The organism is Nostoc sp. DedSLP03 (assembly GCF_034530815.1).
GTDB lineage: Bacteria > Cyanobacteriota > Cyanobacteriia > Cyanobacteriales > Nostocaceae > Nostoc.
The window spans coordinates 1-57671 of record NZ_JAVRCK010000032.1 but is presented as its reverse complement, the minus strand read 5'-3'; the positions used below and the strand labels follow the sequence as shown (position 1 = coordinate 57671).

The window sequence follows — 57671 nt, the reverse complement described above, 5'->3', positions numbered from 1 at the left end:
TCTCAATGGTGACGCAAATATTTGTTTAAACGTCACTCAATTTTGGATTTTGGATTTATGATAGCGGAGCGTTAGCGAGTCCGCGAGCGTCTTTTGGATTAACCTTTCCTTATAAAGAACAGGCTTAAATATTGAATTTTTTTGTTTTATTCTCCGTTTACCTTGAGCGAAGTCGAAAGGTGAACCCAGAAGCTTGAAACCAAATATTTTAGATTTCAGATTTTCATTTAATCTAAAATCTAAAATCGCCTTAATCAAGGAATTTTTGAGTTTGAAAATCACCTCAAAAATTCCTTAAATTTAATTTTGAATTGCGTGATATCCCGTAATTCAAAATTGGTAAACTAGTAGGCTAGAGAGTGGGTTTAGCCGATGCTTCTCAGCGAAGAAATCTGGTTGTCGAATCTTCCCAGGCGGCTAGCTGTTTGTCCGGGACGTAGGCTAAAGCGGCTTCCTGAGTTGTTGAAACCAGTGTAGAATACCCAGGTTTTCCGAGTGTTGTTGCGGATCGAGGAAATGACATTATTCAATCCCACAGAGCGTAGATTGCGTGTAGCCTGCACATCTCTTCGTGCCCCTCGGAAATTAGAACCTGTGTAAACCAGAATGCCACCTTGAACCGCAGCAGCAGATTCCTCGTTGATATCTTGAACGGTGTCGATCGCGTACAGATTGTTCGTAGTCATGATGTTTTTCCTTTTAATTGAAAGTAATTGAAGCACGTGTCGCAAACAACTAAAACCGTTATGGAAATAATTGAAATGGACACATTACAACTCTGAAGTAAACAGTGGCTCACAAAATCTTTGCGACATCACCACTTGATTTACTAACTAAAGTGTACTGAGTCCTAACAGTCAATTTCTTTCATATTCTTATGATGATTGGACATCTCCAAAAATGATGTAAGGGCGAACAGATGTTCGCCCCTACCAAGGATTTCGGATAACGCAGAATTATTTTCTAGAGATGTCTATTATCAAATTCTTATAGTGTTAACGAACTTGCTTCGGAGTCATTCCAGTCAACCGCTTAAACTGCCATGTTAAATGGCTTTGACTGGAGAAGCCGACTTGTAAAGCAATGTCTGCAATTGCTAAGTCCGTTTTCGACAGCATCAATTTCGCCCGTTCGACTCGCTGTTGAATCACATACTGGTGGGGTGGGATTTTTGTAGCCTGTTTGAACAAACTGGCAAAGTAGGTTGGACTAATGTTGATGACCTCTGCAATCTCAGCCAGTAACAAATCTCGATCGAGGTGAGTATTGATATAGTCGAGTACTTGTTGCAATTGGGTGCGTGTTAAGCCTCTGTTCTTAAATTCAATTGTTATCATGATTCAAAAGATGGCAATTTTGTTCAACAAAACAGGCAAAAGCTAGCCATCGAAATTAGATAGCTTACTAGCACTAATAAATAAGTCAGATATAAATTGGGAATAGGGATCGAAGAGCTTAGTGACTTGCAGCAACAATGGCTGCCATCAACTCTGTCGTTTTCCAGCGCCCGGTATACCGAATTCCATTGATAAACAGGGCTGGGGCAGTCGTTACTTTACTGTGTATTCCGCCTTCGATATCTTCATTGATGCGATCGACATGCATTTGTTTAGACAGATGTTGCAAAAATTGGGAAATATCCAGTCCGAGACGATCGGCATACTCGACAAGATAGCCGTTTCCCAACGCTGGTTGATGGTCGAACAAAGTATCGTGCATTTGCCAAAACTGACCTTGGGCGGCGGCAGCTTGTGCTGCTTGAGCCGCACGTTGAGCCTGAGCATGAATCTGGATCTGTGGAAAATGACGGAAGATGAAACATAAATAGTCCTCTCCAAAAGAAACATGAAGCTCTCGCCGGATGGCTTTAATCAGCCTGTAAACGTCCGCGCTTTTAGAACATTGATAGTCCCCATACATCACCAGCACCACGGCAGCACTCAGCACACCTTGAATACGATCTTGGGTTGAAGCTGGCACAAATAGGGAACTGTGGCTATAGTCGTCGCTCATCTTTCTACATCTGTACAAGCAAACTGGAACCTTGCAATTAAGTTGCTCAGTCAATTTACTCCATCACGATTTATATAAATTCAATATATGCAATTGACTTGAAGTTGTCGTCTACAATCAGTTAAATTTTTTACAGTATAAATTGATAGAGCAACCATTCCATCGTAGAGTGGAAGCTTGGCTCTAACTCAAGTTAGAATCCGAATTCCATCGCAAGTACACCCTATAAACTGACAATGCCGCGTTTAATGGCAACAATCACGGCTTGGGTGCGATCGCTTACATCTAACTTATTCAAAATCCGATTCACATGAGATTTAACAGTGCCTTCACCGATACTCAAAGCAGCCGCAATATCAGCATTACTCATCCCCTGCGCCATTGAACGGAGTACCGCCAGTTCTCTTTCACTCAGTTCTGGATTGCTGAGGCGCTGTACCAATTTTGCTCCCACATCAGGCGGAATATACTGCTGACCCCGATGAATGGTGCGAATGGCATTCAGAAGCTCGTCAGGTTCAGTTTCTTTCAACAGGTATCCTTTTGCTCCTGCCTGCAATCCCCGATAAATATCTTCGTCACTATCATACGTTGTCAGTACAATAATCCGAGCAGCTTTAGCGGTAGCACGAATTGCAGCGATGGCGGCAACTCCTTCAACTTTAGGCATTCGCAGATCCATTAGCGTTACATCCGGTTGGTGTTCCCGAAATAAGGCGATCGCCTGTTCCCCATTTTCGGCTTGAGCAATCACCGTCATATCTGGGTCACGGCTAATAATCGTGGCTAATCCTTGCCGAAAAATCGCATGATCGTCCGCAATCAGAACCCGAATTGTAATGGCTTGGCTCATCGTGTGACTCACTCCCGACTGACGGTGACAATAATCTCTGTTCCTCGCCCAGGTTGACTCCCAATTGTCAGTTGTGCGCCGATGCGCTCTGCCCGTTCGCTCATGCCTAACAAGCCAAAACCATTAGAGGATGGAACACTTCCAACTCCAAAGCCCTGCCCATTGTCTTTCACGCGCAAGCAAAACCGATCGCGATCGTATACTAACTCCACTCGAATTTCTTCAGCATTGGCGTGTCTAATAGCATTGGTTAATGCTTCTTGCCCAATCCGCAGTAGGTTATTCTCTACTTCAATGGGTAGAGAATACACTGCACCCTCGATCTCATAATATAAAGTGGTATCAGTTGCGGCAGCTCTGGTTTGAGTTACCAGACGATGTAAAGCGCTCTGTAAACTGCCCTCCTCCAAAAGCTGAGGACGGAGCGCTATCACCGATCGCCGCGCTTCAGTCAGTCCAGTTCGTGCCAATTCTTTGATCAGGTCTAGATGTGCCCCAGTTGCTTCTAAATCATCCGTTAGCACCTGGTTTGCAGCTCCTACCTGAGCCAGAATGCCTGTAAACGCTTGGGCTAGTGTATCGTGAATTTCGCGTGCCATGCGGTTGCGTTCTTCCAAAATTGAGGCGGTTTCTGCTTGCTTAAGAGCCGTAATATCTCGCGAGAGCCAAATTACCTGCTCGTCGCGGAACGGCGCAATGCGAGTTGAAAACCAGGTTTCTCGTCCATTCAGAAACATACTGTACTCGACTGTAAGAATTTGTTGGGTTCTCAGCACCTGCTGAATATACTCAACAAATTCATCGGCTTGTTGCTTTCCGATTTCATGCACGGTTTTACCAATCATCTCCTCAATGGGTTGATATAGCAGATGCGGCTCCACTGCAATCGCTTCGAGGATTCGCCCTTGGGCAGTCAGTACAAATAATAGATCGGGAATTGCTTGAATTAAAGTCCGTAGCTCTGTCTCTGAGGCTTGTAGGGCTTCTTCTACTTGCTTGCGATCGCTAATATCCGCAATCACTCCTTCCATGCATTGATCGGCAACATTCGGACGAGCAGAGTAAAGTGCCCAAAACAATGTTCCATCCCGTTTTCGCAACTGCACTTCAAAGTTTTGCAGTTTACCATCGCGGTTAAGTAATTCCAGCGCTTGCTGGCGATCGCTGGGATTTACATAACAGTCTACACCATGTAGAAGCCCAATCACCTCTTCCGGTGAATCGAAGCCAAATAGATTCGCAAAGCGTTGATTAGCATCAAGAAATAATCCATCCGAGAGGCGGGCGCGGAAGATACCGACCTGTGAGTTTTCAAAAATGTTGCGAAACTTAGTTTCACTGCGCTGTAGGGCTGCCTCGGCTTGTTTGAGCTGGGTGATGTCATTGCCAACAGATAAAATTTCCACTACCTGTCCCTGTTCATCCAAGATTGCTTGATTTGACCAGGCAATCCAAACTCGTTTACCGTCTCGACACAGGTTTTCATTCTCGGTTTGCAGGTAAGATTCAGGCAAGTGAGATTCAACATTTTCAAACAGATTGTGGACAAATTGTTTGAGATCGCGTCCAGAGGTTTCGGTTTCTGGAACGATCGTTTCGAGTAAAGTCCGCCCTAAAATCTGATGTTTTTCATAGCCAAAGAATTCCAGCCCACAATCGTTCATGTATCGAATTCGTCCTTGCGTATCACAGCAAAGGATGATCGAATTTGCAGTTTGTACTAGATTGCGATAATTCGCTTCACTTTGTCTTAATGCGGCTTCGGTTTGGATGCGCTCATTGATCTCCTGTTGTAAGGCTTGAGTTCGCTCTTTTACTTTCCTTTCCAGTGTTTGGGCATAGTCTTCTAACCGTTCATACAGTCGAGCATTTTCCAGCGAAATTGCTGCTTGAGCAATCAACAGTTTGAGGACTTGCAAGCGATCGCTGGTAAACACTCCGGTACTGAGATTGTTCTCCAGATAAAGAATGCCGATAAGCTGACTTTGCTTGAGAATTGGCATACACAGGAGCGATCGCGTCTGCTGGCTTTGAATATACGGATCAGTCAAGAAAGACGGTTCACTAACTGCATCATCAAACACCAGAGTTTCTTGAGTGCGTTCTACCGAGTGAATAACGGAGACAGGAACCGTTGCACAGCCAGCAACAGTAGTCTTTTCCAGCTTGCCCTGTCTACTCCCACTGTATTGAGCCACCATAGTGAGCCGATCGTCTTCTAAGAGAATTAGAGCGCCTGTTTCGGCTCCTGCATTTTCTATCACTACCTGCATCAACGTTGCAGTTAATCGATCGAGATGGATTATTTCTGAGAGGGCTTGAGCCGCTTTCATCACCGCAGCCAGATCGATCGTCGCTGTCGGACGACTGATCGTTTCATCTGTCACGATTGGATTCGATTGCCGAACCAGATTAGAGTTGAGTAGTTGCGGGTAGCGTTTTTCCAAGTCTTTAACTTTAGCGGTTGCGCCCCAGCGATCATAGCAGTAGTGGGCTTCTTTCATGTAGGTTTGGGCAATTTTTTCTCGACCTCGCGCTAGATAATGTTTAGCCGCTAATTCATAAGCCAATGCTTCTTCTTGGATAAACTCATTTTCAGAAGCACCTGCGATCGCTCGTTCATAAAGCTCTTCAGCCTCAAGAAATCGCCCTAAGACTCGCGCTTTCTCTGCCTCGACCAGATGAAATTTATGGAGATAATTCATTGGAGCGTGATCTGCCCATTTTTGCGTCTTTTCTTGGTTAGTCTTAACGCAACTGAGCCAGGCTGCTTTTTCAAGACTTGAAGCCTCAACCATTAAGCTCAAAAGTGTTAGAGAATGATATAAGCGGAATAAAACTATAACCGATGATATTGCTTCTACCTCTTCTAAATACTGCCTTGCTACCACAGCGGTTTGTGCAGCTTGATCATACTCTCCAAATAGGTAGCACAATGTAATCTTGTTAAAATAGAAGAAGCGAATTCCATTTTTGTCTTTAATTTCAATAGCGTGCAATAGTGCTTGCTCTTCATCATATACACTACCCGTTAAACGGCTGGGATTCTCAGACCTACCTAATAGATTAAGGATTGCCTGCCACAACCCTGCAATCCAATTAGAGGGATTTTTTCGTCTGATTTGTCTGATTGCTTTGTTATAGGTTGCCGTTTTTTGTTCCAGTTGGGAGAGTTCCTCACCAACAAAAAACGAGCGATAACATGCGTTATATGCAGCATAACCAGCGAATTCAAAGTCTCCGGTTTCTACTCCATTTTGATAAGCATCAACTAGAAATGGTATTGTTTCCCTAATATGTACCTTCCAATGCATAACATGGGCACTCGATACCATTAATGCTTTAGCATTCCCTGTTTTGGTATTGAATCGTTCTGCCAGACTGAGAGCCAATTTGCCAAATTTGTAACCAAGTTCAATGTCTTGAACAACTCCACATAGAACAAGCCCGTAGTCAGCATAACTCATTGGCGACAAGGCAGCATTGCCGTAGCTGATTGATAAATTTACCATTCTGCACGTAATTAGTATCATCAATGCTGGTGACACAAGAAATGCAGTACCCGCGATATTTGCCAGGATTGACATTGCTGCTAGCGGTTCTGGTGCAATCATCTCTGGTAGATGAATTAAGTCTTCAATTTCTCGTCCAGCTAATAGTGCAGCCGTTGACTCCAATTCTCTTTGAATATCTACCTGATCTGGATTTTCTATTAAATCTACTCCTAGGAGCTTTAACACTTCCAGTCCAATTTTAAGTGCTTCTTTTGAGTTGCCCTGTGACAAGTATCCTTGAATTTTACTATCGTAAATCTGCACTTTATCGATCGCTGTCTTTGCGCGATCGAGTACCACTTCAACGAATTGTTCCATTTCACTAAAGCGACCCTGAAGATATGCCGCTCCTGCTGCTTCTGAATACAGCGCTAAGGTGAGGTCATACTCACTCTGCCAACTCTCTGAATTGAGGAGTTGAAGCCCTGTCGTGAAATACTGAAGTGCTGCTTCATAAGCTGTTGCTATCTTCGCTTTCTGACCTGCCGTTAAATTCAATCTGGCAATTTCGGTTCGTTCTGGTTGAGCAGTGACAAGCTCAATTCCCTGGTTGAGATGATCCACAGTTTCAAACAGTCGCTCTGACAGTTGCTCTGGCGACATTTTTCCTAGTAGATTGCGCCCGATCTGCAAACGAACCACTTGTTTTTGCGACTCGTCAATTAAGGCGTAAGCCGCTTGCTGGACGCGATCGTGCAAAAACTTATAGTTTTGAACTAACAAGTTTTCGTCTAATTCAGATATAGGTTGAATTAATCCAGCTTGGATTGCTGCTAGTAAATCTTGGAAAATCGCTCTTAGCGATCGCTCATAAACGATTGCTAAAGTTTCCAAATCAAATTCAGCTCCAACACAAGCGGCTAGACGGAGAATTTGGCGTGTTTCTTTTGGTAATTGCTTTAACTGGAGCAGCAGCAACTCCACCACATTCTCAGTGATATCTTGCGCTTCAATCTGGGCTATGTCCCACTGCCAGCTTAACTGTTTTGCATCAAAAATCAACAGATTTTCGCTATACAGCATTCGCAAAAATTCACCGACAAAAAAAGGATTGCCCTCGGTTTTACGTAACACTAATTGGGCTAAAGAACGAACAGTGTCAATATTGTGGTGTAGCGTCTCGGCAATCAATTGACTCAATGCTTCTAAAGTTAAGGGTTTCAGGATTATTTCCTGAAGCACTACCCCTTGTTTTCGCAATTTTTCCAGTGTTAATACCAGTGGATGCGTTGGATACACTTCGTTATCTCGATAGGCTCCAATTAAAAATAGGAATTGAGTCTGCTCGTCGAGTAATATTAGCTCGATTAACTTCAGCGTCGCTGAGTCGATCCACTGCAAATCATCTAAGAAGATTACCAGGGGATGTTCTTTTGAACAAAACACCCGCACAAACTTTTGAAAGACTAGATTGAAGCGATTCTGTGCTTGGATTGCGCCAACTTCGGGTACAGGCGGCTGCTTGCCAATGATTAACTCAACTTCTGGGATTGCATCAATGATGATTTGTCCGTTGCTTCCCAATGCCGTCAGCAGACGATCGCGCCACTGTTGCAACTGCTCGTCGGGTTCACCCAGTAGTTGCTGCACCAATTTTTGTAGGGCATGGGCGATCGCGCTGTAGGGAATATTACGCCCGAATTGGTCAAACTTACCCCAGATAAAATAGCCGTGCTTTGCTGCGATCGGTTTATAGAGTTCCTGCACCAATGCAGATTTGCCTACTCCCGCGTAACCAGAGACTAGCATCATTTGAGCATTTTCTTCATTTCCTCTTTCGGCTACTGTGTCAAACGCCGCCAATAATGCTGCAATCTCTGCTTCTCGTCCGTACAGTTTTTGGGGAATGTGAAACTGCTGGGAAATATCTTGAAGACCTAATTGGATGCGATCGATTTGACCGCTTTGGGCAAATTGGCGATCGCTCCTTTCTAAATCCGCCTTAATTCCCCAGGCACTCTGATAGCGATCTTCCGCATTTTTCGCCATCAGTTTCATGATTATGTCTGAAACTGCTTTAGGAATCGCTGTATTCAATTCGTGAGGCGGAACAGGCGATTTGGCAATATGGCAATGAACTAGCTCCAGTATGTCTGTTGTCGGGAACGGTAGCTGTCCAGCGAGCAGTTCATAGAACGTTACACCGAGCGAATAAAAATCGGTGCGGTAATCGAGCCAGCGATTCATCCGCCCCGTTTGCTCAGGAGAAATGTAGTCAAGTGTACCTTCTAATACATGAGGACTTTTGAAGGTTGGATTTGTGCGATTAAATCGGGTGGCAATGCCAAAATCAATGATTTTAACCACACCCGTATCTGAATTGAAGACGATATTGCCAGGGTTGATATCTTTGTGGATGATATTAGCGTGATGAATTCTGCCTAGAATCTCTGTAATGTCAATGGCTAATCTGAAGAAATTGGATAAGGGCATGGGGCAGAATCTTTCTTTTCGCTGCCGCATCCATCTCTCGATAGATTCTCCACCAAAATCTTCTAAGAGAATAGCGAGTGTGCGTTGATAATCTTGCTGGCTATACGCCTTGACAACTCCTGGGAGATTCAGGGAGCGCGTAATTTCATATTCCTGTCTGTAGCAAGTTAATTCTTGGGGAGAGGGGTAATTTTGCTTGAGCAGTTTGACGATGAGCGGGCGATCGTCTTGCTCTCTGATACCTCGATACACCAGAGATACCGCACTCTCATAGATCTTGCTGTGGATGGCGACTCCAGGTAGGGCGATCATATAACTCTCTCCCGATGAGTGTCATCAGCTGCATTATAAAGCACATGTGTCGTTTGCCAAACTCCAAAAGATAAAACAATTGGGCAACTTTGCCTGGTGCTGGCTTTGCTAAACGGCTCGCCCTCTAGGGGCAAAGCAAGGCAAAAACACCCAATATGTAGACTTAGACAGAAGAAGAGAGCGTGTTTGCATTCCTTCTATCTACTCGTTTTATTTACCTAAAGTGTAATGACTTCCAACGCTCAACTTCTTTGGTGATTCTTACAACAATTAATTTATCAGATTCTTATGGTGAAGGGCCATCAGTGAGAGGTTAAGATAATTGCACATTTGTCAAGAAGGTGCAGGAAAAGGTGATAAATCTAGCTTTGAGACTGGCTTTCGCAGATATTTAACCACGCCTAAGTCTTGACGTGAGTTCGACGGTTAGAAAAAGCCAAAAAAGCTTGCCATGTATATATTTGCACAATTGGGTATTGTTCAGGCGATGCCTGCGGCGGGCTGCGCCTACGCTACGATTGATTGAGAATCTGTGAAAAAGTGACAAAAAAATGCCGAGACTAAAAATATCTAAGAAAAATTAAGGTCTCGGCTATGTCTAAAGCGTATTTTACTCCAATATGCTTGGGTTAAAGGTTATTGGTGTAGATAATTAGACTTGTCCGAAAACTCCTCGCGCCAGACTGTTCAAAGCTTTGAGACAAAACTTTGATATCTTCGTAAAAACGGAGTCATAAGGGTTTGATATAGTTAGTGATAGTTTAGAGGCATAAAAATAAACTCCTAATTTAATAAAATTTACGATCGCTGCTAATAGCTAAGTTGGCAGAACTAAGCTACCAATTCTAAGCCTAACTAACCCACAAACTGTTAAAAAATGTTGGCATCTGTCTAAGATAAAATAGGCATAAACATACTTGTTCTTCGATTGGTAACAATTCTTTGCAACCACCACCAGCTGCATTGATTCTAATTTCCTGGCTCTCCTGTTTAGCTTTGATGTCTTGGTGTCGTTTGAAAGCAAAATTTAGCAGTGATTCCAATTGTCCGTAACTAATCCCTAAAATCTGTTTTGTTCTTAATGGATACTTTTGGATATAATCAAAAACCATAACTAAGCTTGAAAAATGGTAGACACTCAATTCTACGTTTTACCATTTTCCTTTTCCTAAGTTAATATTTCGGACAAGTCTTTTATATCTGGGTAAAAGACTTATATCATGTCCGGCTAATCACTTAAGATTGCCGTATCTGTGCAAAAATCCCAAAAGTCTCTTTCCCCCTGCCCCCTAAATGATAAGTCTTCAACCGGACATGATATTAGCTTGTGTATCTCACTTTCCTTGAAATCTGCTGTATCAATAAGCAATGGGTTTTGTAAGCTGAAAACTCTACTATGCAGATAATCGACACCTTTCAACGTTATAGTAAGTGGTGTCGATGAGCTTCAATACATTCACCTAATAGTAAAATATTTTACTTAAAATTCTCAGCATTTCTGCTATGCTCAGGGTCAGCAGTGAACGTAGCCGAAGGGTCAAGCTGTATTGCCTCTTTCTCCGTCTCCAGTTGCTCTCGTTGCTTGCTGTACTCCCGCAGCTGCTTCAAAAGGTTTTCTTGGGATGAATTCGGGATAGACGGACTAGGAGTTGGTTGAAGGTCGGTGTCGGTACTTGCAAAATTAGCTGCTGAGGGATTTATTTCGTCGACTGGTAGCGACTTGTCATTAAACATCGCCTGTTGGGTTGGTGCTGGGGCAGGAATTAAATTCTTTGGTTTGCTCACAGCAGCTTTCACCGAATCTAGAGTAGCGGCAACTTGCACTTGTTGCTGCATCTGTTGTGTAGAAGATACTAAACCACTTAAACCATTTACCAATTGCCGCAGATTTTTACGGAAATTGGGATCGCCTGTCAATTCATCTAAATCAGATGTAATTTTTTGGGTATTTTCAAAGGTTACTCGTGCTGAATCTAAAGTTTGTTGCAGCAACACCGCATTCTTTGGATCGTTTAAGCTTTTAGAAGCATCACGTAAATTAGCTGAGGCTTGGGCTGCATTTGCTGAAAGCGCTTCTAAATTGTTGAGTAATTGTCCTTGAGTCAATCGATTGACTGATGGTGATAAGCTACTGACTGTAACACGCAATTGGTTGCTGGTTTCGGTGATATTGTTCAACGCACCAACTAGCGTTGACCGATTTGTTGTCACCAAATTATCCAAGTTGTTCAGCAATCGATTTGCTTGAGTTGCAGTTGCACCAAATTTATTTACTGTTTGATTTGCAGATGCATTAAGTTGGTTTGTTGCCCGTTGCACTGAATTAGCCGTAGCGGAAAAGGTAGCAAGTTGTAGTTGTAAGCTTTTGGTCAAACCTTGTAAATCCTGACTTAGCTCAGTAAAACTGGATGCTGCACCTGTGGTAGTTTCTAGAACTCTATTGACATTTCGATAAAATTTTGGATCGTTGTATGCACCAGCTAGCTCAGTTGAACTGCGAATTAGTGCATCAACACTGATGCCAACCTGACCTTTTAACCGAGAGCCATTACAGACGATGAGGCTGGTATCACAATTTTTATCTAGGGGTTTAGCGATCGCAACCCCAGGAGGTAAGGTTGTTCTTGGTGTGATGTCAATAATACTTTCGCTAATTAATCCGCTTTGATTAGCTTCCACCACGACATTACGGGGGATAATTAGGTCAGTTTGGGCAATTTCAATCACTACATCAATGGCATTTGCCCCTGGTCGAACCTGAGAAATAGTTCCTACCTTAACGCCACGGTAGCGAACTGCTGCTCCCTTTTGCATTCCGCCAGCGTTGGCAAATTCTACAATCATTTTGTATGAACGGCCAGCAGCAGTGAATCTATTTAACCACAGAAAGAGTAATCCAAATACCCCTAGTCCTAGCAGGAGTAATAACCCCACAGAACCTTCTCTAAATGTTCGCCCAGACGCGAAGCGACTTGTCATAAGACCTCGCATTTTTTTGCCTCCACCAACAACCAATAACCAATTAGGAGTTAGGAGTTAGGAATTAGGAATTAGTAGTTAAATTTAACTCCTTACTCTTCACTTTTAAGTTTCTAGCCGGCGACTTTAATCGGGCCTTGAACACTTCCACTGATAAATTGTCTGATCAAGGGATGTTCTGTGTTGTATATTTCACTAACTGTACCTTGCCACTGCACTTTTCCTTCATAGAGAAATATAAGTCTATCAGATGTACGGCGGATAGTGCTGTCCTGGTGAGTAACAACAGCATAAGTACTACAAACTCCATGTAGACATTGCAAGTGGCGGATTAAATCTTCGATGACTGTCGAGGCAATGGGATCGAGTCCGGCGGTTGGTTCGTCGTATAGTAGAACTTCTGGCCCTTCATTGGGATTATCAGGGTTAGACATAATCGCACGGGCAAAACTTACCCGTTTGCGCATTCCCCCGGAAAGTTCGGCTGGGTAGAGGTCGCCTATTTCTGGCAAACCTACCATCTCTAATTTTTCGTTTACCAAATCTCGGATGCGCGATCGCGGCAGCTTTGAATTTTGATAAAGTAAAAATCCCACATTCTCCTCCACTGTCAGCGAATCAAATAGGGCCGCCTGCTGAAACACCATACCAATGCCAACCTGCTGGCCACCATCCTCAATCAAACCCTCTCGCCGCACTCCTTGCACATAAATTTCTCCTTCATCAGGACTAAGTAACCCCGCTATTACTCGTAAGATAGTTGATTTCCCAGTCCCTGATGGTCCAATAATACCCAGTGCTTCTCCCCGATAAATAGTTAAGTCTACATTATCTAGAACTTTATGGCTACCAAAGGACTTAGAAACACCTTTTAGTTCAATCAATGGTTCAGTCATTATTTATTTAGTCACTTGTACTGAGCGACTCGTGCCGACTTGTGCCGAGCGAAGTCGAGGTAGTGGAGCCGAGGTAAGCCGAAGTATTGGTCATCAATCGTTGGTCATTAGTCAGTAGAAAATAAACAAATGACTACTGAGAACTAACAAAGGACAAATATGCCCAATAGTGATTTCATAGCGATCGGTAGGACATTGTATAGTGTATTATAAGTAAATAATTAGCATTCTGATTAGCAAACTTTATTTTTTTAGCATAATATTTAGTTATTGGCGATGTTTCTCGTCTCAAAATATCCTTAACGCCAAGCTGACTAAGACACCGTAGTAATTAAACATCTCAGTGATGTGAGAATAAAATTTCAGTTTTCTGTAGACATCAGCAAAGTCATTTATATATTATTAATATCCTACTTAACTTTATAACGATTCAGGTTAATACAAAATAGAAAAATCAAATGTAAGTTTTGAAAACTAAAAGGTTCAGACTCGCTATTTTTTCTATAAGTCACAAACCTTGTTTTTCATTAATTATGAACTATAGTTATAAAAAATAGCTTCCTGCTATCCAAAGTTATTGTAATTATACCGTTTCTTTGTAAAACTGCATATATTTACCCCTTACCAAGAGAGGACTACAGGGGAGTTTGATTATATGCATTTTAATGCAGAATTAGTATTAGCATAATGATTAAAAAGCTGGAAAAACTAATAACATTACTAACTAAGAGATTTGGCAAAGTCCAAAATTATTTACTAGAATTGTAATAATTACTGTTAAAAATAAAAAAAGAAATTATGAGTAGCCCATTAGAACAGTTTGCAAGTGATAATTCTTCTGGTATTTGTCCTGAAGCACTGGAATATATGATTAGGGCAAATCAAGGTAGTGTTCCAGCTTATGGAAATGATGAATGGACTCAAAAAGCAACAGATTATTTTCGGGAACTCTTTGAAATTGATTGTGAAGTATTTTTTACCTTTAACGGTACAGCCGCAAATTCTTTATCTTTAGCTGCTCTTTGCCAGTCATATCACAGCGTCATTTGCCATGAGACATCTCATATAGAAACAGATGAATGTGGCGCACCGGAATTTGCATCTAATGGCTCTAAATTGTTACTTGCTCACGGTAAGAATGGCAAATTAACATCAGAGTCTATAGAGTCACTTGTCACCAGACGTACTGACATTCATTATCCCAAACCTAAAGTTATTAGCATTACGCAATCAACTGAATTAGGAACTTTATATTCTATTGAAGAACTTTTAAGTATAAAAGAAGTTGCAAACAAGTATAACTTAAAACTTCACATGGATGGCGCTCGTTTTGCCAATGCAGTTGCTGCTATGAATAAAAGTCCTGCTGAAATTACTTGGAAAACTGGAGTGGATGTATTATGTTTTTGTGGTACCAAGAATGGAATGGCATTAGGTGAAGCCATTCTTTTCTTCAATAAAGCGCTAGCAGAAGATTTTGATTATCGATGCAAGCAAGCAGGCCAGCTAGCTTCAAAAATGCGATTTATTTCGGCTCCTTGGTTGGGTTTACTAGAAACTGGTGCTTGGCTAAAAAATGCTAGACATGCCAATCAATGTGCTGAATACTTAGAAAATCAACTATTAAACATAGAAGGTGTTGACTTGATGTTTCCTAGAGAAGCCAACGCCGTATTTGTAAAATTACCTGAAGAAGTCATTCACAGCTTAAAAGCCAAGAACTGGCAGTTTTATACATTTATTGGTGTGGGAGGAGTACGTTTTATGTGTTCTTGGAACACTACTCAATCAAGAATTGATGATTTGATTAGTGATATTAAAAATGCAAGAATAAATGGGGGAAAGGGAAAGGGTTAAAGGGGAAAGGGATAGAATTAATTTCCCCCTAGCCTTCAATCTTTCCCCAATATATTGCAAAATTTACTTTTGCAATATGTCTTATATGTAATCAAGCAGGCATGATATTACTTCTTGACAAAAATTAAATATGGAAAATCTCAAATAATGAAATAAATACAGTAATTCTAAAATTCAATACTATTTTCAGTTAAGGGTTAGTGGTGTAGATTATTGGTTTTTCAAGACGCGATGAATCGCGTCTCTATATTAGGGTTTTGTTGCCCATTCTGAACTGTATTGTCCTCAAATTGCTCCAAGTTATCATAACTGATGATGTCAGCGCTTACTTGGTATGTAACTTCAACTGCAATTTTGATTGTTGCCACAAGCCTAAATGCTTATTTTTAGCATTAGCTTCTGAATTAAAAATTGGGTTTTGGTCTCATAGCAATTTTGTAAAGATTCTTGGTCAACAACGGCATTACCTGACTCTACCAAAAGGAGATTTACTGACCGATTATCTACAAACACTTCACCCGCTGGACGACCACTTTTTAGTTGTTCTGTACTTCTAATTACGACAGGAGTTTGAAGTGGTAATAACTGTTTTAACTTTTGTATTGCTGCTAAACCATAGCGCTTGTCAGTTGCCTCTGGTGCATTAATACACGCTAACTTGACTATAGTTGTTTGTCCTGCATTATCTTTAACCAAAATTGTGTTCCCGTCTGTAACACCAACTACTGTACCTAGTACCAACATTAGTTGAAGTAATTCCATCATTTTATATGTAATATTTTATGCACAAATAGAATTTTATTTCGGTGCTTAGATTACTAGTGTGATTTCGCTCACAAATTGCAAATAAAAATGATATAAAGATTCTAATAGAAACATCTGCTCTTTCTATACAACAAATTTATGAAATATTACTTAATTAAATTTAAAGTGATACAATAATTAAATAGGTAAAAATAAACTGTATCATTGTAAGCAAAGTTAAATAATTATCGAAAATTATGATTGGTTGATTTCAGTCTTTTACGTTTTCGATGATATCGTTGTACTTTAATTTCAGTTTGATGACCAGATTATCTGAGCAATTCCTAGAAGCTTTCTTCACCTTTATAAAAATCAACTCCACAGATTTACAAATTATCATTGTATTGAAGAGTTTTAACTTCTAAATCCTAACTTTGTTTGTATGCCAGAACAACAGCAGTGGACTATAACAGCAACTGAACAACCACCAGAGTGGTTTATCCAAGCAGTCAAACATTATACACCTGCATCAAGTGGACTGTATGCAGCGCAGTTGTTGTGGCAACGAGGTATTAAAGATCGTCAACAATTAACAGCTTTTATCAACTATAAAGCTTATCAACCAGCAAGTCCCTTTGAGTTTGGGCAAGAAATGCATCTGGCGATCGCACGGTTGCAACAAGCATATAATACTAAAGAAAAAATTGCCATTTGGGGAGACTTCGATGCTGATGGGATTACTGCTACATCGGTACTTTGGGATGGATTAGGGCAGTTTTTCGCTCAAAATACTCAGTTAGTTTACTACATTCCCAATCGCCTGAAAGAATCCCACGGACTTAATAATCAAGGAATTGATAACTTAGCAAAACAAGGTTGCAAATTAATAGTTACTTGCGATACAGGTAGCACAAATGTTGAAGAAATTATCTATGCTAAACAGCTAGGTATAGATGTAATAGTTACAGACCATCACACCTTACCAGCCGAACGCCCACCTGTTGCAGCAATTATCAATCCTCGCTATTTTCCAAAGGAACATCAGTTATTTAATCTTTCTGGGGTGGCAGTAGCTTATAAGTTGGTGGAAGCACTATATCAAAGTCTGCCCAATGTTGCCAAATATCCCTTAGAAGATTTATTAGATTTAGTTGCAGTTGGATTAATTGCTGACTTAGTGCAGTTAAGTGGAGATTGCCGTTACTTGGCACAGATGGGAATTCAACGGCTGCAAGAAGATTTTAAACAGCCAGCAGCAGCACGACGGCGGCCAGGGGTGGGAAGATTATTAGAATTGTGCCAGAAAAGTGGCGATCGCCCCACAGATATTTCTTTTGGTTTGGGGCCGAGAATTAACGCCGTTAGTCGCATTCAAGGCGATGCCAGTTTCTGCGTGGAATTATTAACTAGTCGGGATGTCAAACGTTGTAACGAACTCGCCGAAGTTACAGAACTCGCCAACGCCCGCCGCAAATCTTTACAAAAAGATGTACAAGCACAAGTAGCGCAAAAACTTACTCAATTAGATTTATCAACCACCAGCGTCATTGTCCTAGAAGATGCCCAATGGCCTGCGGGTGTATTGGGCTTAGTTGCAGGACAAGTAGCACAAGAAACTGGACGCCCGACAATTTTGTTGAGTACGGAAGGAGCAGGGGAGCAGGGGAGCAGGGAGCAGGGAGCAGGGGGAGAAATTACTTCTTTATCTTCTAACTCAGAACTCAGAACTCAGAACTCAGCACTCATCTTAGCTCGTGGTTCTGCTCGTTCGGTTAATTCTGTCGATTTATACCAACTGGTGAAAGAGCAAGCACATTTGTTACATCGCTTTGGGGGACATCCCTTTGCAGCTGGTTTGAGTTTGTTGGTGGAGAATATTCCTTTATTTACAGCAGCGATTAATCAGCAGTTGCGGCAATCTTTGGGTAGTACAACTCTAACGCCAACTGTACAAGCAGACTTGACGGTAACGGTAGCCGACTTGGGGAAAGAGTTATTTTTGGAACTGAAACTGTTAGAACCTTGTGGAATGGGTAATCCTGTTCCGAAATTGCTAATTCAAAACTGCTGGTTTGAAAATTCTTGGCATCGCAATCAGCAGGATTGGCAGGGGAAAAAGGTACAGTACATTAAAGCTGAGTTTGATATTCGGGATGACTCTACCAGAAGTGCTTTTCCTGGCTTATGGTGGGGACATTACAAAGATGAATTGCCCATAGGAAAATGTGATTGCATAGCAGAACTAGACTACAACACCTTCAAAAAACGTTATGAAATCAGATTGATTGCCGTACGTTCTTCTGCTAACTCAGGACTCAACACTCAGCTATCGCTAACACCCTTCATCCTAGACTTACGGAATCAGGAACACTCAGCAACTCAACATGGGCTAAACCTTAGCTATCCGCTAACAGGACTAATTATTGAAGATTGTCCTACGAATTGGGATGATTTACGTATGTGGTTGCGGCGATGTTTGGCGAGCAGCCGCTCTACGTCTGGGCTTGAGAATCAGCAACAATTAGCGATCGCTTGGTCTAAACCTAAGCATCAACCACCTAATCAAATTTGGCTGACTCTTGTCGGAATTGCCAAATATCTCAGTCGCACAAACCAAGTAGTTACCCGCAGACAACTTTTAGAGAAAATTGGCATCAGCGACCAAACCTTACTTGTCGGCATCAAAGCTTTAAAATATTTAGGGTTCACAGTTCAACGACAAGACCGTTCTTTACAAATTACTTGGAATCCAAACGATAGTGCCGAAAACCTTGCTGACGAAGCAGTTGCACGATTTTTAGCTGCTGTTCGAGAAGAACAATTTCAGCAACAGTATTTTGCGGAAGTTCCTTTATCTACGATTGTGGCGATCGCCAGCTACGACAGTAAATAATTTAACAGAATAGAATTCAGAAGTCAGAATTCAGAATTCAGTATGAATTCTGACCGAAAAAGCAGATAGCGCAGCGTTTCCTAGAGAAAGTTTTCTCCCTGCCCCCTGCCACCTAGTTACAGAAGTGTCCCAGAAGGCTGTTGCAACCTATTGTTACTGCTAACAGTTTTTCCTTCTACAAAACCATCTCGACCTGTAATCAATCTAGAGCGACGATTACGAGTGATATAATTCCATCCCCATTGAATTGCTACTACTACTTTAGTGTCAAACTCAATTAAGAAATAGATGTGAACTACTAGCCAAAAAAGCCAAGCAATAAAACCTTTGAGTTTGACTAAGCCTAAATCTACAACAGCTAAATTTTGCCCAATCATCGCCAAAGTACCCACGTCATTGTAACGAAATTGTGGCAAAGTCTCACCTTGCAACCTGCGTTTAATGAGTTTAGCTACATACTCTCCTTGTTGTTTAGCTACAGGTGCAACACCGGGTAAGGGTTTACCATTTTGATGCGAAAAGTTGCCTAAATCTCCCACTACAAAAATGTTGTTATAACCCTTGATAGACAAGTCCGGTTCTACAATCACACGTCCGTCGCGATCGCACTCTACACCTGTACTTTTTGCTAGGGCTTTCCCCATTGGCGAACCTTGAACACCTGCTGCCCACAAGATAGTTTTTGAGGTAATTTCTGTCAATTCATCACCTTGCTTGAAAGTAACGATGTTACCTTCAATATTTGTCACTCTGGTGTTGGTATAGACAGCCACACCCAACTTTTGCAAAGATTCTGCTGCTACTTTCGATAATTCTGGGGCAATGTGTGGGAGGATGCGATCGCCACCTTGCAATAGTAAAATTCTCGCTTCTGAAGTGTTGATGCTGCGGAAATCTTCTGTGAGAGTTTGGTATGCTAATTCTGCGATCGCTCCTGATAATTCTACACCGGTAGGCCCACCCCCGACAATCACAAAAGTCAACAAAGCCCGGCGTTTTTCTGGATCGGTTTCTTTTTCTGCCGCTTCAAATGCCGAAAATATCTGGCGACGCATTTCTATCGCATCTTCAACAGTTTTCAAGCCAGGAGCAAATTCTTTCCAGTTATCTTTACCAAAATAGGAATGGTTAACACCTGTAGCGACAATCAATGTGTCATAAGGTACTACTTCATCACCTAAAATAACTTGTTGCGCTTTTGGATCGATATCATTTACCTCTCCCAACAACACTTTTGTATTCTTGCTTTTGCTGAATACAGATCGCAATGGTGCAGAAATATCAGCAGGTGATAGCGTACCTGTGGCAACTTGATATAAAAGCGGCTGAAATAGGTGAAAGTTACGTTTATCAATGAGAGTAACATTTACATTTGCTTTCTTCAAAGCTTTTGCTGTATACAGTCCACCAAAGCCGCCACCAACGATAACAACGCGATGTGGTGCATTCTTTTCAAGTGAGACTTCCATAAGAAATATTTCCTTGTGTTAAGAAGTTGTAACTATTCTTAACAAAGATGTAACAGCATTATGAGAGTGGTTGCTGTCTATTTAGAACAATTGAAGAAATGATGAAAGTAGTCAAAGTTAGTTTTTCGAGGAAGGCAGGGGGCAGGGGGCAGGGGGAAAACTGCCCGACGCTGGATGACTGACTACCACTGTACTATACGCCAGTCGTAGAGAATTCATTCTGAATTCTGAATTCTGACTCCTGAATTCTGACTCCTGAATTCTGTTAGAGCAATCAAGCCGCTCAAAATGTGCTATGAATAATTCCGCCATCTACTTGCAGCATGACTCCATTCACAAATGAGGCTGCTGGTGAACTCAGAAATACCGCAACATTGGCAAACTCTTCTGGTGTCCCCATACGACTTTACAGTAACTTGAAGCCAAGGTTATTGAGAGCTTCACGCAAGCGATCGCGTCCTCTCAATGATTCTACAGTGGCAATGCGTTGGGCTGAGTGTTCTGACCAATCACCAGCAATATTCATCTTTTGTTCAGTATAGAATTCTTTGATGATGTCGTTGTAGTGAGCGATCGCTTCTTCTTGTTCTGTCAATTTATAGGTTTCACGATGCAGCACAGCTGACTGGGGCAACCTTGGCTTAATCGCCGCTTCTACTTCCGGATTTGGATAGCCGACACACAATCCAAATACAGCATACACAGAGTCGGGCAAATTCAATATCTCTGCTACCTCTTGCGGGTGGTTCCTGATTCCACCGATATAGACTGTTCCTAAACCAAGTGACTCAGCTGCAACTGTGGCATTTTGCGCCGCCAAAGCTGCATCAATTGTTGCCATCACAAACATTTCCAAATATTCCAGCGCATCGTGAGATATGCCGCGACTGTCAGCAACGTGACTTAGACGCGCCAAATCTGCTAACCAAACCAAGAATAAAGGAACCTGCTTAATATGTGCTTGGTTTCCCGCTAGCTTAGATAACTCCTCTTTGCGGTGTCGGTCTTCGACTGCTACCACACTCCAAGTTTGCAAATTCGAGGAAGTAGATGCAGATTGGGCGGCTGCAATTAGCAACTCCAGAGTTCCTGGTGGTAAAGGATCGGCTAGATAAGACCGAATTGAACGGTGAGATAGTAGTGCTGTTAGCGAATCATTCCATACAATTTCGGGGTTGAAGGGAATTTCACCGTAGCGCGATCGCAGTAATTCTGTAGGATTAGTCATAATCAATTCCAAGATTTACATTTTCAAATTTGCTACTAATACAAATTTCATCTGTAGGTGCATACATCTCTATGCCCCTACAGCCGATTCATTGTACTAGTTTATGTTTTTGGTGAGAAAGCAGCATATTCTTCTTTTGTCAACATTGCATCCTTCACATTTATTTCTTTGGGAATTAACTTCAATTTGTAATATGTATCTGCAACACCTTGTTGTAGATTTATCAAATTGTCGTCAATTGGTACAATCCCAAAAGTCCGTCTGTTAGTTGCTTTTTTCATCGTTTCTAGATCAATTCCTAACACAGGCGCGAGGATTTTTGCTACTTCTTCTCGATTCTGTTTAGACCATTCTTCGAGATTTTTAATTTCCTCTACTATTGCCTTGACAGTTTGGGGATTTTCAGTGACAAATTTGCGACTCATCAAATAATATCCTCCCTGTTTATTAATTCCTGTACCATCAATTAGGACTCTGGCTTTAGTTGCCTCTTGAGCCGCTGCATAGAAAGGGTCCCAAATTACCCAAGCATCCACACTCCCTTTCACAAATGCAGCACGAGCATCAGCCGGAGCCAAATATTTAGGTTCAATATCTGTATATTTTAATCCCACTTTTTCTAAAGCTAGGACTAACAATAAATGGGCACTAGAACCTTTTTGAAAGGCAACTCTTTTGCCCTTCAAGTCAGTAACTTTTTGAATTTGCGAATTTTGAGGAACAAGAATTGCTGAACCAGCCGGACTAGCAGCAGTACCAACAACATAAGTTAGTGATGCTCCCGCTGCTTGGGCAAAGATTGGCGGTGATTCTCCCACAGGGCCAATGTCAATACTACCCACATTCATGGCTTCTAGTAGTTGTGGACCTGCTTGAAATTCAGTCCACTTTACAGTAATACCTTCTGGCGCCAGACGCTTTTCTAAAACACCCTTAGTCCTCAGCAAAATGGTCGATTTTTGATAGCCAAATCTGACTACTGTTGCTTTACTAGAAGCAGAATTACTAACTGATGTGGCACTGGGATTAGGGGCATTAACAGTCGGTGTTGATGAACAAGCAGCAAATAGCAAGCTCAGACAAAGACCTGTAACAAAAGCCCCCACTACTGGTAAAGGAGAAGAAAAGAATAATTTATGTTGGTTGTTAAACGGGATATTCCTGAATTTTATCAACGATATCCACTTGGCAATAAAACGGCGAAAGATTTGGTTAATCATCAAAATGATTTCTCTGAGCTATATAAGTACTATAAACTTATAGGTTTACCGGAGTATATAAATAAATTTTTAATTGTCATCAAAATAGCGGGAAGTGAGTTAACTGGAAACTTCCCCGCCGATTATGCCAATGCCAAAAAACACAGCACTAATTTAGTAAATCAGGTTCTTCGCGTACAATGCGATCGTAAAGCGGCTGGAAACTGAACCACCCACTTACATGTGACCCCACTTGAGTTTGTGTTAAACGGGCTGTTTCGTGTTTGATAGTAGTGGGTCTACCCGCAGCTTCTGCCAACAGTTGGCCTTGGCACGATCGCTCTAAGCTAATGTACCAAAAGGCAGCTTCATCGACTGTATGTCCCACAGTTAAAATGCTATGGTTACGTAGGATTATGGCTTTCTTTGGTCCCAAGGCTTGCGCCAATCGCTGACCTTCAGAAGTTTCTAAAACAACACCTGTAAAATCGTCAAACAGGGCATGATCTTCGTAAAAAGCACAAGAATCTTGAGTCAAGGGGTCAAGGAGACGCCCCAAACTAGACCAGGCTTTACCATAAAGTGAATGGGCGTGAGCCGCGGCAATGACATCAGGTCGAGCTTCATGAATCTGAGAATGGATGGCGAAAGCAGCTTGGTTTACTTCCGCATCGCCTTTAACCACTTCACCTTCTTTGTTAACTAGAATCAGGTCAGAAACTCGGATATGACCAAAGTATGCCCCGAATGGATTGACCCAGAAATGGTCTGTAAACTCAGGATCGCGAGCCGTAATATGGCCTGCGATTCCCTCACTGAAGCCAAACTTACCAAACAGGCGAAAGGCGGCGGCGAGACGTTGCTTGCGGTGAAGGCGTTCGTCTTCAACTCGCTCGAAAACTGGGGGTTTTGGTCTAATATAATTGGCCATGTTATTTTTCCTCCTCTTCTTTACAGGGAGCGTTGGAATATCCAGAGCGAAAGGATTTGACGCTGTGAGATTCTGGGATGAACTGGTGACGCAAAATACAACCAGTATCATTACCTAAAATATGGATGGATACAGATGCGCTCTGGGATGTGGTTTTAACAGCGTGGATATCACCATCTGGTGGTAATAGGCGGTAGATATCCCCTGGTTGAAGCGATCGCACTTCAGTTACTTGTAATTGTGCGTGCCCTTCTACATCACTGTTATCTACACGGCGATAGACTGTTTCTTCTTGATTACCCTTGTATAAACCAATCAATCCCCAGGCTAGATGATCGTGGACGGGAGTCGTTGAGCCTGGGGGAATCACCAAACTGAATACTGACAGGGAACGGTCTTTAGCACGATAAAGTAGCCATTGACCAATACCGCCACCCATCCGGCTTTCGGGATTGACTTGGGCAAACTTTTGGGGTAGCCATTGCTGTTGGGCAAGGAGTTCTTGAAAATAAGGTTCTAATCTAGCGAGAGTTTGTGTGCGATCGTTAACAGTGCTAGCGCTAATTTCTTGCACTGTTGCGACAAAGGATCGTAGCTTTTGGCTCTCAATAAACCATTGGTCTTCTGATAAGGGTTCTAAAATAGTGTGGTTCGTCATCTATATTCCTCTGTTTAGGAGGCGACTAAGATTCACTAATTACTAAGTCGTAATTCGTAGTTAAGAATTCAATTACGATTTATTTTAATACCAGGATGAATTTTAAAGCCAAGTTGTTCAAATTTTAGATGAGAAAAAGACTCCTTCAGAATGATAGTAAAAGGATATCGCTGAAATACAGTAGCTTTACCTTGTGACAATAGCAGCCTAGCATGACTGATGCGTACTGGATATAACGGTTGTTTGTTGGCATCAAGAATGAATACTTTAGTCATAAAATTTTAAATTTTAGATTTGCGATCGCCAGCTATGACAGTAAATAATTTAAAGGGTTTATAGCATTTGCTACACAGCCTCTTTCCCCCTGCTCCCCTGCTCCTTTTATAAAAGGAGAAGATAAGAATGAGAGTCTAGAAGTCAACTCCAGCACTCTCGTCTTTACCTCTCATTTAGGGATTGCCAAGAAATAAATCATCCAATTTCGTGGGGTGTCCCACAATCATTTGTAGTTGGATATTTTTATTAGGAAGCCTCTTAGCAGCTATATTAATTTCTGTAAATACTATAAATCGATCGGATAACCGTTGAATTAACTACAAGCAGAAATTATCACATACAAATTTAAAAAGCAATAGGCTAGCTGTTAGGGGAGACAAAGCAAAGCTTTGGTGGAGTGGGATGCAATGACTGTGGGAATTATAACTAATTACCCTGACTTGATATAAAACGGGTAACAGACTTAGCTTCTGTACCTCACTTTCCTTGAAATATGCTGTAATATAATGCGTCAAAAGGGCAGAATTGATTGTAAATGCAAGGTTGTTTCTAACTGCGGATGCTTGAAGCGAAGCTCTCTGGCGTGCAGATGTAAACGACTGGTAGCTGCACTACATCCATAAAGGCGATCGCCTAAAATAGTTATCCCAAGTCCTCGTGCATCAGCTGCATGAACCCTTAACTGATGAGTGCGTCCTGTTAGTGGCGTAAATTCTACGCGGGTGTAGTCTCCTTCTTTCGCCATTATTTGGAAGTGTGTCAAGCTGGGTTTACCGTACTGCCAATCAACTTTTTGATACGGTCGATTTTCAGGATCTCCCCATAATGGCAGTTCAATTTTACCTTGCTCAATTGTCAAAACACCCGAAAGTATGGCTTCATAAACCTTGTGAATCTGGCGTTGCTGAAACTGCTGGCTGAGTTGCCGATGGGTTTGGCGATCGCGTGCCAACAACAAAATCCCGGAAGTTTCTCGATCTAAACGATGCACAGATATAAGCGCCATACCATCAGGTAACAAATGACGTAAGCGACTCAAAACACTATCTTGGCGATCGCGATAACGACCAGGTACCGAAAGTAATCCAGCAGGTTTATTTACAGCAATCAGCCATTCATCTTCATAAATAACCGGTAAAGCGATCTCTGTGTACACACATCTTGGTAATGAAGCGCAAACCTCGGATTTACCCCCCTTAATCCCCCCTTGTAAAGGGGGGAGATCAAAGATCCGGTTCCCTCCCCTTTGCAAGCGATGCTCTGAGCTTGTCGAAGGGGGGAGGGTTAGGGTGGGGTAAAAGTGACGCAAAAACCCAGATGAGTAAGCTATTTCAGACTTGTGTGTACACTGTAGCCCTTGCCAAGTGAGGAAATATCCGGTTCCCAGTTCTTCCTCAAGGCATCGGGGAGTTAGAGAAGGTGAGGAGGTGTATGTACACCGTAGCCGATCTCCCTTTTCCTGAGCAGGGTAGGGAGGTTTCAAGCCTGAGAGCAAAAACCCCATCAATGGCTGACATCGCTCGGCACACGCTCCGTAAAATTCTCCGGGAATTTTATCCTGATTTGCGGAAGACTCACCCCACCAAAATTCTGCCATTGCTAGGGGTTTGAGATTATGTGTTGCCGCATAATGAAGCAGCTTTGGGGCACAACAGTCTCCTGTGCCAGTGGGAGAACCTCCTGGCATCAATTCTTGCAATGATTGCGATCGCCCGGAAAAATTAGTCAGACTGTAACTAGCGTGCATCTGAGCTTGCAATTGACCAGAAAGTGCTTTACGCCGTTGTTTCAGTTCGCGAATTCGCGCATCTGTCGCTGCAATTAATTGCTGGAGAGGCTGTAATACCGCATTTTGCTGGCGTTTAAGTTGTCGTCGCTCAATTCCCTGTTGACGACTCTCTTCGTCGAGTTGTTCAAGGGCAATGGTAAGGGCTTCGGCAGTGAGTGTATTGCAGATTTGCTGACGTTTTTCCTGTCGTTGATGTTTGCAATAGCGATGGCGATCGCTCATTGCTTTTAACTGCTGCTCAAAGTCATTGAACAGGATTTCATATTGCTGGCGTTCGGTTAGTTGCTTCAAGGTAATAATTTCTTGCTTAATCGCGTCCAACTGTGCCAAAGTCCGGCTTTCCTCGAAAGCAACTTCATCTCGTCCTGGAATTGGCGGCACCCAGCCCTCAACCACACTGCAACTATTCAAAAGACCAGAAAAAGCTTTTAGTACCCGTTGTTCGCCATTAGGCAGTTCAACTAATAGGATTCCATACATCTTCCCTTCACGAGAATAACAGTCATTGTTGGCAAGATGTTGCATTAGTCCGTGGGCGATCGCTTCGGACATTGAAGTGCGGGGTAATTTTAGGCAATCGCCAGTTTGCGGACAAAGCCCTTCGTACCAATAGCTACAAGATGAGTCAGCGATCGCAAAATCGCAGTCGATGAAATCTGAAAGTGCGTGCAGAACTACCATACAAAGTATGATTGCAAATCTAGCCGATCCTCCTAATATATATAGCGTTTATGGCATTGTGGGGAAAAGGGTAAAGGTATGGAATTTTTCCCCTTTAATCTTTCCCCAACCGGAAAGCAAAAGTTACTTTTGTAAGAAGTCTATTGTGTTGAGTGCTTTTGGCAATTTGGCATCCAAAGTTTTTCTGTTGCAGTTTTAATTTATATATCAACAGGGTTACAGGGACATTGAGAAAATTCTACAAGGGATCAATTCCCGTCTCAAAATCCCACCCAATGGCCAGTTGTTGACGTTCACGCTCTCCCAACCACCTTAAGGTGTATGCAGCGCCAGCGTCACCGCTTCATTACAACTGGCTAGAAATCAAACAGAAAATATATAGTACGAATGCACTGACACAGATATAAGTCGAAATATGTCAGACTGCAAAATCTATCTAAATTAACGTGAGTTCGACAGACCTCTCCCTCCCAACTTCCCTCTCCTTAAAGGCTACGGTGTACACACAAGTCTGAAATAGCTGATTAACCCTCCCCTTAGAAAGGGGAGGGAACTGGATTTCCGGTCTCCCCCCTTTACAAGCTACGGTATACACACAAGTCTCTTGACCTGCACCTTTGTTGCATCAACCTGCACCTTTGTTGCATCGACCTGTACCTTTGATGCATCGACCTGTACCTTTGATGCATCGACCTGCACCTTTATTGCATTGACCTGCACCTTTGTTGCATTGACCTGCACCTTTGTTGCATCGCCCTGCACCTTTGTTGCATCGCCTTGCAAAAATGAACTTATCCTACGTTACGCAACAACTTTAAAGGACTTGTGTGTACGCGGTAGCCTTTACAAGGGGGGATTAAGGGGGGTAATTGGACTTGTGTCTACACCGTAGCTCCTAAAAGGAGAGGGAGGAGTAACGAAATTAGAGGGTTTTTGCTCCCCTCTCCTGGCAGGAGAGGCGCTGGGGGAGAGGTCAAAATAGCACCCGTCGAACTCACGTTAAATTAACTTGTTGTATTGTTTGTAACAATATATTAAAATTACATTAAAAAAGTTTGACCACGCAAAAGGGTGTATCCTGCGATCGCGAAGGTGTCATCAGCATCTTCTTTTGATACAATTTATGAAAATTTTGTTGGTAGAGGATGACGTATTACTGAGTACAGCACTCTTCGAGTTGTTGAGTGCAAATCATTATACTATCGACATTGCAAGCAATGGACAAGCTGGATTAGAACTAGCATTATCGACTGAATATGAGTTGATTTTGCTAGACTGGCTAATTCCAAAACTGGATGGGATTACCTTGTGTCGGCAACTGCGAAAGCAAGGCTACCGTAAATCTATTCTCTTGTTAACCGGGAAAAATTCTAATGCAGATATTGTGGCGGGGTTAGATGCCGGAGCAGATGATTACGTCATCAAACCCTTCGACCCAGAAGCATTACTAGCCAGAATTCGCTCTTTATTACGACGCAATGGGGCGATTTCATCATCTATTTTAACCTGGGGAAATCTCTGTTTAGATCCAAGTGCCGGCAGAGTAACTTGTAATCAGCAGGAAATTCTCCTTACAGCCACAGAATACAAACTGCTGGAGTTGTTTTTGCAAAACCCAGACAGGATTTTTAGTCGGGCAGTGATTCTAGATCGGCTTTGGGGATTTGGGGATGCACCGACTGAAAATGCAGTTACGACTCATATTAAAGACTTGCGCAAGAAACTGAAAACAGCAGGTATAGCAGAAGAACTTCTAGAAACAGTATATGGCATGGGCTATCGGATCAAGCCTGCACCTAATCGCCTCATATCTGTTGGGGAAAAGAATCAACATGGAAAGAACAAACCCAGCCCCAAAGACATGACTTCTGTAAATCGGGTGCTGGAGCGATTTCGTAATTCCTTTGTTGGACAAGTCGCAGTGCTGGAGCAAGCAAAAACTGCACTCTTGGCAGGAAATTTAAATGAAGATTTACAGCAGAATGCATTGCGTGAAGCTCATAAGCTAGCAGGTTCAATGGGGTCGTTCGGTTATCCAGAAGGTTCTCGCCTTGCACGGAAAATAGAGCATTTGCTGCTTGAAGATTCCTTGCTATCTCCAGAGCAAATCTCTAATTTCTCGCAACTGGTAACAGCATTACAGCAAGAGTTAACCAAGCCTGCTGTCACTTTCACTGCTCCAAATGTGCCGATGAAGCAAACTTATCGGCTGTTAGTAATCGATAATGATACTATGCTGACAAAGCAGTTGCAAGCAGAAGCCGATTCATGGGGAATCAGGATGAAGGTTGCACCAAACTTAGCAACCGCCCGATCGCTTTTTTCCTTAAAAACTCCTGATGCTGTTTTACTGGATTTGAGTTTTACAACAGCAGAGGAAGACGGATTAATATTGTTGAGCGAGATAGTAGAGCGATCGCCAAATATCCCAGTAATTGTTTTTACCGGACGAGATAGCCTAGCAGATCGACTGAAAGTATCGCGTTTAGGAGCTAGACAATTTTTGCATAAACCGGCGACAACCGAGGAAATTTTTCAGGCGATCGCTCGTGTCTTACCTCAACCTCAAACTTCCGAAGCCAAAGTTTTAATCGTAGACGATGACCCTGTAATGCTGGCTGGATTATCAGCGTTGTTAATTCCTTGGGGACTGGAAGTAATCACCCTTTCCCAATCACAACAATTTTGGAAAGTGCTGATTGCAACATCCCCAGACTTGGTGGTGCTAGATTTAGAAATGCCGATAGTGAACGGATTAGAATTGTGCAAGGTCGTGCGCCAGGATGCCCAGTGGGGAGATTTACCGATTTTAGTAGTTACAGCTCATACCGAAGCAGAATTTCTTCAGCAAGCTTTTGCTGCCGGAGCTGATGATTTTATCAGCAAGCCAGTGCTAGGGCCAGAACTTGTGACGCGGGTACTGAGCCGCATTCAAAGAACTCGTTGGCGCTCTCAGCTAGGGAGAAGTAAAGCATGATCGGAAATTATCAGCGATTATTGAACTACAGTGTGGCTATTGGTTCAACTGCGATCGCCCTGCTGCTGTCACTCTGGTTAGAACCGCTTATTTCCCGAACCACTGGTGCTTTTTTCTATATAGCTATTATCGTCAGTACTTCGTATGGTGGCTTTAAACCAGGAATTGTTACAGTTGTCCTTTCTACACTGGCAATTGATTATTACTTAATTCCCCCTCGATATCAACTGGCGATTAATCAACCAGGAGATATATTACGGCTAGGTCTTTTAGTACTAGTTGCCTCGATCATTAACCTGGTGACAGGCAATCTTCAGTACAGCAGACAGAAGATTCAACAACTCAACCAACAATTGTCTCAAGAAAACGCCGAGCAACTGCGGATAGTTCTTGACGAACGCAAACAAGCACAAGAAACGTTGCAACATCAATTTGAGCAACAGCGCTTAGTAATGGAGATCAGCCAGCGTATCCGGCGATCGCTGAATTTACAAGATATCTTGCAAACTACTGTCGATGAAGTGCGGCAATTTCTGGAGTGCGATCGCGTCACTATCTTCCAATTTTATCCAGGTTGGGGAGGAACGATTGTGATTGAGTCTGTTGCACCGGACTGCATGGCTCTTTTACCACTCCAGATTTATGACCCTTGCATTGGTGAAGAGAACGTCGAACCCTTTAAACAAGGCTTAGTCACTGCGAAAACTGATATTTATACTGCGGAAATTAGTCCCTGTCACGTTGAATTTTTGGAAAGTCTCCAAGTGAGGGCAAATCTGGTCGTTCCTGTTTCCGTAGGAGATGAATTGTGGGGATTATTAGCAGCTCATCAATGTAAGGCTCCTCGTGAGTGGCAATCAAGAGAAATTTCTCTGTTGCGGCAGTTGGGAGCGCAGGTAAGCATTGCTATCCAGCAAGCAGCTTTGTTCAAACAGTTACAGACAGAACTAACAGAGCGCAAACAGGCAGAAATTGACCTACAACAACTGAATACCGAACTTGAGCAACGGGTGCAAGAACGCACTGTCCAACTGACAGAGACGAACGATCGCCTGCGAAAAACAGTTATAGAGCAGCAACAAACCCAACTCACACTTTTAGAACAGACGCAAATGCTGGAGCTTCAGGCTGTAATCACCCGAAATATGGGGGAAGGCATTTGCTTAGTGAGAATTGATAATGCAATCATTATCTATGCCAATCCGAAATTTGAGCAGATGTTTGGCTATGAATCTGGCGAGCTCAACGGTCAACACGTTTCGATTGCGAACTGTGTCACCAAATCAGTAACTACTAAAAATGTAAATCAAGCCACTTTGTCTGCCGTTTTACAAAATACTGAAGCCACCTACGAAGTCCAAAATCTTAAAAAAGATGGTACGCCATTTTGGTGTAGTGTGACGGCTTCGGTATTCAGACATCCCGACTACGGCGACGTTCTGGTTGCAGTTCACCAAGATATCACTGAACGCAAACGCATCGAAGATGCTTTACGCGAGAGCCAAGAAAAATTTCGTCAGATGGCAGAAAACATCCAAGCAATATTTTGGATCAAAGATATTCGCAATCAACAAGTTCTATATGTGAGCAATGCTTATGAAACCATCTGGCAAAGAAGTTGTGAAGACTTGTATCAAAATCATTCAAATTGGTTAGATGCAATTCACCCAGAAGATCGCCAGCGCGTCGAAATTGAATTCATTGAAAAGTTCAGAACAGGGCAATATGATAACAAATATCGCATTATTCGCGCTGATGGTTCAATCCGTTGGATTCGCGACCGCGCATTTCCGATCAGAAATGAACTCGGCGAGTTAGTTCGGATTGCTGGTATTGCCGAAGACATTACTGAATTAGAGCAGATTAATTCGATCAAGAGTGAGTTTATTGGCATTGTTAGTCATGAACTCCGCACTCCCTTAACTGCAATTCGCGCAGCATTGGGTTTACTACAAACTGGTATCTACGACAAAAAACCAGATAAATTTAAGCGGATGATTGAGATTGCAGCCATCGACAGCGATCGCTTAGTGCGTCTTGTCAACGATATTCTCGATTTGGAACGCTTAGAATCGGATCGAGCTGTCCTAGAAAAAACCACCTGCAATGCGGCTGATTTAATTCAACAAGCAGTAGCCGTAGTGCAAGCGATCGCCAATCAGCAAAATATTACTTTTAAGATCCACCCTACCAATGCTCAAGTTTGGGCGGCGGCTGATGCTATTGTGCAAACACTCACCAATTTGTTAGGTAATGCGATTAAATTCTCGCCTGCCGATTCTACTATTACCCTCAGTGTCCAACAGCAAACAGACCGCGTACTATTCCAAATAACGGATCGAGGCCGAGGTATTCCAGCAAATAAGTTAGAAGCAATCTTTGGAAGATTTCAGCAAGTAGATGCCTCTGATTCTCGCACCAAAGGCGGCACAGGCTTGGGATTGGCAATCTGTCGTAGTATTATTGATCGGCACGGTGGGCAAATCTGGGCTGAAAGTACTCTTGGTGTTGGCAGCACGTTTTTCTTCACTCTGCCATTGCCGGGGAATTAGGCAAGGGGGCAGGGGGCAGGGAGCAGGGGAGAATAATAAATAACTAATGACCAATGACCAATGACAAATGACAAATGACAAATGACAAATGACCAATGACAAATGACCAATGACAAATGACAAATGACAAAAAAATTGTTAATTGTGGATGATGAAGAACGAATCCGCGAATTAGTGCAAGCTTGTTTAGAAGACTTGGGGGGATGGGATACCCTGACAGCTGCATCAGGGTCAGAAGGATTAAAAATTGCCCAGATGGAACTTATTGATGCCATTCTACTTGATGTTTCTATGCCTGACATGGACGGCTTTGCAGTCTACGAAAAACTTCAGGCAAATTCAGAAACCGAAGCTATACCAGTGATTTTGTTAACGGCGAAAGTCCAAGGGAGCGATCGCGCCCGTTTCGCCCAGATGGGAATTGCTGGGATTATCACCAAACCTTTTGAACCCACCTCTATTTGCAACGAAGTTAGTGAAATTCTGGGGTGGGACGATTAATAATTAAGTTTGGTAACGAAATCTATCTCTTTATTAGTTTTTTATTTTTGTAATATATTTTTTTGGTTACAGATAAAAACCTTTTATCTGTAACTAAGAAAGGTATATGAAATCAAATGAACATCCTAAAGGAGGTAAATATAATCGGCAAAACGATATTGCTCATTGATGATGAACTGCATGTCCGTGAGATAGTAAAATTTTGCCTCCAAGATTTAGCTGGTTGGAACGTGGTGACAGCAGATTCTCCATTAGAAGGATTGCAGAATGCAATACACTATATTCCTGATGCAATTGTATTAGATATCTCAATCCGCGATTTGGCTAGTTTTGAGTTTATGAATAAACTAAGAAATCATCCAGAAACTCAAGCTATTCCTGTAGTGTTGCTCAGTGCGAAAGCGCGATGGTTGGATTCGCAAATTTTGCGACAGTATCAAGTTGCAGGTGTAATTCTCAAACCCTTTAATCCAGTTACCCTCCCGTCTCAAGTTGCTCAATTGCTGGGTTGGGATTTTACTTGACTAAAAGATTAAACAAGAATGGGTAAAACATCCGTAAGAATTCAGAATCCAGAATCCAGAAGTCAGAATTAAGAAGACTTTGATACCTAAACTTAATAAGTTTAATAAAATCAAGAAGTTATTACCAATAATAGCAATCTTGAATTATTAGTAAAAAATAAAATCGCTGAAACACTTATAGATACTTTTTTCTGCCTATATATTTTCTCACGTTTCAATTTGGATTGCTACAGCGGATTTTAAAGAAAGTGAAGTACGCAACGATTCGTCTCAAAGCCAGGTATAAAGACTGTTTTACTTCTGAATTCTGCTGTATATCAAGTTTAAGCTTAAATTTAACTTAACGTTTTAGGTAATTTGGAATAAAATTAAATACTAGAGAAAAATCTTACATTCATCTAAGTGCATATACATAGATTATTACTATGCTGTTCAATCGTCTATCGGGTTCTGAAATTGATTTAAAGCAAATCCTCGATCGAATTAGGATGCTGGCCGATCAAATTCATCAGTCACTTGAAATGAGTGAAATTCTCAAGATTATTGTCAGCGAAGTTAGAACAACATTAGAAAGCGATCGCGCCATTATCTATCGTTTTTTGCCGGATGGAGATGGAGTCATCGTAGAAGAGTCTGTAAGTAATGGATGGAAACCGATTCTAGGGCAATTAATTTACGATCGTTGCTTCAATGCGATATGGGTAGAGCGATATCGAGATGGAAGCGTTAGTGTCATTGAAGACATTAATACTACAAACTTTGACCCTTGTTACAAAAAACTATTAACAGACTTGCAGATTCGAGCTAATTTAGTAGTACCAATTTTAGTAAACAATCAAGAACTTGATGGAGTTTCTAGTACATATCCTCATTTATGGGGCTTAGTAATTGCTCACCAGTGCAGTGGTTCGCGTCAATGGAGTTCTTTAGAAATTGAGTATTTCCAACTGATAGCCGCAGAACTAGCAATCGCTCTTGGGGAAGCAGAACGCCATCGGCAAAAGGCTACATCCTGCCAAAAACTAACGCTGCAACTCAATCAAAACTTAAAAAATTTGACAGTTCAGCCAAGGTTGAAATCAATCAAAAAAACTCTGTATCAGAATTTTAGAGGTTCCATTATCACAAGAACAGCATTGCCAAAGAATATATCAGTTGCAGACTTGATTGCATTTGACCGATTACAAACTCCAGTTTGGATTTATGATATTCAAAACTTGCAGATGTGGTGGGCGAATCAATCTGCTGTGCATATTTGGGATGCTCAAAGTCGAGAAGAATTGCTCAGTCGCAACTTCAGTGATGTTTCCCAGTCTACTCACACTCGAATGCAAAGCTATTTGCAAGAATTTCAGCAAGGGAAAACCATCACTGAAAACTGGACATTTTACCCAGAAGGAAAACCTGTTTCTCTACGCTGCATCTTTTCTGGAATTCAAATTGAAGAAGGACGAATGGCGATGCTGGTTGAAGGATCGACAGAAATTATCAATCAGATCGATCGAGAAACACTCAGATCGATTGAAGCCCTACGTCACACCACAGTCATGATCTCGCTTTACACGATCAATGGTGTACCTTTGATGCAAAATCCGGCAGCCCTTCGCTGTTATCGGGATACCCTGTACCCTAACTCGTCAGTTGAGAATATTTTCCTGAGTCACTTTGTTGACAAGAGTGTTGGACAACAAGCTATGAAAGCGATTAATTGCGGTGAGGCGTTCAGCATAGAGGCTCAGGTGTTTACTACTGAGGGAATTCAGTGGCATGGGATCGATATACGATGCACCCGCGATCCAGTAACGGGTAACTCCATCATCCTCGTCAACGAAAACAATATTACCAAGCAACAAGCTGCACTACAAGAACACCAGCGTACAGAATCAGAATTGCGCTGGCGGGAAGCTTTGCTGCGTTCTATGACTGAAACTTCTTTGCTGGGATTTTTTGTTGTTGACAATCGTACCGATGAAATCCTCTATTTCAATCAGCACTTCTGTAAAATTTGGGGCATCGAACATCTAGAAGACCAAATGCGTTTGGGTGCTTTAAAAAATAATGACATCATTCCTGATTGTATATCTTCAATTGTCGATGCATCGGCATTTGTCGAATCTTATAAACCATTGCAGTCTGAAGAAAATCGTTGCACGATTGAGGATGAAATTTTATTTGTCGATGGGCGAACGATTCGCCGCTTTTCTAGTCAAATTCGAGATACTCAGGATCGATACTTTGGGCGGTTATACATTTTTGAAGATATCACCCCTCGTAAACAAATCGAAGCCGCACTCAAAAACAGTGAAGAAAGATGGCAGTATGCCTTGGAAGGAAATGGTGACGGAGTTTGGGATTTGAATGCTGAAACTAACGAAGTCTTTTTTTCCCGACGATGGAAAGAAATGTTAGGGTTTGCAGAGCATGAAATTGGAACTACCCTCAGTGAATGGGAACAGCGGGTTCACCCCGATGATAAAGCGAGGGTTTACGAGGAGATTAGCAAGCATTTATCCAGTGAAACCCAACAATATGTCAGTGAATATCGGATTAAGTGCAAGGATGGAACCTACAAGTGGATTTTAGATCGGGGTCAAGTTTCGAGTCGCGCCAAGAATGGTTTTCCCCTACGGATGCTAGGAACTCATACTGATATTACTGAACGCAAGCGTATGGAAGAAGCGCTGCGAGAAAGCGAACAACGCTATCGTTCCGTAATTACAGCGATGGCAGAAGGTATTGTCCTACAGCAATCCGATGGACGCATTATCACCTTTAATGACAGTGCCGAAAGAATTTTAGGGTTAACAGCCGATCAAATGATGGGGGGAACTTCCATCGCTTGGCAGTGGCGAGCGATTCATGAAGATGGCACTTCTTTTCCAGGCGAAACTCACCCCGCCATTGTCACTTTACGCACCGGAAAACCTCAATTTCATGTGATTATGGGAGTTCATAAACCTGATGGCAGCTTGACTTGGATTTCAATCAATTCTCAGCCACTGTTTGAATCCGATGACTCAAAACCATCTGCGGTGGTGACATCATTTACAGATATTACAGACCGCAAACAGGCACAAATTGCCCTGCAACAGCAAACAGAACGGGAACGCATGGTTTATGCGATCGCTCAACATATCCGTAGGTCTTTGGACTTGGATGAAATCTTAAACACAACTGTTGCTGAAGTTCGACATTTTCTGCAAACCGATCGCGTCATCATCTATCGCTTTAACCGTGATTGGAGTGGTGTGATTGTCACAGAGTCTATAGCAGCAGGTTGGCAATCGATTTTGAATATGGAAATTACAGACAGCTATTTTGTCAATATACAGGGACAGTCTTATCCAGAGAGTACGCTCAGAGTTACTCCAGACATCTACACCGCCGGATTTGCCCCTTGTCATGTAGAGTTATTGGAAAAGTTGCAAGTCAGAGCCAAGCTAGTTGTACCAATTTTACAGGGCGATCGCCTTTGGGGCCTTTTGGTTGCTCATCATTGCAGCGCCCCGCGTCAGTGGCAACCTTGGGCAAGCGAACTGCTTCAGCAATTGGCAACACAGGTAGCGATCGCTATTCAGCAATCAGAACTTTATCAACAATTGCAGCGTGCCAACCAGCAGCTTGAAAATATGGTAATGGTGGATGAATTAACTCAAATCGCCAATCGCCGATGTTTTGATCTTAAGCTTAATTCTATCTGGCAATATCTTTTACGAGAACAAGGTTTTATATCACTACTTTTATGTGACATTGATTATTTTAAACAATATAACGATACTTATGGTCATACGACCGGAGATGATTGTTTGCGCTTTATTGCCCAAGCTTTCAAAAAAAGTGTCAAACGTTCTAGAGATTTAGCTGCTCGTTATGGTGGAGAAGAGTTTGTTGTCATCTTGCCTAACACTGCTAGTAATGGGGCTGTTCACGTTGCCCAAGAAATTCATAAAGCTATCCAACAGCTAAATATTCCCCACGCGGCATCGCCTGTGAAGCACCACGTCACTTTGAGTATCGGAATTGCCACAGTGATTCCGACACCGAATATGGCTCCTTTAGATTTGATTGAGGCAGCAGATCAAGCCCTTTATCAAGCCAAAGCAAACGGGCGTAATCGTTCTTGTATAAATAGACTGTCTTAAAGAGTGAGCGATGCCTGCGCTTCTTGCGATCCTACGCTGATCGAGTAATTGTTAATATTTTCTAAAGTTTTTTAACTACTGTCATTTCTTTATTAGTTCTTTATTTTCTGTTTATAAATTAAAGCTGTTGGTAGTTAAGCCAAGAGCAAACTACTTATTTTTGTTTAACTTTTTTAATAAAACAACAATTTTATGACAAACTGCCCTTGCTGTTCTAACCAAATGCTTCGTCACATTCGTTTACAAGAAACCTACTGGTTCTGCCGCCACTGCTGGCAAGAGATGCCTAACCTGAGTTTAGATAAAAGTACTTTAAATTTGACTAGAAAAAACACATTATTAGCCAAAGAACCAATTTCAGTCAACCACAAATTTTTGAAAATGAACGTCATAACAGAGCTTTGTGCCTGAGTGAATCAGGAAGCAAACACTAAACAAGCTACGCTATTGCTTTTAGAGGATGTTTGAAAAGTTTAATTTCCAATACTTTTCAAACATCCTCTTTACTAGCTTTTAATGATTATCTTGTAGCGCTTGTTCATCTACTTTGATTGCTAAACCAGATGGAATTCTAACCACTCGAAATCACGCGAATATTAAATGACTCTTAAACCGTGTAATCAAGTACTCTTGCATCTTAGTTAAGTCTGATATCTTCTTGAGAACAGCTTGATTGTTGTCAGGTAGATTGATGAGTCGAATTAATGGATTTGTCGGGCGACGTAATTTCTTGAAATTCGCCAGTGTTGTAGGTATTGCAGCTACTACTTTTGGTGATAGCTTTTGGAATACAGAGCAAACTGCTGTTGCTGATATTCACCCAGTTAACCCTAATTCAATTAGTCCAAATGAAGCCATCAAACGCTTGCTTGATGGTAATCAAAGATTTATCGATCAAAAACGCCAATATCCCGATCAATCACTAGAACACCTACGATTAGTTGCGAAAGCTCAGTATCCCTTTGCCGCCATATTGGGCTGTGCAGATTCTAGAGTACCCGCAGAAATTGTTTTCGATCGAGGACTTGGAGATTTATTTGTCGTGCGAGTTGCTGGTAATGTTGTCAGTGACACGGTTATAGGTAGTCTGGAATATTCTACAGCAGTATTGGGTTCGCAGTTGATTATGGTTTTGGGTCATAAAAGATGTGGTGCAGTAGCAGAAGCAATCAAAAACGAACCACTTCCGGGCAGAATTGGTTTGATTATTGAGGGTATCAAACCATCTGTAGAAAGGGTAAAGCTCAGAACTGGCGATAATATGCAAGATGCAGTTATAGCCAACATTCAATATCAAACTGAAAAATTGCAAGAAAGCTCAACTATTTTAGCTAAATTGCTTCGTGAAGGTAAACTAAAAATTGTTGGTGCTTGTTACGATATTGATACTGGTAAAGTCAACATTCTTAGTTGAATATCTCCCACATTTCCAGTGTAGGATTCTTACACTATGTTATTGTATTACAATTCATTAAAATCCCTATTATAAATTGAAATAAATCTAGTTTATTTTGATGAATTGCCATTTTTTATTGCAATTCATCAAAATCCTTATATATAAAGATTGTTTTGCTCCTACCTCTTACATATCTCTCAGGAGATAGCTTGCTTGTTAAGCTTATCCGTGGTTTGATTAAAGTACGGTAAATACGTCGGTTTATCGTATTTTGTGACTACTCAATTACCTGAATTAACTTGTCAGCCATAAAATAAATATAAAACTTTCCATGCCTATCCAAACTATTGGTATTTTAAGTCCGGGTGATATGGGACAGGCGATCGCAGCTGTTCTCAATCAACATGGATTGAAAACTATTGCAGCCCTAGACGATCGCAGCGAACGAACTCGGCAATTAGCAGCCGCAGCCAACATCCAAGATGTGGGTTCCCTCAGACAACTGGTAATTGAATCTGATGTGGTGCTGTCAGTTCTAGTCCCCGCAGCGGCTACCCAAGCGGCGAAGCAAGTAGCTGAGGCGATCGCCAATGTTGGTAAACCCATTCTCTACGTTGATTGTAATGCGATCGCACCCCAAAAAGTCATAAATATCGGCCACTTGATTGAATCAGTTGGGGGAACATTTGTAGATGCATCAATTATTGGCCCACCACCGCGAGTTCCCAATCGCACCCGCATCTACACTTCTGGAAAGCAGGCAAATCAACTGCAACAACTGCGCGATCGCGGACTGGATGTACGGGTAATTGGTGATGAAATTGGTCAGGCCTCCGGGTTGAAAATGTCCTACGCAGCACTGACAAAGGGACTTACAGCAATTGGCACAGAATTACTAATTGCAGCCCATCGTTTAGGTTTAGATAAGGAACTATGGGATGAAATATCTAATAGTCAACAAGAACTTGCTAGTATTTTGACGCGTTCCATTCCAACGATGACACCGAAAGCACATCGTTGGGTAGGAGAGATGGAAGAGATTGCAGAAACCTTTAAAGAGTTAGGTATGACAGAGCAGATTTTTTACGGAGCAGCTGACGTTTACCGTTTGGTGAAAGAAACTTCCTTGGGTAAAGAAACACCAGAAAAATCTAATCGCGATCGCCCGTTGGATGAAATCATTACAATCCTTTCTAATGAAGCAAGTGACACTTAATCGTAAAACCTGAGAATTTATGACTCAAGAGCAATGGACGGCGGTCGATCGTTACTTTACCGATCTGCTTGTGCCGTCCGACCCCGCGCTGGATCAAGCCCTCCAAACCAGTGCCGCCGCCGGACTACCCCCGCACAACGTTTCGCCAAACCAAGGCAAACTATTGTTACTATTGGCGCAAATCCAAGGAGCGCAAAGCATTTTAGAGATTGGCACACTGGGCGGCTACAGTACGATCTGGCTAGCACGGGCGTTACCCAGCAATGGCCGCCTCATCACACTGGAAGCTGCCCCAAAGCACGCCGAAGTTGCCCGCGCTAATATCGCTCACGCTGGTCTGTCTGAAGTTGTTGACCTCCGCCTCGGACAAGCGCTCTCTACACTGCCACAAATTGCCGCCGAAGGTCACACATTTGACTTAATCTTTATCGACGCTGATAAGCCAAGTAATCCTGATTACTTCGCGTGGGCGCTCAAGCTTTCCCGTCCCGGCAGCCTGATTATCGCTGATAATGTTGTGCGTAACGGAGCGGTGATTGATTCCAGTAGCAACGATCCTAGCGTTCAGGGGGTGCGTTGCTTCAACGAACTGCTTGCTTCTGAGCCACGCGTCAACGCCACGGCAATCCAGACTGTGGGTAGCAAAGGATATGACGGCTTTGCGATCGCGATCGTCATGGCTGACCAATAGCCAATATACCTGCCTTGCAAATAGTGTTGGCGATATTTGAGTCGATCTACACTAACGCAAACTCATGAAAATTTAGAAAAACTTAAAGCTTGTAAAAAATAAACCCAGCAGGGACTATATAACAAGTCCCCCTGCCAGGAAGGTATAGTATATTCTGGCCATGTTTGATTAGATTAGCGCTTATTTATAAAAAATAATTGCGTATCCTTAAATACAATAACTAAATACTTCGTAAAACACAGTTAAGAAAAGTTATTAAATAGGTTAATTTACAATTAAAATCCAATACGCTTGGGTTAAGAGTTCTTCACTCTAGTTGAGTTAGTAAAGGCTTAACAAACTCTCTAGATGTAAACAGAAACATAAACTGTAAGACTTTAAATATTTAGTGAAATTAAATATGCATTATCCAGAACCTTAGTAGAAACGTACTATTGCTACGTCTCTACATTTTTTCTACCAAATGTCTCTTGAGTAGAGTAAGTGGCAGAGGTAAGCTTTTTGAGAATGGGATGAGATAGATTACTTTTATGTTCGTCGATTAACTAGGGTAGCGCTAGCTTGGTCAACAGGCATTAGCACAACTTCATTAATATTGACATGGGGCGATCGCGTCACACAGAAAAATATCACATCAGCCACATCATCTGCTGTTAGGGGTGTAACTCCCTGATAGACTTTGTTGGCGCGTTCAGTATTTCCGTGAAAGCGTACCTCGCTAAATTCCGTTTCTACCATACCAGGATCGACAGAAGTTACACGGACTTGCGTACCCAACAGGTCTTGTTTTAAACCTTCAGAGATTGCTCTGACAGCAGCTTTGGTAGCACAGTAGACATTGCCACCGGGATAGGTTTGATGTCCAGCGATGGAACCTAAATTTACCACATGACCGCGATCGCGGCTTACCATTCCCGGAACGACATAGCGGGAGACATAAAGTAAACCCTTAACGTTAGTATCAATCATGTCTTCCCAGTCTTGAAAGCTGCCTTCGTGTAACTTATCTAAACCACGACTCAAGCCAGCATTATTAATGAGAATGTCGATGTCAGACCAGGCAGGGGGTAGAGTCGCAATGGCAGATTCAACAGCATGGCGATCGCGCACATCTAGCTGTAATAAATGAATTTCAGTACTAAAATCTTTACTCAGAGTATTTGCTAGCTGCTGCAAACGTTCTAACCTTCGTGCTGCTAAAATCAGTTTTGCACCCGCACCAGCAAAGATTTTTGCACAAGCAGTACCGATACCACTACTTGCACCAGTGATCAAAATGATTTGATTTTGTAGGGAAGTCATTAGGATAGTTAGGAGTGAAAAGTTAACAAGGATAGTTAGGAGTGAGGAGTTAACAGTTATGAATTATGAATTAGCTACAAGTTTGATCGTTCATAATTTATCATCAATCGGTCTATAACTCCTACCTCCCAACTCCTACCTCCCAACTCCTAACTCCAAACTCCTAACTCCTAACTTCTAACTACTTCTTCACCACTTGCAGGCGCTGAGTTACCATTGTCATCCCATTACCTCGCAGGATGACAGCAGAAATCCATTGGCTACCTGGGGTAGATGGTGCTTGTCCTACTTTAAACAATCCGCCAGATGTCAGTAATTCCAAATCGACGGGTGTAGGATTAAGAAATTTATCTGGTTGGATAGATTCTTCTAAGGCCGTTCCTAGTAAAAAATCATCACCAAGTGGCTGTTGAACGATCGCATCAAAATTATACTTCTGACCGACTTGCACTTGCTGGGGCAATTTAATATCAATTTGGGGCGGATTACTACCAGAAGTAAGCAGGGTGCGTTCTGACAAAATATCTTGGCGGACTATTTTTCCGCCTTCAATGCGCTGACGCGATCTAATTGTGGCATTGAGAGCTAACTTATTACCGTTACCAGAGGGTAAGCCAGTTATTTTTGTTTCTGTTTCAGCAATAATCCCGTTGGCTTCAGGTTTGGAAGATAGCAGTTTCGTGCTGTATTGCAATTTCGGATATCGTTGCCAAAGTGAAGTCAAAGACTTTTCCAGGGTTTGGAGGTTTAATCCATCGCCATGAGTGAAATTGGGACTGTAAAATTGCAACACCCCTCTGACATCGCCTCGGCTGGCGGCGGTATCAACTTGTGTCAACAGGTTTGTCAAAGCAGCTGGTGCATTTTGGGCTGTTGTGGCTTGGGATAATTGCTGTGGTGTCGTCGCCTGAGTACGTTGCCAACCAGTTGTTAAACCAATAGTCAGCAGAAACGAAACTAGCCAGATATTTGCTGGAAATTTGAGTTGTCGTCTCACTAAGGCGGTAATAATGTTAGTCATGGGTAAGAGTTTACTGATTTGATCAGAGAAAGTAAGCAAATTGTTTTATCTTAGTTAAGCTAGACGCTAAACGGTAGAGGTTTGATGGCAAACGCACCGATACGATTATTAATAGCTGCCAGTGGGACTGGTGGACATTTGTTTCCAGCGATCGCCCTGGCACAAAAACTTCCAGATTATCAAATAGAATGGCTGGGAGTACCCGATCGGCTAGAAACTCAACTTGTCCCGAAACAGTATCCCTTGAATACTATTGCAGTTGAAGGGTTTCAGCAAGGGTTTGGAGTTTCCTCGATTCGCATTTTGGGTAAACTCGCCCTTTCGATTCTAGAAGTCAGACGAATTCTCAAACAGGGAAATTTTCAAGGGGTGTTTACCACAGGGGGTTACATTGCGGGGCCAGCCGTCATTGCGGCGCGTTCTCTCGGTTTACCTGTGATTTTTCACGAATCTAACGCTTTACCCGGTAAAGTAACTCGCTTTTTTGGCCCTTGGTGTAGTGCGGTAGCCTTGGGATTTGAAGTAGCTGCTAAGTATTTGCCTCGTGCCAAAAATGTCTATGTTGGTACTCCCGTGCGATCGCAATTTCTTGATGGGGCAATTAATGCGCCACTGGATTTAGCTATTCCTGATGGTGTGCCTTTAATTGTTGTTTTTGGCGGTAGCCAGGGTGCAGTTGCAATCAATAACTTGGTGCGCGAATCTGCAAAAGCTTGGTTTGATGCTGGTGTTTATGTAGTACATTTAACTGGCGATCGCGATCCCCAAGCAGATAGTCTCAAACATCCACAGTACATAGCCTTACCTTTTTACAACAATATGGCAGCGTTATTGCAACGAGCAACTCTTGCCATTAGTCGTTCTGGCGCAGGTAGCTTAACAGAATTAGCAGTGTGTGGAACGCCAGCGATTTTGATTCCTTACCCCTTTGCCGCAGAAGACCATCAGTCTTACAATGCAGACGTATTTACTTCATCGGGTGCAGCGTTAACACTGAAGCAATCTGAGTTGACGACTGAAGTATTGCAAAATAATGTGTTGAATTTATTGCAGTCACCGCAAGAGTTAGCAAACATGGGGGAAAAAGCAAAAGCGATCGCAGTTCCTGATAGTGCCGAAAAATTGACGCAGTTAGTGCGTGAGGTGATAGAAACATAACGTTGATTATTGAGCAATAGAGAATATGTTATTTAGCAAAAAACTTCGCTTTACAGTGGGTTGTGCTGCCTTGTTACTTGTCAGTTTAGCAAGTAGTTATTTATATACCCACTCAAAAACTAAACAGTCATTTACTCAACAAGAAAATTCTGCTCTACTTCAATCGCAGATTTCTATGACCTCAAATAAAGATAGCGATCGACTTAACTCCAAGTCTCAAAATGCTTTTACATCTCGACAGAATTTGTTAGCGGCATCTACACCCTATTCAGTTGTTGATGAGTTCAAAAAATATAAATTTAACATTAATGGTAGCCAGATTGCGACTCCAGGAAAACTGCCAAATACTAAGGTTAAATTTAATCAAGGAGATTTATTAACCGTTCTCGTTAATACTAGAAAATATTTTCAAGATTATGCTTCAGAAGACCCAGATATTATGCGTACAGGAGTGCTTGCTACACAAGGAGTTACTGTAGCAGATGTCCTTAAGACTTTGGATTTCATGATTGCTGTTTTGAAAGAAGATATTGCTAATAATCGGGCTACTCGTTTACAAGACTCTCAATTTATTAATACCAATTTTCGAGTCATTAAATGGTCTGCCTACAATCCCAAAGCTAAACAGCAAAAACAATTACGAATCACCAAATATGCTGTATTTACTCACCCTGGCTCCCGCAAGAAAACCTCTACTTTTAACATACCAATTTATAGCTTAAAAAGCAACTCTAATAACGATGATAAGTTTTACACTCGATACACAAAGCAAGATGTTTTATCTGGTATTTATGAACCAGGTGGTCGAGAATTTGGAAAAGTTAATACTCTTGCTTATCTAACCAGAAATGGCTTAGAAGAAGCAATTATGGAAGGAACAATCCTGATTAATTTTACAGATGGTTATAAGGCATTTTTTAATGTAGATAGAAACAATGGAATAGCTTATATCCGTGGATTAAAGGCAACAGCACAAAAGCGTTATTGGTATTTTAGAGAAGTTGATGCTATTAAAGGCTATGGATACAAAATAGATGCAAAAATTTCTATCAAACCCGGAGTTACTTTTGCTGGAGATGTTTTAAATATCGGTTTAGGTAAAGTGATTGTGATTGAGCATACTCAAGGTGGTCGCAAACATCTGCAAATGGGAGTCATCGCCGATACAGGCGGAGCATTTTTACCCAATCTTTATCAGCTCGATTTTTTGGCAGGTATTTTTAAGAATAAAACAGAATTTGGGCAGAATATCAGACAAATACCGGACTATGCTACGGCATATTTTTTAGTCAAGAAGTAATGCATTGACCAAAGAGGGGGGAAAGGGAAAAGGTTAAAGGGAAAGGAAAAAGATGTATTTCGAGATACGTAGTACGAGAAATACAGCCTCCTCGCCTCATATCAAGCCCCTAACTTTAGTTATGGGGTTCCCTTTTCCCTTTCCCAATAAAGATGCATCCCTGCCCGAAGGGCTTGACCTGATGTCAAAAATTTATGCACGGGTTAACAATTCTAAGTTGTGGCCATCGGAGTCATAGAAATAGAAGCCACGGCCTTCCTTTCTGTGGTTAATTTGTCCTTTCTTGTGATGCATGGGGTCGCTGCTGTATTCAATACCTGCTTCTTTGATGCGTGCAAAAATTGCATCAAATTCTTCATCACTAACGTGGAACGCATAATGATGTGGCTCGAACCCTTCAGCGTCGGCGAAGTCAAGCGTTAATGCATCATTTATATGTACAGCAGCGAAGTGACCAATGGGATGCTCGACCTCTAAACCGAAAATTTTTGCAAAGAACCTCGCGGATGCTTCTTTGTCATGTGCGGGCACTATGGTGTGATTTAAAGTAATTGTCATGTCACACCTTCCCTCCTAATTTTGGTAATAATCCATATCAACTCTGGATTTCAGAGTCGATAACAACAATGTTCTTAATCTATTTTATCTTTTCAGAGCTAACACCAGAGTAAATATATCTAAATCCTGCGTTCAACAATATTGTGAACAACTGCAAACACTAAAGCTCAAGCTTAAATAAGCAAACCTGATAACTCATATCAGATTTGCTGTAGTAATAAAACTTGATTAATTTTTGTAAAGCAGTGTAAAGTAGTTTCACAGGCAAAAACGAAACCGCCTGATTCATAAACAACCGCAATCATAAAACCATGACAACAACCTTACAACAGCGCCAAAGCGCCAATGTATGGGATCGATTCTGCGAATGGATCACCAGCACCAATAACCGGATCTACATCGGTTGGTTCGGCGTAGTAATGATCCCAACCTTGCTAGCCGCCACCGCTTGCTTCGTAATCGCCTTCATCGCTGCACCTCCAGTAGACATCGATGGCATCCGCGAACCAGTAGCAGGTTCGTTGATTTACGGAAACAACATTATCTCCGGTGCAGTAGTACCTTCCTCCAACGCCATCGGTTTGCACTTCTACCCAATTTGGGAAGCAGCTTCCTTAGATGAGTGGTTGTACAACGGTGGTCCCTACCAGTTGGTAATCTTCCACTTCCTGATTGGCGTATTCTGCTACATGGGTCGTGAATGGGAACTATCCTACCGCTTAGGTATGCGCCCTTGGATTGCAATAGCATATTCTGCTCCTGTTGCAGCAGCAAGTGCAGTATTCTTGGTATACCCCATCGGACAAGGATCATTTAGCGATGGTATGCCTTTGGGAATCAGCGGAACATTCAACTTCATGATCGTGTTCCAAGCAGAACACAACATCTTGATGCACCCCTTCCACCAATTAGGTGTAGCTGGTGTATTCGGCGGAAGCTTGTTCTCTGCAATGCACGGTTCTTTGGTAACTTCTTCCTTGGTTCGTGAAACAACTGAAACCGAATCTCAAAACTACGGTTACAAGTTCGGTCAAGAAGAAGAAACCTACAACATCGTTGCGGCTCACGGCTACTTCGGTCGTCTAATCTTCCAATACGCTTCTTTCAACAACAGCCGTTGTTTGCACTTCTTCCTCGCAGCATGGCCTGTAATCGGCATCTGGTTCACCGCCTTGGGTGTAAGCACAATGGCGTTCAACTTGAACGGTTTCAACTTCAACCAATCAATCATTGATTCTGAAGGTCGTGTGATTTCAACTTGGGCGGATGTGATTAACCGCGCTAACCTGGGTATGGAAGTAATGCACGAGCGTAACGCTCACAACTTCCCTCTGGATTTGGCTGCTGGCGATTCTGCTCCTGTAGCTCTTACCGCTCCTGCTATCAACGGTTAATTATAATCTGAGATACGCTCTTCACGATTCTCTATAAATAAAAGACGCTCTCCCGAAAGGGGGGGCGTTTTTGCATTGGGTTAATTGCTACTACTGGCGTGGCATTGCACACTTTTTTGAAGTGCAAAAATGACTTTTATCGATGAGAACTTAGGAAATAATTATCAAAAAGTAAATTTTACAGTCAATAACGGTTCAGAACGGGTAATAATTGCTAGCAGCGCAAATAATTGCCTTAAAGCTCAAATATCAAGGAGAAGCCAAGAATGATTTTACATCGCGGGCGTAGGGTAGTAGCCGCTTTGTTGCTGTCGGTAGTACTACTGACAACAGCCTGTAGTCCAAAAACACCTGGACGTTTTGACCAGGCACAAAAAGAAAGCACTCAACAAAAAAGCGGTCAATCGGTAGCTAAAACCGCAACTCAGGGTAGCGAATTTAATAAACTTTTTCCGAAAGCTGGTGATGGCTACCAACGCGTCTATACCCAAGAGAAAAAAGGCTTTGCGGAAGCGAAGTTGAAGAAAGGCGGTAAAGAAATAGCGGTGCTGTCTATTTCTGATACTACTAGCACACCCAGTGCAGCAGCAAAGTTCTCGAAAAGCACTAAAAAAATTGGCGGTTATCCTGCAATAGAAGTTGGTAAAACGCAAACTGCAATTTTGGTAGGCAAGTACCAAGTAAAAGCACTTTCTCGCGATCCGTCATTTACAGCTAGCGATCGCGAAGATTGGCTAGAGAAGTTTAATCTTAATGGTTTGGCTAGACTGAAATGATTTGCACTCCTAACATTCAGATAATAAAACCTAAATAAGGAGATTTTTGTGAGTAAATCGATTGTTGAGTTAGTCGATCAATTGCCAACTGGCGGCTTGACTGTTTCTATGTTGAAGTCTCTCGATTTTGTTGCTCCTGGAGAGTGGCAAAATACCGTTGGCTTTGTCAACACTATTAAGAAAGTCACTGGGGAAGACGACGAAGATTTAATTCAGCAAATTGGCGAACGAGCGATTTATCTATTCAATGATAAATCCCAAGGATACCAAACAGCCTTGTGGTTATATCAAACTGTTGATAATACAGATAAAGCCCTTGGTGCAGCAGCTTTAGCCAACAAAGTCGGCGAAAAAATTCCTTTGTTAGGTTTTTTAAACTCTGTTACTCCCAAACCTGATAAAGCCCAAACTATCGATCTGACATTAAAATTAGTGGCTGAGTTAGTAGCCTTCTGTCAAATTAACGGCATTCCGGGAGACAGTATTGGGGATTTTGTCGCCTCTTTAGGAGAGTACAGTGGTGAGTCGCTGATCCGCATGGTGGCGTTAGTTTGCGTTGATGGTTTGATACCTTTGGGCCCAGATTTTATCAGCAAAGCGATATCTGGGCTTAATCAAACAAATCCACAGGAGTTAGAACAAAACTCAACTTTCCAAAATATCAAAGATGTGATTCCAGGGAGCAATGCTGGCAGTAAACTTAACTTTATCGGTGAAAGCTTTGACTCTGTGAAAGGTTGGATGAGTGGGTTAGTTAGCGCCAATAATTTAACGCCGCAAAAGGTTGTCCACAACTTGCAAAGTTTTACCGATATTGCTGATGACAAGTTGGACTACCTCGCAGCATTCCTAGATGTAGCAACAAATTATTATGAGCATACTGGCACGCAAACTTTAGCACATCGCTTGATTGAACGCGCGGTAGCTGAGATTTAGGTTGATGAAAAGTGGAGACTGGGAAGATTTCCCAATCTCCAATTCCTATTGAGGTAAATGCAAATCTGCTGCGATCGCATATAAGTAAGGTTGAAAAATAGCCAAGTTCTCTAGTTTATCAAACTTACCTGTTTGCGTACCCGTGTCAAATGCAGTAGTCATTACGTAAAGTTTAGTACCATCAAAGGCAACATGACCGATATGTTGCTCTTGTACTCCACCTTGTCGCTTAAGTCCGGCGAACCCATAACGGATTCCCTGAAGCTTACCAATGGGTACTGGTTGCGGTGGGTAGGCTGAGAAAATAATCTCTTTTCCATATTCACCCTGACGATCTTTGGCTAACGCAGCGTAGCGATCTGCAACCCAAGTTTTAAGTACTGGTAATAACTGGGTTTGGTACTTGGGACTTTGGTAGTCTACTAAAGAAGCAGTTGGAATACCAGCTGCTAAGAGTTTCTTTCGGAAATCCTCATTGTTTGCTAGTGGGTAAATGTTAATCTCAACTGTACCCAAACGTTTTCCTTTGGAGGAGACACACAACAGGGGTGCATTTCCTTCACAGGGATAAATTTGCCAGTTAGTTGGAGCAGCAGTACTTCCCAGGATTTTCTGCCAGATATTTTCTTGATTAGAGTTGAGAAGTTTGGCAACGGTAGGAGTTTTTACTACTTTGGGTGGAGAAAATTGGGGTAAAAAAAATTTGGCTACCACCGGTATTGACACCAGCAAAATAGAACCTAGTAATAAATGATAAAGTCGTAACATTTTTTCAAAATCCAGAGCCAGGGATTGCAGACTAACGATATCTACAATACTTTATGGATCTCTGCTTCGGGAGAGTTTCTGGCTATGATGTATATCTAAGAACATCAATCAAGTTGTTCTTAGATTACATCTTATGGTTTATTGCCTAAGTTGACACATTAAGCAATGCTGTACTCCTAGAAATAATTTGTATTGCTTTCAATGGTTTCAGGCATTTAATCTTCGTCAAGGGCTGGGAAAGCTTCTTCAAGCTGCCACAACCGATCTTTATTTTCAACGAACCAAATACGAGTTTCTGGAGTTAATTTACTCCAAATGTCTTCAACCGGGATGTGAGGAGATGCATACTGATAATGCTGACCAAGTGATTTGAGATTGTCCGCTACATCACGGGGAATTCCAAATTGTTCCCAGTCAACTATTATATGTCTTCCCGAAACTCCGGCTGTGGGGTCGAAAACCAATTGTGCCGATCTGATTAAATCAGCAAAGTGTTTCGGTTTGAGTTTGGTGATCTCCTGAATTTGGAGTGATTCGTTATGCTCTTGAGACATGATCGCCGCAGTAGTAAAGATTAGTGATTCAGTTGAATTTACTGCCAGAGATTTTTATCCCAATATTTTTACTTTAGCGCAGAGCCATTAACTCGATCGCGACTTAACGACATAAGAAGTTTGAGCAAATCGTTTCAGGTAAACAAATTTACCACACATCTATCAGTACAATGTCTAAATTAGTAATGAAGAAGAATTCAGAAGTCAGAATTCAGGAATCAGCAATCTTTCAATCAGGGATTGGGACTCACGACTGAATTGTTGCACCACCAAATCGTAGATTTGGAGGGGGTTTTAAACCCGTTTATTCATTCACTTTTTTGTTCAGAATTCAATTCTGAATTCTGGCGACTGACTCCTGAATTCTGTTTGATGAATGTGTACTGAGTTTTTTTCACGCCATCAAATACGAGTCCTATAGTACCTATTTTAGTGACGAGTGTAGGAATGCTCAAAGTGAGTTTTGAGTGTATGAACCATAACAGAGATGACAATTGCTGCTATGGAAACTGATATTGCTGCGATTTTGATTCTAGAATCATCTGCAAGTATCGCTATAGCAAATAAAGCGATCGCTACTCCAACACAACTTTGTTTGACCCTATTTGTCACTTGATAAGCTCGATTGCAAGAACTACAAATAAGAGTGTGTCGCGAAAATCTGTCGAGCAAAATTGGTTTTGAATTCAACTCGTCATTCTCAACATTTTTAAATGTTGAATAGCCTTGATAAAAAGGCAAAGATGAGCCAAATTTATCTAGCCACTTCCGGAACTCAATCACTAATGTGTCAGATGTTTTCAGCGGCAAATATAATTCTTTGAGACTTCTTCCCAAGCGCTCAATTTCTGCTTGTTGTCCCGCAATCAGAGGCAAATCCTGCTCCAATATTTTGTTCGTATTCAAGTGATCGAGCCAGCGCGGCCTCAGCTTGACTCCCCAAGTCATGAAATTACGATAACCTCTAGCTAAAAGACGACATCGCCCTTTACCTAAAGGAATTGAATACAAAGCTAGTCCAAATGTCCAATCTTTTTTTTCAATATAAGCAGTATTCAGTACAAGACTTGGAGCAACAAAATCAATATATTTCCAGGCTTCATTTGATTTGTTAGCTCCCCGCCACCTGCCTTTAACTCCCTGAACCGAATTCTCTAGCACTTCCATTTCTAGCGGTTGGGCATTTTTCCGATTACCACCCCCTCTAGTGCCATTATGGCTAATAGCAACATGAGCAGGATCGATGACATTTTCGACTAGATATGTTTGGTCATAAGGCAGATCCAATATAAAATCTGCACACACAAATCCTGACTTGTCTAAATCTGGCAGAATTGGAATAATTTCATCAACAGCAGTTTCTTTTTCGCCAGCCCATACCCAAATCATGCCTTGGCGTTCCACAACTTTAAAAGATGGCACGCAAGCATTGACTGGAATTTTTGCATCTGTTGCTAATTGGGGAATGTGCAGACATTCACCATCACTGCCAAACTGCCAACCGTGATACAAGCACTCAATTTTGCCGTCAATAATTTGTCCTTCAGAAAGTTTAGCTGTACGATGAGGACAACGATCTGCTAAACAAATCAATTGTCCATCTTTGTCTTTAAACAAAACCAAAGGTTCATCGTACAAGGAAAAGCCATGAGGGCGGTCAGCAGGTAAGTCTTTGACGAAAGTGACGGGATACCAGCATTGCCTCCAGTTAAATTCCTGCTTTTCTTCTAGTTTTTCAAAGGTAGAAGTTGGTGGTGTCGCCTGTAGTGTTTCTGTTTGTAATGACATAGTTTTCTCCAGGTTTCTATTATTTTATACTTTTGGATTAGCAAATATTTAGTCCCAGAGATAGAACATTTCTAGAGTGGAACTTCAAAAAATAGGACTTACGCAAAAAAGCTCTTTAACTCTTATTCCTCTGCGTTCTCTGTGGTTTGATTTTGCATGACCTGTGCGTAAGTCCTAAAAATAACCATGAGAAAGCATTCAAGCATTTTGAGTCAGTCAAAGGTCGTTTTGCTTGCGGAAAACACTAAAATGAGTAAGCAAACTGGGGTTTGAGTAAGTCAAAGCTTCTTTTACTTGCGGAAAACACCAAAATGAGTAAGCAAACTGGGGTTTGAGTAAGTCAAAGCTTCTTTTACTTGCGGAAAACACTAAAATGAGAAAGCAAACTGGGGTTTGAGTAAGTCAAAGCTTCTTTTGCTTGCGGAAAACACCAAAATGAGTAAGCAAAAACAGCTTTTGAGTAAGTCAAAGGTCATTTTGAGAAAGCATTTAAGTATTTTGAGAAAGTAAACTAGGTATTTTTATAAAGAAATGAGGCTTTTTGATAAAGTAATCAGCAAATATACTTAACGATTAAAAATCGCGTTTGCACAAATGAAGTCGGCAATCAAATAACTTAATAACTTTTCTATAAGTTTCTCTTTCTAGAAGGATTGCCTCAGCTACTCATCTTCGATTAGAACTGTAACAGCAGCGATCGCAATCAACATTTCGTCATTTTTATCGTTGAGTTCGGGAATCGCTCGCCCTTGAACGATCATCCCCCCAGATTCTACGGTGAGAGTTTTTCGCCCAAATGGTAATACAGCGAGTACTTCTTCTTCTCTAACTTGTTCGGGATATGGTACTGCCACCTGAACCTCTATAATCATTTGATTGGGATGATTTAAACCTGCGACTTCCCAAACACCAGGTAAGGCATTGTGAGCGATCGCATTACGTACTGCCCTAGATGCTGCTACTGTTGGTTCTTGTCCGTGTTGATCGATTCCCATCCCCATCTCGATAATCAAGCGTTTACGCGCCATTGCTAACTCCGGTAAATCTTGCATCTTGACACTAAAAAAGGCAGAAGTTAGAGAAGCTACTGGGAAAAAGACCTTGCTACTTACTGCATCCTCCTGCCTCTGCCTTACACCATACGTTGCAAGCGACTCAGACGCTCTGAGTAACTTTTCATTACCTGTAGAGCAAACACAGGTGTTTCTTGAACGGCAAAGAGAAACCCTTGCTCATCAAGGAAACCCAGCTTGGTATCCACCTTGGCAATAGCTGCGTAAGTTCTACTTTTTACTCCTACAAGTACCCCTGCACCAAAAATTTCGCCTGTTTCAATGGTTTCTACAATCTTGCCATTGACTAATATATTTACCTCTCCTTGGATAATTCCATACATTTCATCACCAGACTGTCCTTCTTCAAAGATGACTTGGCCTGCTGAAAATACTTTAGGGTCGGGTTGTTTTTGAAATATACTGACTGTAACTACAGGATTTAGCATTAGAGCAACCCCAAAATTCTTTGTTTTTAGACGAAATCTTTAGATAGCTTTGGGCGAACCCAGAAAAGTATACTACTTTCTGCTGATAAACTCTCAATCTCCGCAAAATTCCTGATTACTCGCCTAATCGCCTAGAAACCTCTCCCTGGTTTTACTACATAAAACCGTTCCTCTCGTTTGTCAAAGAGGGCTACGGTGTACACACATCTCTAAAAATCCTACCCACCCAATATTTCTGTTCAAGTGAAAGTCCCACGCTGAGGAAATATCCCGCCCTGAACTAAAGTTCCGGGCTGATAAGCCAAAGTCCTCTAAAAGAGGACTAAACAAGAAATTTAGTTTAGTCTTCTTTTAGAGGACTTTGGTTATGAGACTCGGAATTTATTCCGAGGCGGGATAGATACACTGCACTAACACTTGTGTGTACACCGTAGTTTGGAGAGGGACTGGGGGAGAGGTTAAATAATACTTATCAAACTCACATTCAAAAAATTTGGTTTTGATCCCATCTTCTATAATTAGTAAAACCTGCACACCTAATTTTAGGCATGAGACTGTGACCGAATCAGGAAGTTACAAAGATACTGTAAACCTACCCAAGACTAATTTTGATATGCGGGCAAACGCAATCAAGCGTGAGCCTGAAATCCAAAAATTTTGGAAAGAAAATAAAATTTACGATCGCCTCTTTGAAAATAACCCCGGCGAATTATTTATACTGCACGATGGGCCTCCCTACGCTAATGGCTCACTCCATATTGGTCATGCCTTAAATAAAATTCTCAAAGATATTATTAACCGCTACCAAATGTTACAAGGGCGTAAAGTTCGCTACGTTCCTGGTTGGGATTGTCACGGATTGCCGATTGAGTTGAAAGTTTTGCAGAATATGAAGTCAGCAGAACGGCAAAACTTAACATCTTTACAACTGCGGCAAAAAGCGGAAGAATTTGCCTTAGCTACGATAAACGACCAGCGCCAAAATTTTCAACGCTACGGTATTTGGGGTGATTGGAACCACCCTTATCTAACTCTGAAGCCGGCTTATGAAGCGGCTCAAATTGGCGTGTTTGGTCAGATGTTCTTAAAAGGCTATATCTATCGCGGTTTAAAACCGGTTCACTGGAGTCCCAGTTCTCATACCGCTTTGGCTGAAGCTGAGTTGGAATATCCTGAAGGTCACGTTTCCCGCAGTATCTATGCAGCTTTTGCAGTTACAAGTTTGGCGGAAACTGTAAAACCACTGTTGGCGGAATATCAGTCAGATTTAGGTGTGGCTATCTGGACGACTACACCTTGGACAATTCCGGGGAATTTGGCTGTGGCGGTAAATGCAGATTTAAATTATGCAGTCGTGGAAGTTTCCCACCCAGAGGGAGAGCAAGAGAGTAATTTCAAATACCTCATCGTTGCTGCTGATTTAGTGGAACGTTTATCTTCAACCTTGGGAGTTAAGTTAACTGTAAAAGCCACGTTCAAGGGGAATGATTTAGAACATACTACTTACCGTCATCCTCTATATGACCGGGAAAGTCCGATTGTGGTAGGTGGTGATTACATCACTACTGAATCGGGTACTGGGTTGGTACATACTGCTCCCGGTCATGGTCAAGAAGACTACATTGTTGGTCAACGCTACGGTTTGCCCATCCTTGCACCAGTGGATGACAATGGCAACTTTACCGAAGAAGCAGGACAATTTGCTGGGTTGAATGTGTTGGGTGATGGGAATCAAGCGGTAATTGATGCAATGGCTGCGGCTGGTTCTTTGTTGAAAGAAGAACCATACCCCCATAAGTACCCTTATGATTGGCGGACGAAAAAGCCAACGATTTTCCGCGCCACTGAACAATGGTTTGCTTCCGTGGAAGGATTTCGGGAAGAAGCACTAAAGGCGATCGCCACGGTAAAATGGATTCCAGCCCAAGGTGAAAATCGGATCACGCCAATGGTAGCGGAACGTTCCGATTGGTGTATTTCGCGTCAACGCGTTTGGGGTGTACCCATTCCCGTTTTCTACGATGAAGCCACGGGAGAACCATTGCTGAATGAAGAAATTATCAACCACGTCCAAGGAATCATCGCTGAAAAAGGTTCCGATGCTTGGTGGGAACTTTCAATTGAGGAATTATTACCCGAATCTTATCGTAATAATGGCAAGTCGTACCGCAGAGGTACAGACACAATGGATGTATGGTTTGATTCTGGCTCATCTTGGGCGGCTGTCGTCCAACAGCGTCCAGAGTTACGCTATCCTGCTGATATATATTTAGAAGGTTCTGACCAACATCGCGGTTGGTTTCAATCCAGCTTGCTTACCAGCGTAGCGGTAAATGACATTGCGCCTTACAAAACTGTTTTAACTCACGGCTTCACTTTGGACGAACAAGGCCGAAAGATGAGTAAGTCAGAAGGAAATGTAATCGATCCAAATACAATCATTGAAGGCGGAAAAAATCAAAAAGTAGAACCACCATACGGTGCAGATGTATTGCGATTGTGGGTATCATCGGTTGACTATTCCGGTGATGTCCGCATTGGCAAAAACATCATTAAGCAAATGAATGATGTCAGAGGCAAAATTCGCAATACGGCACGGTTTTTGTTGGGTAGCTTGGATGATTTCGACCCGGAAAAAGATGCAGTTTCTTTTGAGGAATTGCCAGAACTTGACCGTTATATGCTGCACCGCATCACCGAAGTATTTGAGGAAGTCACTCAAGCCTTTGACAATTTCCAATTCTTCCGCTTTTTCCAGACAGTGCAGAATTTCTGCGTGGTGGATTTATCCAACTTTTATTTAGATGTAGCCAAAGATAGATTGTACATCAGTGCAAAAGATGCTTTCCGCCGTCGCAGTTGTCAAACGGTGCTGAAAGTAGCTTTAGATAATTTAGCACGAGCGATCGCACCAGTGTTATCTCACACTGCCGAAGATATCTGGCAATATCTCCCATACAAAACACCTTACAAATCGGTATTTGAAGCCGGTTGGGTACAGATAGAGGAAAAATGGCGTAATCCAGAGTTAGCAGAATTTTGGTCAGTGCTGCGACAACTCCGCACCGATGTGAATAAAGTGTTGGAACAAGCCAGGATTGAAAAACTCATTGGTTCTTCCCTAGAAGCGAAAGCTTTGATTCATATACCTGACAAACAATTAGGTGATGCTATCAAAGCCTTTAACCCGGTTAAGGGTAACGGGATTGACGAACTGCGGTATTTATTGCTGACTTCCCAAGTGGAATTATTAGATTCTGCTGAGGGGTTGCAACAATTGAAATATACAGCGCAGACGGAAGACTGGGGAATTGGGGTAACGAATGCAGACGGGGAAAAATGCGATCGCTGTTGGAACTACTCTATTCATGTGGGAGAATCAGCAGAACACCCCTTAATTTGTGAACGGTGTGTTGCAGCCTTAGCTGGAGAGTTTTAAAAGCAAAAATTCCCCGCCACTAGCAAACTACAAATGGCTAAATGCACTGGCAGCAATTTTCTTTTACATGAAGTACAAAACTACAGGATTTGAGGCAAAAGACAGAAACAAGGAAGTAGAAACTCTTGATGTTTGATGCATTAATCCTGCATTTTGTACCTCATTTACTGGAAACTGCAAGAATTTGAAGAAGAATTCAGAAGTCAGAATTCAGGAGTCAGAACAAGAAAGTAGGGATTCAGACCTGCCACTTTCTTGTTGACCGCTAAATCGTTCGCGCAGCGTTTCTGAAAGAAAAGATTTAGCGGGGGTCTTAAACCCACTTATTCATCCGCCACTCGCACAGAATTCATACTGATACCAATTCTGTATGAAGATGCGCCAAACTACGTCAAACTTATAGATAGGTACA

The 57671-nt window shown here is 42.0% G+C and carries 42 protein-coding genes; 16 read left to right on the top strand and 26 right to left on the bottom strand.

Annotation, left to right across the window (positions count from 1 at the left end; all coding sequences use genetic code 11):
• Window positions 1-365: 365 nt before the first annotated feature.
• The 8 genes from RM368_RS17030 to RM368_RS16995 form a co-directional block, all read right to left on the bottom strand.
• Entirely contained in the window at window positions 366-686 is a 321-nt protein-coding gene (locus tag RM368_RS17030; protein ID WP_322695150.1) for a beta/gamma crystallin-related protein, read from the bottom strand.
• 309 nt (window positions 687-995) lie between these two features.
• On the bottom strand, window positions 996-1337 hold the full coding sequence (locus RM368_RS17025; RefSeq protein ID WP_322695149.1) for an AraC family transcriptional regulator: 342 nt from the start codon (window positions 1335-1337) through the stop codon (window positions 996-998).
• Between the two features lie 118 nt (window positions 1338-1455).
• Window positions 1456-2013, bottom strand: a complete 558-nt coding sequence (locus RM368_RS17020; RefSeq protein WP_322695148.1) for a DsbA family protein — start codon at window positions 2011-2013, stop codon at window positions 1456-1458.
• Window positions 2014-2236: 223 nt separating this feature from the next.
• A complete protein-coding gene (locus RM368_RS17015; protein WP_322695147.1) occupies window positions 2237-2866 on the bottom strand; it encodes a response regulator transcription factor in 630 nt (209 codons plus the stop codon).
• Window positions 2867-2874: 8 nt separating this feature from the next.
• Complete coding sequence (locus RM368_RS17010; RefSeq protein WP_322695146.1) at window positions 2875-9165, bottom strand: PAS domain S-box protein; 6291 nt, start codon at window positions 9163-9165, stop codon at window positions 2875-2877.
• An 851-nt stretch (window positions 9166-10016) separates the two neighbouring features.
• Entirely contained in the window at window positions 10017-10277 is a 261-nt protein-coding gene (locus RM368_RS17005; protein WP_322695145.1) for a hypothetical protein, read from the bottom strand.
• 364 nt (window positions 10278-10641) lie between these two features.
• Entirely contained in the window at window positions 10642-12156 is a 1515-nt protein-coding gene (locus tag RM368_RS17000; protein WP_322695144.1) for an MlaD family protein, read from the bottom strand.
• Between the two features lie 101 nt (window positions 12157-12257).
• Window positions 12258-13040 carry an ABC transporter ATP-binding protein gene (locus RM368_RS16995; RefSeq protein WP_322695143.1) on the bottom strand — a complete coding sequence of 261 codons (783 nt, stop codon included), beginning with the start codon at window positions 13038-13040 and terminating at the stop codon, window positions 12258-12260.
• Window positions 13041-13838: 798 nt separating this feature from the next.
• On the opposite strand from RM368_RS16995, the gene RM368_RS16990 reads away from it, so the two are divergent.
• Window positions 13839-14897, top strand: coding sequence for a low specificity L-threonine aldolase (locus RM368_RS16990; protein WP_322695142.1), 1059 nt, complete (start codon window positions 13839-13841; stop codon window positions 14895-14897).
• Between the two features lie 372 nt (window positions 14898-15269).
• Here RM368_RS16990 and RM368_RS16985 read toward each other — a convergent pair whose 3' ends face one another.
• Window positions 15270-15662, bottom strand: a complete 393-nt coding sequence (locus RM368_RS16985; protein ID WP_322695141.1) for a thermonuclease family protein — start codon at window positions 15660-15662, stop codon at window positions 15270-15272.
• 421 nt (window positions 15663-16083) lie between these two features.
• Here RM368_RS16985 and RM368_RS16980 point away from each other — a divergent pair, with 421 nt between their 5' ends.
• Entirely contained in the window at window positions 16084-18534 is a 2451-nt protein-coding gene (locus tag RM368_RS16980; protein ID WP_322695140.1) for a single-stranded-DNA-specific exonuclease RecJ, read from the top strand.
• A gap of 116 nt (window positions 18535-18650) precedes the next feature.
• On the opposite strand, the gene RM368_RS16975 is transcribed toward RM368_RS16980, so the two are convergent.
• From RM368_RS16975 to RM368_RS16935, 9 genes are all read right to left on the bottom strand, one after another.
• Window positions 18651-20003: an NAD(P)/FAD-dependent oxidoreductase gene (locus RM368_RS16975; RefSeq protein ID WP_322695139.1), complete on the bottom strand. Its 1353-nt coding sequence runs from the start codon at window positions 20001-20003 to the stop codon at window positions 18651-18653.
• A gap of 283 nt (window positions 20004-20286) precedes the next feature.
• Window positions 20287-20403, bottom strand: coding sequence for an SDR family oxidoreductase (locus RM368_RS16970; RefSeq protein ID WP_322695138.1), 117 nt, complete (start codon window positions 20401-20403; stop codon window positions 20287-20289).
• 6 nt (window positions 20404-20409) lie between these two features.
• Window positions 20410-21231 carry an NADPH-dependent oxidoreductase gene (locus RM368_RS16965; RefSeq protein WP_322695137.1) on the bottom strand — a complete coding sequence of 274 codons (822 nt, stop codon included), beginning with the start codon at window positions 21229-21231 and terminating at the stop codon, window positions 20410-20412.
• A gap of 101 nt (window positions 21232-21332) precedes the next feature.
• Window positions 21333-22451 carry a sulfonate ABC transporter substrate-binding protein gene (locus tag RM368_RS16960; RefSeq protein WP_322695136.1) on the bottom strand — a complete coding sequence of 373 codons (1119 nt, stop codon included), beginning with the start codon at window positions 22449-22451 and terminating at the stop codon, window positions 21333-21335.
• 148 nt (window positions 22452-22599) lie between these two features.
• Window positions 22600-23361, bottom strand: coding sequence for a class II aldolase/adducin family protein (locus RM368_RS16955; protein ID WP_322695135.1), 762 nt, complete (start codon window positions 23359-23361; stop codon window positions 22600-22602).
• A gap of 1 nt (window position 23362) precedes the next feature.
• Window positions 23363-24019, bottom strand: a complete 657-nt coding sequence (locus RM368_RS16950; protein WP_322695134.1) for a cysteine dioxygenase family protein — start codon at window positions 24017-24019, stop codon at window positions 23363-23365.
• Between the two features lie 68 nt (window positions 24020-24087).
• Complete coding sequence (locus RM368_RS16945) at window positions 24088-24294, bottom strand: RRXRR domain-containing protein (protein WP_322695133.1); 207 nt, start codon at window positions 24292-24294, stop codon at window positions 24088-24090.
• A gap of 512 nt (window positions 24295-24806) precedes the next feature.
• On the bottom strand, window positions 24807-26765 hold the full coding sequence (locus RM368_RS16940; RefSeq protein ID WP_322695132.1) for an RluA family pseudouridine synthase: 1959 nt from the start codon (window positions 26763-26765) through the stop codon (window positions 24807-24809).
• A 582-nt stretch (window positions 26766-27347) separates the two neighbouring features.
• The gene (locus tag RM368_RS16935) at window positions 27348-27548 is read right to left on the bottom strand and encodes a hypothetical protein (protein WP_322695131.1); all 201 of its coding nucleotides are present in this window, start codon (window positions 27546-27548) and stop codon (window positions 27348-27350) included.
• A gap of 340 nt (window positions 27549-27888) precedes the next feature.
• On the opposite strand from RM368_RS16935, the gene RM368_RS16930 reads away from it, so the two are divergent.
• The 8 genes from RM368_RS16930 to RM368_RS16895 all read left to right on the top strand — a co-directional run bounded on the left by RM368_RS16930 (window position 27889) and on the right by RM368_RS16895 (window position 40764).
• The gene (locus RM368_RS16930; RefSeq protein ID WP_322695130.1) at window positions 27889-29742 is read left to right on the top strand and encodes a response regulator; all 1854 of its coding nucleotides are present in this window, start codon (window positions 27889-27891) and stop codon (window positions 29740-29742) included.
• Window positions 29739-32294: a PAS domain S-box protein gene (locus RM368_RS16925; RefSeq protein ID WP_322695129.1), complete on the top strand. Its 2556-nt coding sequence runs from the start codon at window positions 29739-29741 to the stop codon at window positions 32292-32294. Before RM368_RS16930 ends, RM368_RS16925 begins: the two co-directional genes overlap by 4 nt.
• Before the next feature lie 123 nt (window positions 32295-32417).
• Window positions 32418-32795 carry a response regulator gene (locus tag RM368_RS16920; RefSeq protein WP_322695128.1) on the top strand — a complete coding sequence of 126 codons (378 nt, stop codon included), beginning with the start codon at window positions 32418-32420 and terminating at the stop codon, window positions 32793-32795.
• A 116-nt stretch (window positions 32796-32911) separates the two neighbouring features.
• On the top strand, window positions 32912-33319 hold the full coding sequence (locus RM368_RS16915) for a response regulator (RefSeq protein WP_322695127.1): 408 nt from the start codon (window positions 32912-32914) through the stop codon (window positions 33317-33319).
• Window positions 33320-33744: 425 nt separating this feature from the next.
• Complete coding sequence (locus RM368_RS16910; protein WP_322695126.1) at window positions 33745-37461, top strand: diguanylate cyclase domain-containing protein; 3717 nt, start codon at window positions 33745-33747, stop codon at window positions 37459-37461.
• A 691-nt stretch (window positions 37462-38152) separates the two neighbouring features.
• Complete coding sequence (locus RM368_RS16905; protein WP_322695125.1) at window positions 38153-38875, top strand: carbonic anhydrase; 723 nt, start codon at window positions 38153-38155, stop codon at window positions 38873-38875.
• Window positions 38876-39188: 313 nt separating this feature from the next.
• The gene (locus RM368_RS16900) at window positions 39189-40073 is read left to right on the top strand and encodes an NAD(P)-dependent oxidoreductase (RefSeq protein ID WP_322695124.1); all 885 of its coding nucleotides are present in this window, start codon (window positions 39189-39191) and stop codon (window positions 40071-40073) included.
• Between the two features lie 70 nt (window positions 40074-40143).
• On the top strand, window positions 40144-40764 hold the full coding sequence (locus RM368_RS16895; protein WP_322695123.1) for an O-methyltransferase: 621 nt from the start codon (window positions 40144-40146) through the stop codon (window positions 40762-40764).
• Between the two features lie 528 nt (window positions 40765-41292).
• Here the strand turns inward: RM368_RS16895 and RM368_RS16890 are convergent.
• Window positions 41293-42066 carry an SDR family oxidoreductase gene (locus RM368_RS16890; RefSeq protein ID WP_322695122.1) on the bottom strand — a complete coding sequence of 258 codons (774 nt, stop codon included), beginning with the start codon at window positions 42064-42066 and terminating at the stop codon, window positions 41293-41295.
• Window positions 42067-42247: 181 nt separating this feature from the next.
• Window positions 42248-43087, bottom strand: coding sequence for a nuclear transport factor 2 family protein (locus RM368_RS16885; protein ID WP_322695121.1), 840 nt, complete (start codon window positions 43085-43087; stop codon window positions 42248-42250).
• 84 nt (window positions 43088-43171) lie between these two features.
• Here RM368_RS16885 and murG point away from each other — a divergent pair, with 84 nt between their 5' ends.
• The gene (murG, locus tag RM368_RS16880) at window positions 43172-44245 is read left to right on the top strand and encodes an undecaprenyldiphospho-muramoylpentapeptide beta-N-acetylglucosaminyltransferase (RefSeq protein ID WP_322695120.1); all 1074 of its coding nucleotides are present in this window, start codon (window positions 43172-43174) and stop codon (window positions 44243-44245) included.
• A 25-nt stretch (window positions 44246-44270) separates the two neighbouring features.
• Entirely contained in the window at window positions 44271-45545 is a 1275-nt protein-coding gene (locus RM368_RS16875) for a hypothetical protein (RefSeq protein WP_322695119.1), read from the top strand.
• 192 nt (window positions 45546-45737) lie between these two features.
• On the opposite strand, the gene RM368_RS16870 is transcribed toward RM368_RS16875, so the two are convergent.
• A complete protein-coding gene (locus RM368_RS16870; protein ID WP_322695118.1) occupies window positions 45738-46103 on the bottom strand; it encodes a VOC family protein in 366 nt (121 codons plus the stop codon).
• 311 nt (window positions 46104-46414) lie between these two features.
• On the opposite strand from RM368_RS16870, the gene psbA reads away from it, so the two are divergent.
• The 3 genes from psbA (at window position 46415) to RM368_RS16855 (ending at window position 49209) form a co-directional block, all read left to right on the top strand.
• The gene (gene psbA, locus RM368_RS16865) at window positions 46415-47497 is read left to right on the top strand and encodes a photosystem II q(b) protein (protein WP_322695117.1); all 1083 of its coding nucleotides are present in this window, start codon (window positions 46415-46417) and stop codon (window positions 47495-47497) included.
• 266 nt (window positions 47498-47763) lie between these two features.
• A complete protein-coding gene (locus tag RM368_RS16860) occupies window positions 47764-48273 on the top strand; it encodes a hypothetical protein (protein WP_322695116.1) in 510 nt (169 codons plus the stop codon).
• Window positions 48274-48321: 48 nt separating this feature from the next.
• Window positions 48322-49209: a hypothetical protein gene (locus RM368_RS16855; protein ID WP_322673989.1), complete on the top strand. Its 888-nt coding sequence runs from the start codon at window positions 48322-48324 to the stop codon at window positions 49207-49209.
• A gap of 45 nt (window positions 49210-49254) precedes the next feature.
• On the opposite strand, the gene RM368_RS16850 is transcribed toward RM368_RS16855, so the two are convergent.
• From RM368_RS16850 to RM368_RS16830, 5 genes are all read right to left on the bottom strand, one after another.
• Window positions 49255-49977, bottom strand: coding sequence for a hypothetical protein (locus RM368_RS16850; protein ID WP_322695115.1), 723 nt, complete (start codon window positions 49975-49977; stop codon window positions 49255-49257).
• Between the two features lie 215 nt (window positions 49978-50192).
• On the bottom strand, window positions 50193-50531 hold the full coding sequence (locus RM368_RS16845; RefSeq protein ID WP_322695114.1) for a hypothetical protein: 339 nt from the start codon (window positions 50529-50531) through the stop codon (window positions 50193-50195).
• 429 nt (window positions 50532-50960) lie between these two features.
• Window positions 50961-52319: a Rieske 2Fe-2S domain-containing protein gene (locus RM368_RS16840; RefSeq protein ID WP_322695113.1), complete on the bottom strand. Its 1359-nt coding sequence runs from the start codon at window positions 52317-52319 to the stop codon at window positions 50961-50963.
• A gap of 662 nt (window positions 52320-52981) precedes the next feature.
• Window positions 52982-53347 carry a Lin0512 family protein gene (locus RM368_RS16835; protein WP_322685873.1) on the bottom strand — a complete coding sequence of 122 codons (366 nt, stop codon included), beginning with the start codon at window positions 53345-53347 and terminating at the stop codon, window positions 52982-52984.
• 104 nt (window positions 53348-53451) lie between these two features.
• Window positions 53452-53820, bottom strand: coding sequence for a cyclic nucleotide-binding domain-containing protein (locus RM368_RS16830; RefSeq protein ID WP_322695112.1), 369 nt, complete (start codon window positions 53818-53820; stop codon window positions 53452-53454).
• 556 nt (window positions 53821-54376) lie between these two features.
• On the opposite strand from RM368_RS16830, the gene ileS reads away from it, so the two are divergent.
• Window positions 54377-57259: an isoleucine--tRNA ligase gene (gene ileS, locus RM368_RS16825; RefSeq protein WP_322695111.1), complete on the top strand. Its 2883-nt coding sequence runs from the start codon at window positions 54377-54379 to the stop codon at window positions 57257-57259.
• The last annotated feature ends 412 nt before the right edge of the window (window positions 57260-57671 follow it).

Coding starts and splice junctions, on each gene's coding strand:
- RM368_RS16910 (WP_322695126.1), top strand. CDS start 33,745: ATGCTGTTCAATCGTCTATCGGGTTCTGAAATTGATTTAAAGCAAATC.
- RM368_RS16930 (WP_322695130.1), top strand. CDS start 27,889: ATGAAAATTTTGTTGGTAGAGGATGACGTATTACTGAGTACAGCACTC.
- RM368_RS16960 (WP_322695136.1), bottom strand. CDS start 22,451: ATGATTAACCAAATCTTTCGCCGTTTTATTGCCAAGTGGATATCGTTG.
- RM368_RS17010 (WP_322695146.1), bottom strand. CDS start 9,165: ATGATCGCCCTACCTGGAGTCGCCATCCACAGCAAGATCTATGAGAGT.
- RM368_RS16970 (WP_322695138.1), bottom strand. CDS start 20,403: ATGGGGACACCAGAAGAGTTTGCCAATGTTGCGGTATTTCTGAGTTCA.
- RM368_RS16905 (WP_322695125.1), top strand. CDS start 38,153: ATGAGTCGAATTAATGGATTTGTCGGGCGACGTAATTTCTTGAAATTC.
- RM368_RS16965 (WP_322695137.1), bottom strand. CDS start 21,231: ATGACTAATCCTACAGAATTACTGCGATCGCGCTACGGTGAAATTCCC.
- murG (WP_322695120.1), top strand. CDS start 43,172: ATGGCAAACGCACCGATACGATTATTAATAGCTGCCAGTGGGACTGGT.
- RM368_RS16980 (WP_322695140.1), top strand. CDS start 16,084: ATGCCAGAACAACAGCAGTGGACTATAACAGCAACTGAACAACCACCA.
- RM368_RS17005 (WP_322695145.1), bottom strand. CDS start 10,277: ATGGTTTTTGATTATATCCAAAAGTATCCATTAAGAACAAAACAGATT.
- RM368_RS16830 (WP_322695112.1), bottom strand. CDS start 53,820: ATGCTAAATCCTGTAGTTACAGTCAGTATATTTCAAAAACAACCCGAC.
- RM368_RS17020 (WP_322695148.1), bottom strand. CDS start 2,013: ATGAGCGACGACTATAGCCACAGTTCCCTATTTGTGCCAGCTTCAACC.
- RM368_RS16900 (WP_322695124.1), top strand. CDS start 39,189: ATGCCTATCCAAACTATTGGTATTTTAAGTCCGGGTGATATGGGACAG.
- RM368_RS16940 (WP_322695132.1), bottom strand. CDS start 26,765: ATGGTAGTTCTGCACGCACTTTCAGATTTCATCGACTGCGATTTTGCG.
- RM368_RS16885 (WP_322695121.1), bottom strand. CDS start 43,087: ATGACTAACATTATTACCGCCTTAGTGAGACGACAACTCAAATTTCCA.
- RM368_RS16975 (WP_322695139.1), bottom strand. CDS start 20,003: ATGGAAGTCTCACTTGAAAAGAATGCACCACATCGCGTTGTTATCGTT.
- RM368_RS16985 (WP_322695141.1), bottom strand. CDS start 15,662: ATGATGGAATTACTTCAACTAATGTTGGTACTAGGTACAGTAGTTGGT.
- RM368_RS17015 (WP_322695147.1), bottom strand. CDS start 2,866: ATGAGCCAAGCCATTACAATTCGGGTTCTGATTGCGGACGATCATGCG.
- RM368_RS16925 (WP_322695129.1), top strand. CDS start 29,739: ATGATCGGAAATTATCAGCGATTATTGAACTACAGTGTGGCTATTGGT.
- RM368_RS16875 (WP_322695119.1), top strand. CDS start 44,271: ATGTTATTTAGCAAAAAACTTCGCTTTACAGTGGGTTGTGCTGCCTTG.
- RM368_RS16920 (WP_322695128.1), top strand. CDS start 32,418: ATGACAAAAAAATTGTTAATTGTGGATGATGAAGAACGAATCCGCGAA.
- RM368_RS16955 (WP_322695135.1), bottom strand. CDS start 23,361: ATGGCCAATTATATTAGACCAAAACCCCCAGTTTTCGAGCGAGTTGAA.
- RM368_RS16990 (WP_322695142.1), top strand. CDS start 13,839: ATGAGTAGCCCATTAGAACAGTTTGCAAGTGATAATTCTTCTGGTATT.
- RM368_RS16950 (WP_322695134.1), bottom strand. CDS start 24,019: ATGACGAACCACACTATTTTAGAACCCTTATCAGAAGACCAATGGTTT.
- RM368_RS16845 (WP_322695114.1), bottom strand. CDS start 50,531: ATGTCTCAAGAGCATAACGAATCACTCCAAATTCAGGAGATCACCAAA.
- RM368_RS16860 (WP_322695116.1), top strand. CDS start 47,764: ATGATTTTACATCGCGGGCGTAGGGTAGTAGCCGCTTTGTTGCTGTCG.
- RM368_RS16850 (WP_322695115.1), bottom strand. CDS start 49,977: ATGTTACGACTTTATCATTTATTACTAGGTTCTATTTTGCTGGTGTCA.
- psbA (WP_322695117.1), top strand. CDS start 46,415: ATGACAACAACCTTACAACAGCGCCAAAGCGCCAATGTATGGGATCGA.
- RM368_RS17025 (WP_322695149.1), bottom strand. CDS start 1,337: ATGATAACAATTGAATTTAAGAACAGAGGCTTAACACGCACCCAATTG.
- RM368_RS16995 (WP_322695143.1), bottom strand. CDS start 13,040: ATGACTGAACCATTGATTGAACTAAAAGGTGTTTCTAAGTCCTTTGGT.
- RM368_RS16890 (WP_322695122.1), bottom strand. CDS start 42,066: ATGACTTCCCTACAAAATCAAATCATTTTGATCACTGGTGCAAGTAGT.
- RM368_RS17030 (WP_322695150.1), bottom strand. CDS start 686: ATGACTACGAACAATCTGTACGCGATCGACACCGTTCAAGATATCAAC.
- RM368_RS16835 (WP_322685873.1), bottom strand. CDS start 53,347: ATGGCGCGTAAACGCTTGATTATCGAGATGGGGATGGGAATCGATCAA.
- RM368_RS16915 (WP_322695127.1), top strand. CDS start 32,912: ATGAACATCCTAAAGGAGGTAAATATAATCGGCAAAACGATATTGCTC.
- RM368_RS17000 (WP_322695144.1), bottom strand. CDS start 12,156: ATGCGAGGTCTTATGACAAGTCGCTTCGCGTCTGGGCGAACATTTAGA.
- RM368_RS16870 (WP_322695118.1), bottom strand. CDS start 46,103: ATGACAATTACTTTAAATCACACCATAGTGCCCGCACATGACAAAGAA.
- RM368_RS16840 (WP_322695113.1), bottom strand. CDS start 52,319: ATGTCATTACAAACAGAAACACTACAGGCGACACCACCAACTTCTACC.
- RM368_RS16945 (WP_322695133.1), bottom strand. CDS start 24,294: ATGACTAAAGTATTCATTCTTGATGCCAACAAACAACCGTTATATCCA.